39 protein-coding genes and 1 tRNA gene are annotated in these 42,522 nt (G+C 69.6%); 21 read left to right on the forward strand and 19 right to left on the reverse strand.

From position 1 onward, the window contains the following. Positions 1–327: glycosyltransferase (locus ABSF49_RS03485; RefSeq protein ID WP_424111242.1), on the forward strand; the 327-nt coding region annotated here is incomplete at its 5' end. On the opposite strand, the gene ABSF49_RS03490 is transcribed toward ABSF49_RS03485, so the two are convergent. Further along, the gene (locus ABSF49_RS03490; RefSeq protein ID WP_424111243.1) at positions 303–1,829 is read right to left on the reverse strand and encodes a flavin-containing monooxygenase; all 1,527 of its coding nucleotides are present in this window, start codon (positions 1,827–1,829) and stop codon (positions 303–305) included. The genes ABSF49_RS03485 and ABSF49_RS03490 overlap by 25 nt on opposite strands. Positions 1,830–2,010: 181 nt before the next feature. Here ABSF49_RS03490 and ABSF49_RS03495 point away from each other — a divergent pair, with 181 nt between their 5' ends. Next, a complete protein-coding gene (locus tag ABSF49_RS03495) occupies positions 2,011–2,274 on the forward strand; it encodes a DUF6489 family protein (RefSeq protein ID WP_424111244.1) in 264 nt (87 codons plus the stop codon). A gap of 7 nt (positions 2,275–2,281) precedes the next feature. Here ABSF49_RS03495 and aspS read toward each other — a convergent pair whose 3' ends face one another. Next, positions 2,282–4,102 carry an aspartate--tRNA ligase gene (gene aspS, locus ABSF49_RS03500; RefSeq protein WP_424111245.1) on the reverse strand — a complete coding sequence of 607 codons (1,821 nt, stop codon included), beginning with the start codon at positions 4,100–4,102 and terminating at the stop codon, positions 2,282–2,284. A gap of 206 nt (positions 4,103–4,308) precedes the next feature. Between aspS and ABSF49_RS03505 the strand changes: the two genes are divergently transcribed. Then, entirely contained in the window at positions 4,309–4,800 is a 492-nt protein-coding gene (locus ABSF49_RS03505) for a CinA family protein (RefSeq protein WP_424111246.1), read from the forward strand. Here ABSF49_RS03505 and ABSF49_RS03510 read toward each other — a convergent pair. The 4 genes from ABSF49_RS03510 to tpiA form a co-directional block, all read right to left on the reverse strand. Further along, positions 4,797–5,261: a type II toxin-antitoxin system RatA family toxin gene (locus tag ABSF49_RS03510; RefSeq protein WP_424111247.1), complete on the reverse strand. Its 465-nt coding sequence runs from the start codon at positions 5,259–5,261 to the stop codon at positions 4,797–4,799. The two genes, ABSF49_RS03505 and ABSF49_RS03510, sit on opposite strands and share 4 nt — an antisense overlap. Before the next feature lie 6 nt (positions 5,262–5,267). Beyond that, the gene (locus ABSF49_RS03515) at positions 5,268–5,501 is read right to left on the reverse strand and encodes a DUF1467 family protein (protein WP_424111248.1); all 234 of its coding nucleotides are present in this window, start codon (positions 5,499–5,501) and stop codon (positions 5,268–5,270) included. A gap of 33 nt (positions 5,502–5,534) precedes the next feature. After that, complete coding sequence (secG, locus tag ABSF49_RS03520) at positions 5,535–5,951, reverse strand: preprotein translocase subunit SecG (RefSeq protein WP_424111278.1); 417 nt, start codon at positions 5,949–5,951, stop codon at positions 5,535–5,537. A 114-nt stretch (positions 5,952–6,065) separates the two neighbouring features. Beyond that, entirely contained in the window at positions 6,066–6,824 is a 759-nt protein-coding gene (tpiA, locus tag ABSF49_RS03525) for a triose-phosphate isomerase (protein WP_424111249.1), read from the reverse strand. Positions 6,825–6,983: 159 nt separating this feature from the next. Between tpiA and ABSF49_RS03530 the strand changes: the two genes are divergently transcribed. From ABSF49_RS03530 to ABSF49_RS03545, 4 genes are all read left to right on the forward strand, one after another. Then, entirely contained in the window at positions 6,984–8,873 is a 1,890-nt protein-coding gene (locus ABSF49_RS03530; RefSeq protein ID WP_424111250.1) for a peptidylprolyl isomerase, read from the forward strand. Between the two features lie 19 nt (positions 8,874–8,892). Continuing rightward, positions 8,893–10,410, forward strand: coding sequence for an anthranilate synthase component I (gene trpE / locus ABSF49_RS03535; RefSeq protein WP_424111279.1), 1,518 nt, complete (start codon positions 8,893–8,895; stop codon positions 10,408–10,410). Between the two features lie 87 nt (positions 10,411–10,497). Next, positions 10,498–11,136, forward strand: coding sequence for a Crp/Fnr family transcriptional regulator (locus tag ABSF49_RS03540; protein WP_424111251.1), 639 nt, complete (start codon positions 10,498–10,500; stop codon positions 11,134–11,136). A 64-nt stretch (positions 11,137–11,200) separates the two neighbouring features. Next, positions 11,201–11,932 (forward strand): 3-keto-5-aminohexanoate cleavage protein, encoded by a 732-nt coding sequence (locus ABSF49_RS03545; protein ID WP_424111252.1) that lies wholly within the window; start codon positions 11,201–11,203, stop codon positions 11,930–11,932. Positions 11,933–11,999: 67 nt separating this feature from the next. On the opposite strand, the gene ABSF49_RS03550 is transcribed toward ABSF49_RS03545, so the two are convergent. Further along, positions 12,000–13,010 carry an amino acid ABC transporter substrate-binding protein gene (locus tag ABSF49_RS03550; protein WP_424111253.1) on the reverse strand — a complete coding sequence of 337 codons (1,011 nt, stop codon included), beginning with the start codon at positions 13,008–13,010 and terminating at the stop codon, positions 12,000–12,002. A 226-nt stretch (positions 13,011–13,236) separates the two neighbouring features. On the opposite strand from ABSF49_RS03550, the gene ABSF49_RS03555 reads away from it, so the two are divergent. Both ABSF49_RS03555 and metC read left to right on the forward strand, forming a co-directional pair. Continuing rightward, positions 13,237–14,595: a YdgA family protein gene (locus ABSF49_RS03555; protein WP_424111254.1), complete on the forward strand. Its 1,359-nt coding sequence runs from the start codon at positions 13,237–13,239 to the stop codon at positions 14,593–14,595. 19 nt (positions 14,596–14,614) lie between these two features. Beyond that, positions 14,615–15,808, forward strand: a complete 1,194-nt coding sequence (gene metC, locus ABSF49_RS03560) for a cystathionine beta-lyase (protein WP_424111255.1) — start codon at positions 14,615–14,617, stop codon at positions 15,806–15,808. Here metC and ABSF49_RS03565 read toward each other — a convergent pair. After that, complete coding sequence (locus ABSF49_RS03565; protein WP_424111256.1) at positions 15,797–16,747, reverse strand: GlxA family transcriptional regulator; 951 nt, start codon at positions 16,745–16,747, stop codon at positions 15,797–15,799. The genes metC and ABSF49_RS03565 overlap by 12 nt on opposite strands. Positions 16,748–16,849: 102 nt before the next feature. On the opposite strand from ABSF49_RS03565, the gene ABSF49_RS03570 reads away from it, so the two are divergent. Beyond that, on the forward strand, positions 16,850–17,536 hold the full coding sequence (locus ABSF49_RS03570; RefSeq protein WP_424111257.1) for a DJ-1/PfpI family protein: 687 nt from the start codon (positions 16,850–16,852) through the stop codon (positions 17,534–17,536). A 268-nt stretch (positions 17,537–17,804) separates the two neighbouring features. Next, positions 17,805–18,767, forward strand: a complete 963-nt coding sequence (locus ABSF49_RS03575; RefSeq protein ID WP_424111258.1) for a nucleoside hydrolase — start codon at positions 17,805–17,807, stop codon at positions 18,765–18,767. 7 nt (positions 18,768–18,774) lie between these two features. Here ABSF49_RS03575 and ABSF49_RS03580 read toward each other — a convergent pair whose 3' ends face one another. Next, positions 18,775–19,395: a YdeI/OmpD-associated family protein gene (locus ABSF49_RS03580; RefSeq protein ID WP_424111259.1), complete on the reverse strand. Its 621-nt coding sequence runs from the start codon at positions 19,393–19,395 to the stop codon at positions 18,775–18,777. Positions 19,396–19,550: 155 nt separating this feature from the next. On the opposite strand from ABSF49_RS03580, the gene ABSF49_RS03585 reads away from it, so the two are divergent. The 8 genes from ABSF49_RS03585 (at position 19,551) to ABSF49_RS03620 (ending at position 29,026) form a co-directional block, all read left to right on the forward strand. After that, positions 19,551–21,611, forward strand: coding sequence for a thioredoxin domain-containing protein (locus ABSF49_RS03585; protein WP_424111260.1), 2,061 nt, complete (start codon positions 19,551–19,553; stop codon positions 21,609–21,611). Positions 21,612–21,742: 131 nt separating this feature from the next. Beyond that, the gene (locus ABSF49_RS03590; protein ID WP_424111261.1) at positions 21,743–22,906 is read left to right on the forward strand and encodes an OpgC family protein; all 1,164 of its coding nucleotides are present in this window, start codon (positions 21,743–21,745) and stop codon (positions 22,904–22,906) included. Continuing rightward, positions 22,822–23,613 (forward strand): SGNH/GDSL hydrolase family protein, encoded by a 792-nt coding sequence (locus tag ABSF49_RS03595; RefSeq protein WP_424111262.1) that lies wholly within the window; start codon positions 22,822–22,824, stop codon positions 23,611–23,613. The genes ABSF49_RS03590 and ABSF49_RS03595 overlap by 85 nt, the downstream gene beginning before the upstream one ends. Positions 23,614–23,853: 240 nt before the next feature. Then, positions 23,854–24,450, forward strand: a complete 597-nt coding sequence (locus tag ABSF49_RS03600) for an anthranilate synthase component II (RefSeq protein ID WP_424111263.1) — start codon at positions 23,854–23,856, stop codon at positions 24,448–24,450. Positions 24,451–24,468: 18 nt separating this feature from the next. Then, on the forward strand, positions 24,469–25,482 hold the full coding sequence (gene trpD / locus ABSF49_RS03605; RefSeq protein ID WP_424111264.1) for an anthranilate phosphoribosyltransferase: 1,014 nt from the start codon (positions 24,469–24,471) through the stop codon (positions 25,480–25,482). A 12-nt stretch (positions 25,483–25,494) separates the two neighbouring features. After that, complete coding sequence (gene trpC, locus ABSF49_RS03610) at positions 25,495–26,295, forward strand: indole-3-glycerol phosphate synthase TrpC (protein ID WP_424111265.1); 801 nt, start codon at positions 25,495–25,497, stop codon at positions 26,293–26,295. Between the two features lie 209 nt (positions 26,296–26,504). After that, complete coding sequence (locus tag ABSF49_RS03615; protein WP_424111266.1) at positions 26,505–28,556, forward strand: caspase family protein; 2,052 nt, start codon at positions 26,505–26,507, stop codon at positions 28,554–28,556. 200 nt (positions 28,557–28,756) lie between these two features. Then, on the forward strand, positions 28,757–29,026 hold the full coding sequence (locus ABSF49_RS03620; RefSeq protein WP_424111267.1) for a hypothetical protein: 270 nt from the start codon (positions 28,757–28,759) through the stop codon (positions 29,024–29,026). Here the strand turns inward: ABSF49_RS03620 and ABSF49_RS03625 are convergent. The 7 genes from ABSF49_RS03625 to ABSF49_RS03655 all read right to left on the reverse strand — a co-directional run bounded on the left by ABSF49_RS03625 (position 29,020) and on the right by ABSF49_RS03655 (position 37,355). After that, positions 29,020–30,012: a tetratricopeptide repeat protein gene (locus ABSF49_RS03625; protein WP_424111268.1), complete on the reverse strand. Its 993-nt coding sequence runs from the start codon at positions 30,010–30,012 to the stop codon at positions 29,020–29,022. The two genes, ABSF49_RS03620 and ABSF49_RS03625, sit on opposite strands and share 7 nt — an antisense overlap. Before the next feature lie 241 nt (positions 30,013–30,253). Then, positions 30,254–33,133: a valine--tRNA ligase gene (locus tag ABSF49_RS03630; RefSeq protein WP_424111269.1), complete on the reverse strand. Its 2,880-nt coding sequence runs from the start codon at positions 33,131–33,133 to the stop codon at positions 30,254–30,256. Between the two features lie 220 nt (positions 33,134–33,353). Continuing rightward, on the reverse strand, positions 33,354–33,914 hold the full coding sequence (locus tag ABSF49_RS03635; protein WP_424111270.1) for a PopZ family protein: 561 nt from the start codon (positions 33,912–33,914) through the stop codon (positions 33,354–33,356). Positions 33,915–34,062: 148 nt separating this feature from the next. After that, positions 34,063–35,454: a TolC family outer membrane protein gene (locus tag ABSF49_RS03640; RefSeq protein WP_424111271.1), complete on the reverse strand. Its 1,392-nt coding sequence runs from the start codon at positions 35,452–35,454 to the stop codon at positions 34,063–34,065. A 287-nt stretch (positions 35,455–35,741) separates the two neighbouring features. Continuing rightward, positions 35,742–36,413, reverse strand: a complete 672-nt coding sequence (locus ABSF49_RS03645; RefSeq protein WP_424111272.1) for a protein-L-isoaspartate O-methyltransferase family protein — start codon at positions 36,411–36,413, stop codon at positions 35,742–35,744. A gap of 63 nt (positions 36,414–36,476) precedes the next feature. Further along, a tRNA-Cys gene (locus ABSF49_RS03650) sits at positions 36,477–36,550 on the reverse strand. A gap of 88 nt (positions 36,551–36,638) precedes the next feature. Next, positions 36,639–37,355, reverse strand: a complete 717-nt coding sequence (locus tag ABSF49_RS03655) for a CDP-alcohol phosphatidyltransferase family protein (RefSeq protein ID WP_424111273.1) — start codon at positions 37,353–37,355, stop codon at positions 36,639–36,641. Between the two features lie 83 nt (positions 37,356–37,438). Here ABSF49_RS03655 and ABSF49_RS03660 point away from each other — a divergent pair, with 83 nt between their 5' ends. Beyond that, positions 37,439–38,641, forward strand: a complete 1,203-nt coding sequence (locus ABSF49_RS03660; protein WP_424111274.1) for an FAD-dependent monooxygenase — start codon at positions 37,439–37,441, stop codon at positions 38,639–38,641. A gap of 99 nt (positions 38,642–38,740) precedes the next feature. Here the strand turns inward: ABSF49_RS03660 and ABSF49_RS03665 are convergent, their stop codons facing one another. The 3 genes from ABSF49_RS03665 to nrdR all read right to left on the reverse strand — a co-directional run bounded on the left by ABSF49_RS03665 (position 38,741) and on the right by nrdR (position 41,196). Further along, positions 38,741–39,394, reverse strand: coding sequence for a riboflavin synthase (locus ABSF49_RS03665; protein ID WP_424111275.1), 654 nt, complete (start codon positions 39,392–39,394; stop codon positions 38,741–38,743). Between the two features lie 183 nt (positions 39,395–39,577). Continuing rightward, complete coding sequence (gene ribD, locus ABSF49_RS03670; RefSeq protein ID WP_424111276.1) at positions 39,578–40,681, reverse strand: bifunctional diaminohydroxyphosphoribosylaminopyrimidine deaminase/5-amino-6-(5-phosphoribosylamino)uracil reductase RibD; 1,104 nt, start codon at positions 40,679–40,681, stop codon at positions 39,578–39,580. 5 nt (positions 40,682–40,686) lie between these two features. Further along, complete coding sequence (gene nrdR / locus ABSF49_RS03675) at positions 40,687–41,196, reverse strand: transcriptional regulator NrdR (protein ID WP_424111277.1); 510 nt, start codon at positions 41,194–41,196, stop codon at positions 40,687–40,689. 251 nt (positions 41,197–41,447) lie between these two features. Here nrdR and ABSF49_RS03680 point away from each other — a divergent pair, with 251 nt between their 5' ends. Further along, the gene (locus ABSF49_RS03680; protein ID WP_424111280.1) at positions 41,448–42,506 is read left to right on the forward strand and encodes an IS4 family transposase; all 1,059 of its coding nucleotides are present in this window, start codon (positions 41,448–41,450) and stop codon (positions 42,504–42,506) included. The last annotated feature ends 16 nt before the right edge of the window (positions 42,507–42,522 follow it).

The raw sequence follows: 42,522 nt of genomic DNA on the forward strand, positions 1-42,522 counted from the left end.
TTCGAGCGCAGCGACGTCTTCGCCATGCCGGTGAGACGAGTCGGCGCGTCGGTCGAGGGTTTCGGCATCGTTTACGCCGAGGCGGCCTGGCGCGGCGTGCCGAGCCTCGCCGGCGCCGAAGGCGGCGCCGCGGACGCGGTGCTCGACGGCCAGACCGGCCTCGTGCGCCGCGGCGACGACCCGGAGGCGGTGCTGGCGGCCTTGACGACGCTGCTCGCCGACGACGGACTGCGCGCACGGCTGGGCAAGGCGGCGCGCCGGCGCGCCCGTGAAGAGCTCGCCTGGTCGCACGCGCTGCCGCGTTATCTCGCCGCGCTCGGCCTCTGAGGCGCGCTGCCGGCGCTCGGACTGCGCCGCGCCGTCGTCGCTGGCGGGGGATTGGAGAATCTCAGCCCGCCCCCGCCGAGCGGCGCGAAGCGCAACGTCAGAAAATCGCGCCAGTAACTCTGCCGGCTCGCCCACGGCCCTTCCGCTCCCCGCTTCGGCAGTTTCGCCGCGGCGCGACGATAGGCGCCGGACGAGAAATCGACCAGCGGCAGCTTCGCCATCGACGGATCGTCGGCGCGCGGGGCGCACTGGCGCCAGCCGCGCCGCTTCAGCCGATTGATGAGGCGGCACGCGTAGAGGCTGACCAGGTCGGCCTTCAGCGTCCAGGCGGCGATGGTGTAGCCGAAAACGAAGACGAGATTGGGCACGCCGCTCAACATCGCGCCCCTGAAGACGGTCGTCTCGCCGGGCTCGATCTCCGCTCCGTCGACGCTGAGGCGGATTGCGCCGAGCGGCTGCAGCTCGAGGCCGGTGGCGGCGACGGCGACGTCGGCCTCGATGGTCCCGCCGCTGGCGAGCGCGACGCCGGTCTCGGTGAAGGTTGCGATCGTGTCGGTGACGATCGAGGCGCGGCCGCTGCGCAAGGCGCGGAACAGGTCGCCGTCGGGCGCCTGACACAACCGCTGGTCCCACGGATCATAATGCGGCGTGAAATTCTTTGTCGCGTCGACGCCCGGCCCGAGCGCGTCGCGCGCCCGCGCCAGCAGCAGCCATCGCGCAACGCGCGGGAAGCGTCGGCAGAAGCGGAAGAATGCGGCGCCGACGAGAATGTTGATCCAGCGCGCAAGCCGGAACGCGAGCCGCTCCGGCAGCGCCGCGCGCAGCGCGTCGGCGAGTGCGTCGCGCGAGGCGCGCTCGATCACGTAGGTCGGCGACCGTTGCAACATCACGACATGGGCGGCGCGCCGGGCGAGCGCGGGGACCATCGTCACCGCCGTCGCGCCGCTGCCGATCACCAGCACCCGCTTGCCGACATAGTCGATGTCGTCGGTCCAGCGCTGCGGATCGACGACGCGGCCGCCGAAGCGTTCGAGGCCGGGAAAGTCCGGCCGGTAACCGCCCTCGTAACTGTAATAGCCGGCGCAGACGATCAGGAAGCCGCAGGTCAACTGGACCTGCCGCCGCTCCGGCCCGCTTTCGACCTCCAGGGTCCAGCGCGCCTCAGCCGTCGACCACGCCGCCGCCCGCACCTTGCTGCCGTAGCGGATTCGCCGATCGACGCCGAACTCGCGGGCGGTGTCGCGGATGTAGGTGAGGATCGTCCGACCGCCGGCGATCGCCGCCGCATGCGTCCACGGCCGAAACGAATAGCTCAGCGTGAACATCTCGGAATCGGAACGCACGCCGGGATAGCGGAACAGGTCCCAGGTGCCGCCGAGGTCGTCGCGCCCCTCAAGGATGGCGAAACTCGAGCCCGGACAGCGAGTCCGCAGCCGGCAGGCCGCGCCAATTCCCGATAGCCCCGCCCCGACGATCAGGACGTCAAAATGCTCGTCCGTCAAAGCTGGTCCCGTCTCCCCGCAACGCCGGCGCGCGCGACACTACGACAAATCGAGCCGGGCGCCAGCCAAAAATACGTCGTTCGCCCAAATGGTTCGCTCGTTCAAGCGATGGGCCGGATCGACGACGGACGAGCGATTGAATGCTACAACGCGCGTCCGGACCGCAAACGACGGAGCGACGATGAAAGTCACGATCGAGATCGACTGCACGCCGGTCGAAGCGCGCCAATTCATGGGCCTGCCGGACGTCCAGCCGATGCAGGCGGCGGTGATGGCGGAGATCGAGAAGCGGGTGATGGCGGAAGCGGCGAAATTCTCGCCCGACGGCTTTCTGCGGGCCTGGTTCGCCGAAGGCCAGCAGGGCGCCGAATGGTTCCGCGACACGTTCCGCGGCTTTTTCGCCCAGGCCGCCGCCACGGGCGGCGGCGGCCCCGAAAAGAGCTGAGGCGCGATCATCCTTCCGGCAGGTTCGGGCGAATGTGCAGCTCGCGCAATTGCTTCGCCGACGCCGGCGACGGCGCCCCCATCAGCAGATCCTCGGCGCGCTGGTTCATCGGGAACAAGGCCACTTCGCGCAGGTTCTGCTCGCCGGCGAGCAGCATGACGATGCGGTCGACGCCCGCCGCCATGCCGCCGTGCGGCGGCGCGCCGTACTGGAAGGCGCGGTACATGCCGCCGAAGCGCTCGACGACGGTCTGTTCGCCGTAGCCGGCGATCTCGAACGCCTTGACCATCGCTTCGGGCTTGTGGTTGCGGATGCCGCCCGAGGCGAGCTCGAAGCCGTTGCAGGCGATGTCGTACTGGAACGCCTTGATGTGCAGCGGGTCCTTGTCCTGCAACGCTTCCAGGCCGCCCTGCGGCATCGAGAACGGGTTGTGCGAGAAGTCGATCTTCTTGTCGTCCTCGTTCCACTCGAACATCGGGAAGTCGACGATCCAGGCGAATGCGAAGCGGTTCTCGTCGACGAGCTTGAGGTCTTGCGCGACTTTGTTGCGCGCCAGGCCGGCGAACTTGGCGAACACGGCAGGATCGCCGGCGACGAAGAACGCCGAGTCGCCCGCCTTGAGGCCGAGCTGGGCGCGCACCGCCTCGGTGCGCTCGGGCCCGATGTTGTTGGCGAGCGGGCCGCGGCCGCCGATTCCGGTCGCCTTCGGGTCCTGCTGCAGCGTCGTCTCGTCCTTGGCGCGATCGAAGAACAGCATGTAACCGAGGCCCGGCTGGCCCTCGCCCTGCGCCCAGGAATTCATCCGGTCGGCGAAGGTGCGCTGCCCGCCGCCGGGCGCCGGAATCGCCCAGACCTCGTTCTTCTCCGACTCGAGCAGGCGCGCGAACACCTTGAAGCCCGAACCGCGGAAATGGTCGGAGACATTCTGCATGACGATCGGATTGCGCAGGTCGGGCTTGTCGGAGCCGTATTTGCGCATCGCCTCGGCGAAGGGGATGCGCGGCCACGGCGACGGCGTCACCGGCTTGTCGCCGGCGAATTCCTCGAACACGCCGCGGATCACTGGCTCCATCGCGCCCAGCACGTCGTCCTGCTCGACGAAGCTCATCTCGACGTCGAGCTGGTAGAACTCGCCCGGCAGGCGGTCGGCGCGCGGGTCCTCGTCGCGGAAACACGGCGCGATCTGGAAATAGCGGTCGAAGCCGGCCATCATCAACAGCTGCTTGTACTGCTGCGGCGCCTGCGGCAGCGCGTAGAATTTGCCGGGATGGATGCGCGAGGGCACCAGGAAGTCACGCGCGCCCTCGGGGCTCGAGGCGGTCAGGATCGGCGTCTGGAACTCGAAGAAGCCCTGGCGCTTCATCCGGCTGCGCATCGAATCGACGATCCGTCCGCGCAGCATGATGTTGGCGTGAAGCTTCTCGCGCCTAAGGTCGAGGAAGCGGTACTTGAGCCGCGTGTCCTCCGGATAGGGCTGGTCGCCGAACACCGGCATCGGCAGATCGCCGGCCGGGCCGAGCACTTCGATCTCGCGCACGTAAACTTCGACCAGGCCGGTCGCCATCTCGGGGTTCTCGGTGCCCGCGGGGCGCTTGCGGACCGCGCCGTCGACGCGCACGACATATTCGGAGCGCAGTTTCTCGGCCAGCTCGAAGGCGGGCGAATCCGGATCGACCACGCATTGGCTGATTCCGTAGTGATCGCGCAGATCGATGAACAGCACGCCGCCGTGGTCGCGGATGCGGTGGCACCAGCCCGACAGGCGGACGGTCTTCCCGTCCTCGGCGAGCCCGAGAGCGCCGCAGGTATGGGTCCGGTAGCGATGCATGAGCGTGCTTCTTTCCTGACGCCGGGAGGCGACGCGACGCGCCGGCGCGCATTCGGCGGCCGGAGTCGAGCGCCGGGCCCGGCGGTTCAATCCAATCGCGGACGGCTCTAGCCGAAAACACGCGGCGGGAAAAGCGCCGCCCTACGGGCTAAACGGGAGCGCGAAGCCATGTTAAGGCTCCGCCGCTCGCCAGAGGGAGCCGAGAGATGTTCGCGCCCGCCCTGATCGAACGCGCCGCGGCGCTGCTGACGCTGTGCCGCGAGCGCGGGCTGAAGCTCGCCACGGCCGAATCCTGCACCGGCGGCCTGGTCGCAGGCCTTCTGACCGAAATTGCCGGCTCTTCGGCGGTCGTCGAGCGCGGCTTCGTCGTCTATTCCAACCTCGCCAAGCAGGAGATGCTCGGCGTGCCCGAAGAGACACTCGTCCGATGGGGCGCGGTCAGCGACGCGACGGCGCGCGCCATGGCCGAAGGCGCGCTCGCCCATTCGGCCGCTGACCTTGCCGTTGCGGTGACCGGGATCGCCGGCCCTGACGGCGGGACGGCGACAAAGCCCGTCGGCCTGGTCCATTTCGCCGCGGCGCGCCGCGGCGGCCCAGTCGTCGCGCTGGAGCGGCGCTTCGGTCCCCTGGGGCGGGGCGCGATCAGGCTCGCGGCGGTCGAAACAGCCCTGGAGATGCTGGAAGCGGCGGCGGATTAGGCCGGCGCGCGGCCGTAGATTTTGTCCGCCCGCGCCTCGAAGGCGGCGGAGAACTTGCGGAAGGCGGCGTCGAACATCGCGCCCATCAAGGCGGCGAGCAGCCGGCTGCGGAACTCGTAGGCGATGAAGAACTCGACCGTCGAGCCGCCGCCCTCAGGGGCGTCGCGAAAGTTCCAGACGTTTTCGAGCCGGCTGAACGGGCCGTCGATGTATGCGACGACGATCTTCAGCCGCGCCGGATCGAGCGCGACGCGGCTGGTGAACCTCTCGCGGATCGCCTTGTAGCCGACCTCCATGTCGGCGATCAGCGTTTCGATCCCCGTCTCGCTCTTCTCACGCCGGCGCACCTTCAGCGCTCGGCACAGCGGCACGAATTCAGGATAGCGCTCGACGTCGGCGACGAGCGCGAACATCTGGGAAGCGGAATGCCGAACCCGCCGCTCGCTGCTAAACGACGGCACGTTTCTCTAGCCCATCCAATAGGCGAAGGCGTCGACGACGACAAAGATCGCCGCCGCGAGCGCGGTCGTCCAGACGGCGACACGGGCCAGGCGGGGAGAGATCGGCGCCCCGCGATCGACGCCCGCGGGCGTCTCGGCCTCCTGAACCTCGGGCCCCGAGCGGGCGGCGAGCGGCAGCACGACGAACAGCGAGATCCACCAAATGGTGAAGAACGCCGCGACGGCGAGCGGCGCCGGCATCAGCAGGCGTCCGGGCGACGCGCGGCGGCCATCCTACTTCGGCGCGTCCTGGGCCGGCGCGGCGGGGGCAGCCGGCGCTGCGGGCGCGACCGGCGCTGCGGGAGCGCCGCCGCTTTGGTTCTGCATCTGCTTGAGCTGATCGAGCAGGCTCGCCGGGGCCGTCGTCGGCGCGCTGGCGGGCGCCCCGGAAGTCGAGGCCGGAACATTATTGATCAGCGAACGCGGCGCGCGGCCCCAGCTCGCCAGGATCGACATCGTCAGCGCGGTGACGAAGAACAGCGTCCCCAGAATCGCCGTCGCCCGAGACAAGGCGTTGGCCTGGCCGCGGCCGGTCATGAAGCCGCCGCCGCCGCCCGTCCCCAGCACGCCGCCCTCCGAGCGCTGCAGCAGCACGGCGGCGACGAGGGCGATCACCACCAGCAGGTGAATGACGATCAGCACGGTTTGCATGAAGACGATCCTTGGCGGCCGCCAGGGCGGCCCGAGCGCGAAAAAACTGGCGCGCTCGTAGCACGCCGCCGGCGGCGCGTCCACGCCGTCGGCAGCCTCGCAGCTCCTGCTCCGTCAGACGTAAGTGGCGGCGATCGCCATGAAATCGACGGCCTTCAGGCTCGCCCCGCCGACCAGGGCGCCGTCGACATTGGCCAAGCCGAGCAGTTCCTTGGCGTTGGACGGCTTGACCGAGCCGCCGTAGAGGATGCGCAGCTTCGCGCCGGCGGCCCCGTAAACCTCGCCAAGCAGCCCGCGGATCGCCGCATGCACCTCGGCCACGTTCGCCGGCGTCGGCGTCAGGCCGGTGCCGATCGCCCAGACCGGCTCATAGGCGACCACGACCGTCTCCGGCGCGCCGCCGGCCGGCAGCGAGCCGCGCACCTGGCTGCTGACGATCTCGATCGCCTTGCCCGCTTCGCGCTCGGCGCGGGTCTCGCCGACGCAGACGATCGCGGTCAGGCCCGATTTCAGCGCCGCTTCGGCCTTGGCTTTCACCGCGGCGTCGGTCTCGCCGTGATACTGGCGGCGCTCGGAATGGCCGACGATCACGTATTGGGCGCCGGCGTCCTTGATCATCGGCGCGGAAATGTCGCCGGTGAAGGCGCCGCTGTCCTTGGCGTGGCAGTCCTGCCCGCCGAGCGACACCTTGCCGCCCTTCAGCGCCCAGGCCGCCTGCGCCAACAGGGTCGCCGGCGGACAGACCGCGAGTTCGGCGGCGCCCGCCTTGCCCGCGTCGACCGCCTCGCGCATCGCCTTGAGCTCCGCGAGGGAGGCGCTCAGGCCGTTCATCTTCCAGTTGCCCGCCACGAGGGGGCGCACGCCAGGGGTCATGGTTCGCCTTTCAACAACGTCATTTGAAGCTGGGCCGGGGCGGATTAACACTCCCGCCGGTCCTATGCAAAGACCGTCGAGGGCGGTAAGTAGGCCCCCGAAGGCCGCAGCCACAATGGCCGCGGGCGGATGGTCGCGGTTTGAGGAACGTCAAGATCCATGCTCGACGGGATGCGCAAGATTTCGCAACATTGGATCGGCCGCGCCATTTTAACGGTGCTGTTCGGCCTCCTGATCGTCAGCTTTGTCATCTGGGGCGTCGGCGACATGTTCCGCGGCTTCGTCCCGGACAAGGTTGCGGAGGTCGGCGGCCAGTCGATCACGACGCAGCAGTACCAGAACTCGCTGCAGACCGTGATGTACCGCATCCAGAGCCGCACGCACCGCAACCTCACCAGCGCGCAGGCCCACGAGCTCGGCCTCGATCGCCAAGTGCTCGGAAACCTGATCGCCGACGCGGCGCTCGACGTGCGCGCCGCCTCGCTCGGCATGGCGATTTCCGAGGCCTCGATCGTCGCCGCGGTGCGTTCGGACCCGAGCCTGCAGGACGCCTCCGGTCAGTTCAACCCCGCCGCCTTCGATCAGGCCCTGCGCGACTCCGGCCTCACTGAGCGCGGCTTCTTCGTCGCCCAGAGCCGCGCCTACATGCGCCAGCAGATCGAGACGCCGCTGATCGACGGCCTTGCCGCGCCGAAGCCGCTCGTCGACCTGCTCGCCCGCGTCGAGGCGCAGACCCGCGCAATCGACTACGTCACCCTGCCGCCAAGCGCGGCCGGCGACATTCCCGCCCCCGCCGACGACGCGCTCAAGGCCTATTTCAACGAGCGCAAGGATCAGTATCAAGCGCCGGAATATCGCGCGCTCGAAATCCTGCTGGTCGATCCGAGCGCGCTCGCCAATCCCGCCGACGTGTCCGACGACGACGCCAAGGCCGACTACGACAAGGTTCGCGACGCGCGCTTCGCCACGCCGGAGAAGCGCAAGTTGCAGCAGATCGTCTTTCCCGACCAGGCGTCGGCCGACGACGCGGAGGCGAAGATCAAGGCCGGAGCGAGCTTCGACGACATCGTCAAGGCGCGCAATCTGAGCGCTTCCGACGTCGATCTCGGCGAGACGGTCAAGGCGGCGATGTTCGATCATTCGATCGCCGACGCCGCATTCGCACTGCCGCAGGACGGCGTCAGCGAAGTCGTCAAAGGCCAGTTCGGTCCGGCGATCGTGCGGGTCGTCGCCATCACGCCGGGCAGCGCGAAGACCTTCGACGAGGTCAAGGACACGCTGAAGAAGGAGATCGCGGCCGACCGCGTCGCCGGCCAGGTGCAGAGCGTGCACGACAAGATCGAGGACGCGCGCGTCTCGGGCAAGACGCTCGCCGAAGCGGCCAAGACCGTCGGCCTTGAAGCGCGGTCGATCGCCGCGGTCGACGCCCAGGGCCGGGACGATAAGGGCGCCGCGCTCGACCTGCCTGATCAGGCCGAGCTGCTCGCCTCCGCTTACGCTTCCGACGTCGGCGTCGACGACGCGCCGCTGCAGACCAACAACCGCGGTTGGTTGTGGTTCGACGTGATCAAGGTCGACCCGGCGCGCGACCGCGCGTTCGACGAGGTCAAGGACCAGGTCGAGAAGGAATGGCGCGCCGAGGCGGTCACCAAGGCGCTTTCCGCCAAGGCCGACGACATGGTCAAGCAGATCGGAGGCGGCGCGACGCCGGAGAGCCTCGCCCAGGGCGCCGGGCTCGAAGCGAAGTCCGCCGTCGACCTTCGCCGCGGCGGCGGCGCTGGGCTTGCGCCGAGCCTGGTCAACGCCGTCTTCACCGTGCCGGCGGGCGGCGCCGGTTCGGCTGCGACGCCGGACGGCCGCGTCGTCTTCAAGGTCGTCGCCGACGCGACGCCGCCGACCAAGTTCGACGACCCCGCGGTCAAGGCCATCGCAACCCAGCTCACCGAGGGGCTGCAAACCAGCGTCGTCGCGCAATTCGTCAGCGCGCTCGAAAACGAGCTCGGCGTCAGAATCCACCAAAACGTACTGCAATCAGCTGCGGGCAGCTGAGGCCGGCGCGATGACGATGATGAGCCCGACCGACTACGACGATTTCGCTCGCCGTTACGCGGCCGGCCTCGCCAGCGTCGTCGCGACGACGCTCGTCGCCGATCTCGAGACCCCGGTTTCGGCCTATCTCAAACTCGCCGCCGGCCGCGCCGGCGCTATGTTCCTGCTCGAGTCAGTCGAAGGCGGCGCGCAACGCGGCCGCTATTCGATGATCGGCCTCGACCCCGACGTCGTCTGGCGCTCGACCGGCGAGGGCGCGGAGATCAACCGCCGCGCGCTGATCGAGCCGGAGGCGTTCGTCCCCTGCCCCGGCCAACCGCTGGAGGCGTTGAGGGCGCTGCTCGCCGAATCGCGCATCGACTTGCCGCCCGGCCTGCCGCCGATGTCGGCGGGCGTGTTCGGCTATCTCGGCTATGACATGGTGCGGCGCATGGAGCGGCTGCCGCCGGCGAAACCCGACCCGATCGGCGTTCCCGAGGCGCTGCTCGTCCGCCCGACCGTGATGGTGGTCTTCGACACCGCGCGCGACGAGATGGCGGTGGTGACGCCGGTCAGGCCCGCCGCCGGCGTCGGCGCACGCGCCGCCTACGAAAGCGCGCAGGCGCGGCTCGACGCGGTGGTCGCGGCGCTCGAAGCGCCGCTCGACCACAAGCCGCCCGAGGTCGATCCGGCGCTGCTCGCCGCCCCGGCCGTCTCCAACACCAGCGAGGCCGAATATCGGGCGATGGTCGCCAAGGCGAAGGACTACATCGTCGCCGGCGACGCGTTCCAGATCGTGCTGTCGCAGCGCTTCACCAGCCGCTTCGAGTTGCCCGCCTTCTCGCTCTACCGGGCGCTCAGGCGCGTCAATCCGTCGCCCTACCTCTGCTTCCTCGACTTCGGCGGCTTCCAGATCGTCGTCTCGAGCCCGGAGATCCTCGTGCGCGTGCGCGCCGGCAAGGTCTGCATTCGGCCGATCGCCGGCACGCGCCGGCGCGGCGCGACCGCAGCCGAGGACGAGGCGCTCGCCGCCGAGCTTCTCGCCGACCCCAAGGAGCGCGCCGAGCATCTGATGCTGCTCGACCTCGGCCGCAACGACGTCGGCCGCGTCGCCAAGATCGGCTCGGTCAAGGTCACCGACAGCTTCTTCATCGAGCGTTACAGTCACGTCATGCACATCGTCTCCAATGTCGAAGGCGAGCTGCGCGACGACCTCGACGTGGTCGCGGCGCTGTCGGCGGGCTTCCCCGCCGGCACCGTTTCGGGCGCGCCGAAGGTGCGGGCGATGGAGATCATCGACGAACTGGAGAAGGACAAGCGCGGCGCCTACGCCGGCTGCATCGGCTATTTCGGCGCCGGCGGCGAGATGGACACCTGCATCGTGCTGCGCGCCTCGGTGGTCAAGGACGGCAAAATGCACGTCCAGGCCGGCGCCGGCGTCGTCTACGATTCTGTCCCGGCGAACGAGCACGCCGAATGCGTCAACAAGGCGCAGGCGCTGTTCCGCGCCGCCGAAGAGGCGGTGCGCTTCGCCACCAGGGCGAAGAGAGGGCAATAGCGAGCGCCAGTCCAATCACGCGCGGAAAAGGCGCGGCCGACCCGCCCGGGTGTCGGGCGAGGCGGCGCGAGGAATACGGGGGACCTCGTGAACATCGGCATCGACGAAGCGCTGGGCTATGCGGCAGGCGGTTTCGGCATCTATGCGTTCCGCGCCAAGACGATGATCCCGCTGCGCGTCGCTGCGACCTGCGGCTGCGCGTTAGGCCTCGCCTACGGCGCGGTGCGCGGCGCGCAGCCGACCGTCATCGTCAACGCGCTGATGCTGGCGCTCAATCTGTGGCGCCTGGTGGAGATGCGCCGCCTCATCCGCGATTCCGGAACGGCGGCGCAAGTCGACCCTTCGCGGCCGGAAGGCTACGACTGGCTGAAGCCCTTCATGCACCGGATCGAACTGCCGGCCGGCCACGTGCTGTTCCGCAAGGGCGAGGTCGGCGCCGAGGCGTTCCTGATCGGCTCGGGCGAAGTCCACATTCCCGAATTCGACGCGCTGGTGCGGCCGGGCGACCTGCTCGGCGAAATCGGTCTGCTGGCGACCGGCAATCAGCGCACGGCCACCGCCGTCTGCCGCACGCCAGTGCGCGCCTGGCGCGTCAGCTATGACGAGCTCAAGGAGCTCTGCCTGCAGAACCCGCAGTTCTGTCTGCATCTGGCGACCGTGATCGTGCGCCGCTACGAGCACAATCTGCGCCACGCGCGGCGCGAAGTCGAAGCGCCGGCGGCGTAATCGCTTCGAGCGGCGCCGAGCCGCGAGTTTCCCTGTCGACCGCCGGAATCAAAGGAGCGAGCGCTTGATCGTCCAGGCCTGCATCAACGGCGCGCGCGACCCCGCTTTCCATCCCGCTCTGCCCTTGACCCCGGACGCCATGGCGCGCGACAGCGCGGCCTGCGTCGCCGCCGGCGCAGCGGAGGTGCATTTGCACGCCCACGGCCCGGACGGGCGCGAAAGTCTGGCGCCGGCGGCGATGGATGCGACGGTGCGGGCGGTGCGCCGGGCCTGCCCCGGCACGCTCATCGGCGTTTCGACCGGCGCGTGGATCGAGCGCGACGAAAAGCGCACCCTCGCCGCCATCGACGGTTGGCGGGAGCTCCCCGACTACGCCTCGGTCAACCTGTCGGAACCCGACGCGCCGGCCGTGTTCGAGCGCCTGCGTCGGCGCGCCGTCGGCGTCGAGGCGGGGCTCGCCTCCGTCGCCGACGTCGAACGGTTGGCGGCGCTGAACCTGGGCGGGCTCGCGTTCCGCATGCTGATCGAAGTCAATGAACAGGACATCGGCGAAGCGCTGGCCGTCGTCGACGGCGTCGAGGACGTCCTGAACCGAGCGGGCGTCCGGCGGCCGATGCTCGCGCACGGCGTCGACGCGACGGTCTGGCGCTTCGTCGCGCTGGCGGCGGCGCGGCGCTGGTCGACCCGGGTCGGCCTGGAGGATGGGAAAACATTGCCGAACGGCGCGACGGCCGCCGACAACGCGGCCCTCGTCGCCGCCGCGGCGGCGATCTTTCGGAAACAGGACCGCCTTTAGCGGCGGGCGCGGAAGCGCCGCGCTCGCGCAAGGCGCCTTATCGGTTGCGTTCCGTTCGTCTCCCCCCTCACCTTATCGGCGGCGCGTATTGCAGCCCGCCCTGGGTCCACAGCGCGTTGAGGCCGCGCGCGATCTTGATCGGCGAGCCCATGCCGACGTTGCGCTCGAAGCTTTCGCCGTAGTTCCCCACCGCCTTGATGATGCGGTAGGCCCAGTCGTTGGTCAGGCCGAGCCCGGTCCCGAAATCGCCCTCGACGCCGAGCAGGCGACGGATCGACGGATTGTCGGACTTCAGCATCTGGTCGACGTTGGCTTGCGTCACGCCGAGCTCTTCGGCGTTCACCAACGCGTAATGGGTCCATTGGACGATCTGGAACCATTGCACGTCGTCCTTGCGCACCGACGGCCCAAGCGGCTCCTTGGAGATGATTTCGGGCAGCACCATGTGGTCGTCGGGAACCGACATTTTCAGTCGTTCGGCGTAAAGGCCGGAGGCGTCGGTCGTGTAGACGTCGCAGCGGCCGTCGTCGTAGGCCTTGGTCGCCTCGTCGTCGGTGGCGAACACCACTGGCTCGAATTTCATCGCGTGGGCGCGGAAGAAGTCGGCGAGGTTGAGCTCGGTCGTCGTGCCCTGTTGCACGCAGACCGAGGCGCCGTCGAGCTTGAGCGCCGAGTCGATGGCGAGCTTCTTGCGCACCATGAACCCCTGGCCGTCGTAATAGTTGACCCCGGTGAAGAACATGCCGCCGGTCTCGCGCGACAGCGTCCAGGTCGTGTTGCGGATCAGCACGTCGATCTGACCCGAGGCGAGGATCGTCGGCCGATCCTTGGCGTTGACCGGCAGGTATTTGACCTTGTCCGGGTCGTTGAAGATCGCCGCGGCGATGGCGCGGCATTCGTCGACGTCGAGGCCCTTGTATCGACCCTGATCGTCGGGTTGGCCGAAGCCGGCGAGGCTGGGGTTGGCGCCGCAGATCAGCTCGCCGCGCGCCTTGATCTGGTCGAGCGTCCCGGCGCTCGCCGCGCCGGCGGCCAGAAGCGCAAAAGCGGCGGAAAGAAGCGTAGCGAGCGTTCGCATGCGTTAGCCTCCTGTCAGTTTGGCGTCAGCGAGCATCGCGGCGAAGCCGGCGCGAAGTCAATCGCCGCGCTTCGCGCACGCCGCGAAAGCTGCTAGATTTGATCCGTCGCGTTCCCGCCGCCAGGCCATTTCCATGCGTCTTCCCAGGCTTCTTCCGGCCCTCGCGGCGATCGCCGCGGCCTCGCCAGCCTTGGCCTCGCCCGCGACGTCGGACGGCGCGCGACAATTGGAGCAAGGCTACGCCGACTATCTGACCCGCGCCGTCGTCGACAAGGGCGTGGTCTCGGTGACGCCCGACGGCGACGATTACGTCGTCGCCTGGGATCTCGAGAAAGGGATTGTGCTGCTCGGCGCCGACCCCGGCGCGCTGAAGGCGGCGCGGTTCTCCTACCGGCTGACGCCGACCGGCGACGGTGCGTGGCGGCTCGCCGCCGACGGATTCCCGACCCTGTCGATCGACGCCCCGACCGACGCCGGACGGATGACCGGAACGTTCGAATTGCGCGGATTCGGCCTCCAAGGCGCCTACGACCCGGCGCAGGCCGATTTCCTGCGCGCCAAGCTCGACGTCGACGTCGCTCACGCTAAGTTCAGGGTGGTCGACGCGCGACAGACGGCCGACACCGACGCCGCTGAGACCGGCGTTAGTGGCGAGACGCGCGCCAAGACCGCTGCTGACGGCGACGGCGTCGACGTCGCGTCGGTCCATTCGATCGCTTCGCTGACCGAGACCATCGTCGGCGCCTCCGCCGACGGACCGGGTCCGGCGGCGCTGACCTATTCGATCGGCGGAGGGGTCGGCGAGGCGACGCTGACCGGCCTTCACGCGAAGGAGATCGCGGACTGCTGGAAATATGTGGTCGCGCACGGCGACGAGGCGCCGATCCCGCACGAATTCGACGACAAGCTGCGCGCGGCGCTGCCGCTGTGGAAGACTCTGAAGGTGGTCGGCAAGCTCAGCGACGTCGCGATGAAGGCGCCGTTCGGCCAGGCGAAGGCGAAGTCGGTCGCCGAGACGATCGGCCTCAGCGGCCTGACCGCGCCGGCGACGGCGGAATTCGGCCTGCAGGTCGAAGGCGTGACGATCGACTCGTCGCAGGCGCCGGCCTGGACCGCGAAGCTGACGCCGGCTTCGCTCGACTTCGACCTGAAGTTCGCCGGCGGCGGATTCGACCAGGCGGCGCAAATCGCGCTCGACGATCCGTCCTTCGCCGCCAGCGGCGAATTGTCGCCCGAGGCCCAGGACAAGATCGACGCGGCGTTGTTCGGCGGCGACCCCAAACTGACGCTCGCGCCCGGGCGACTGTCGACTCCGACGCTCGACCTCACGTTCGAAGGCGAAGCCTCGGCCGTCGCAGGCGCGCCGCGCGGCCGCCTCATCGTCAGCGCCGATGGGCTCGACAAGGCGCTCGCCCTGTTGCAGGACATCGCCGGGACCGATCCGGAAGCCGAGGCGGCGATCCTCAGCCTGACTTACGCCAAAGGTCTGGCGAAACCCGGCCCCGACGGCCGACTGATGTGGACGATCACGTTCGAGGGCGGCGACGTCACGGTCAACGGCTCGCCGTTGCCGATAGGAAAGTAAGGCCGGTTCCGTCGACGCCATGAAAATCCTCAGTCCCGAAACAAAGGCGCGTCTTCGCAGCCGCTCGCGTCTCGTCCATCTCGGCCGCGACGGGGAAGCGTCGCAAGGCTTCGTCAATGTGCCGCCCTATCGCGGCTCGACGGTGCTCTTCCCGGACGTCGCGACATTGTCGTCCGGCAATCAGCGCTTCACTTACGGCACCCACGGCACGCCGACGACGGAGGCGCTCGTCGAGGCTTGGACCGCGATCGCCGGCGCGGAAGGAACTGTCCTCGTCCCGACCGGCATGGCGGCGATCGCCTCCGCGCTGTTGGCCGCGCTCGCCGCCGGCGACCACTTGCTGGTGACCGATTCCGCCTATGACCCGACGCGAATCTTTTGCGACCGCGCACTCAAACGCTTGGGCGTCGAGACGACCTATTACGACCCGCGGCTCGGCGCCGGGATCGCGTCGCTGTTTCGCGCCAACACCAAGGCCGTGTTCGTCGAATCTCCGGGCTCGCTGTCGTTCGAGGTGCAAGACGTGCCGGCTATCGCCGAAGTCGCGCACGCGCGCGGCGCCTGCGTCATCGCCGACAACACCTGGGCGACGCCGTTGTTCTTCGCGCCGCACGCCAACGGCGTCGATCTCGCGATCGAAGCCGGCACGAAATATCTCTCCGGCCACGCCGACCTTCTGCTCGGCCTGGTGTCCGCCAACGCCGAGTGGTTTCGGCGGCTCCACCGCACGGTCGACATGATCGGCATCCCGCCCGGTTCAGAGGAGGCGTTCCTCGCCCTGCGCGGGTTGCGCACCATGGAGCTCAGGCTGCGCGAAGCGGAGCGTCAGGCGCTTGCGCTGGCCGAATGGCTCGGCGCGCGCCCGGAGGTGCTGAGGGTCATTCACCCCGCCCGCCCCGATCATCCCGACCACGCGCTTTGGCGGCGGGACTTCGCTGGATCGTCGGGATTGTTCAGCATTGTGATGAAGCCCGTCTCGGCCGAAGCCCTCGCGGCGCTGCTCGACGGACTCGAACTGTTCGGCCTCGGCTATTCGTGGGGCGGCTACGAGAGCCTAGTCATTCCATTCGACTGCTCCGGCTCCCGCACCGCGACGCGCTGGGCGCCGGGCGGCCCGGCGTTGCGCTTCTCGGTCGGGCTCGAGGACATCGACGACTTGAAGGACGATCTCGCGCGCGGCTTCGAGCGGATGAAGGCGGTCTCAGGCGCTTAGCCGCGCCGCGCGCCGCAGCGCCTGCGGCGGCTGGCCGTAGGCGCGCAGAAAGGCGCGGCGCATCCGCTCGGGATCGCCAAATCCGGTCTCGGCGGCGATCGCCTCGATCGGCGCGCGACCGCCCTCGACCCGTTCGCGCGCCGCCTCGACTCTCAGCCGCTCGACCGCGCGCGCCGGCGTCACGCCGGTCTCCTCGGCGAAGCGGCGGGCGAAATTGCGCGGGCTCATCGCCGCTCGCTCCGCAAGCCGTTCGACCGTCAGCGATTCGCCGAGCCGCTCGCGCGCCCACCCGAGCAACGGCCCGAACCGCCCGTCCGGCCGCTCCATCTCGAGCAGCGCCGAGAATTGCGACTGGCCGCCCGGGCGGCGACGGTAGACGACGAGCTGCTGGGCGACGCGCCGCGCGACCGGCTCGCCGAGGTCCTCGGCGATCAGCGCCAGGGCGAGGTCGACCCCCGCAGTGATGCCGGCCGAACTCCAGATCTTGCCGTCGCGGACGAAGATGCGGTCGGGCTCGAGCCGCACATTGGGATAGCGCTCCGCAAACTGCCGGCTGCGGCTCCAATGGGTCGTCGCGCGCTTGCCGTCGAGCAGCCCCGCCTCGGCGATGAGGAACGCGCCGGAGCAGACGCTGGCGACCCTGCGACAGTCGCGCGCCGCTTCGCGCAGACAGGCGAGGATCCCTTCGTCCTTCAGCGCTTCATAGGTCCCGAGGCCGCCGGCGACGACCAGCGTGTCGAACCGCGGCGCCCCGGCGAAGGCGATCGCCGTCATCGTCGCGCCCGACGAACTCGCCACCGCGCCCGCGCGTCTGGCGAGCACGCTGAGGCGATAGGCGCCGCGCGCGTGCGCTCCGGCGATCTCGAACGCGGCGATCGGGCCGGCGGCGTCGAGGATCCGGAAGCCGTCGAAAATGAGAAAGCCGACCGTGCGCGTCATCTCAGCCTCTCGCGCCGCTTTGGCGGTTTTCGAGGAAACCTTGTCATTTCGGCCAGCACGCTAAAGGCCGACGATCCCCCCGTCAAACCCACGGAGAGCGCCATGGCCGAGGCCGAATTCGTCATCGTCGAAACCCTCTATCCGGGCATGACGCAGCTCGACTTCACCGGGCCGCACACGGTCTTCTCGCGCATCCCCGGCGCTCGCGTCCTCGTCGCCTCCGAACCCGGCGGGCCGATCGAATCCGACGGCGGCCTCGTCTTCGCCGGAACCCGGCGAATGGCCGAGATCGACCGCTGCGACCTGCTGTTCGTCCCCGGCGGCTTCGCGGCGACCGAGGTCGCCAACGACGAGGCGTTCCTGCGCGAGTTCCGCCGCCTCGCGGCGAGCGCGCGCTACCTGACCTCGGTCTGCACCGGCTCGTTGGTGCTCGGCGCGGCCGGCCTGTTGAAGGGCAGGCGCGCCGCCTGCCACTGGGCCTGGCGACAGCTGCTGCCGCTGTTCGGCGCGATCGCCGATCCGGCGCGGGTGGTTCGCGACGGCAACATCATCACCGGCGGCGGCGTCACCGCGGGCATCGACTTCGCCCTCGTCGTGGCGGCCGAAATCGGCGGCGACGAACTGGCGCAAGCGCTGCAGCTCGCGCTCGAATACGCGCCCGAGCCGCCCTTCGCCGCCGGACGCCCGGAGACCGCGCCGGCCGAGATCGTCGCTTTGGTCAGAGCGCGGCTCGCGCCACAGATCGCCGAGCGCACGGCGGCGGCCGAGCGGGCGGCGGCGCGGCTCTAAGGCGCATCGCGTTTGGGTTTACGCGGACCTCATCCTGAGGCGCCCTCGCATTAGCGAGGGCCTCGAAGGATGCTCAAAGGATCGCGTCAACGCGCGTTCTGGAGCGTCCTTCGAGGCCGCTTCGCGGCGCCTCAGGACGAGGGGCGTAGGCGGCAAGCGATTCCGAGCAAACGCCGCGCGCACTGGAGGCGCGCCTTGTTCGGACATGCTAGGCAGAAGGCGCGCGGCGCCCGCCGCGCATCCTCCGAGATCTGCAAACATCCGAACCATGCGCGATTTCCTCATCGACACCGACACCGCCTCCGACGACGCCGTCGCGATCCTGATGGCCCTTTCCGCGCCCGACGTTCGCGTGCTCGCGCTGACCACAGTCGCCGGCAACGTCGGCGTCGAACAGGCGACCCGCAACGCGTTGCTGACCGCCGAGATCGCCGGCGTCGAAGTCCCGGTCTTCGTCGGCGCGGCTGCGCCGCTCATGCGTCCGCTCAAGGACGCGCATTGGTTCCACGGCTGCGACGGTCTCGGCGACCGCGGCTATCCGCCGCCGCGCCGCGCGCCCGAGCGCGAGCACGCGGTCGAGGCGATCCTGCGCCTCGCCGACGTCGCGCCCGGCCTGACGCTGGTGACGCTCGGGCCGCTGACCAATGTCGCGCTGGCGCTGATCCGGGATCCGGACCTCGCCAAGAAGATCGGCCGCTGCGTCGTCATGGGCGGCGCGCCGTGCTGCGAAGGCAACGTCACGCCGGCGGCCGAATACAACATCTGGGTCGATCCGGAGGCGGCGCGCATCGTCTTCCGCTCCGGCCTGCCGATCGAGATGGTCGGCTGGCACGTCTCGCGCGGCGCCTCGGTGCTGAGCGAAGCCGAGATCGCCGACATCCTTGCGCTCGGCACGGCCAAGGCGCGCTTCGCCATCGAATGCAACGCGCGGGCCAAGGCGGCCTATCACGTGCAGACTGGCGAGAGCGGCCTGTCGCTCGCCGACCCGACCGCGATGGCGGTCGCGCTCGATCGCGCGATCGGCCTGTCGTGGAGCCGCCATGTCGTCGAGATCGAATGCGCCAGCGAACTGACGCGCGGCATGACCATCGTCGACCGCCTCGATGTCGCCGCCGACGACAACAACCGTCAGGTCTGGCGCGAAGCGCTTGCAGGTGAAGCGAAAGCTGACATCTGCTGGACGTTCGATAGCGCGCGGTTCAAGGCGATGCTGAGGCGCGCTCTGACCTGACGCCGCCTCAATCCGGCTTGGCGCGCTTGGCGCCTTCGTTCGCCTTGCGGCCTTTGCGCGGAGGGTGAATCGTTTCGCCGCGCTCCAGCATCGCGACGAAGTGCGCGATCATCTCGGCTCGCCGCGCTGCGGACGCGTGGTGGAGCCGGTAGAGCAGCGCATAGCGATTGGCGCCGTCCAAGCGCTCGAAGGCCAGCGCCGCGCGCTGCTTACCCTTAATGGCGATTTGAAAATCGTCCGGCGTCGCCGCTGTCGCCGCCGAAGGATAGGCTGCGTCCCATCGGCCGTCCGCCTTCGCGGCTTCAATTGCGGCGAGGCCGCGCGGCCCGACGCGACCGGCGGCAATCAACGCCTGCGCGCGCTTCCGGTTGGCGGCGGACCAGCGGCTTCTGGCCGCGCGCGGCGTGAACCGGGTGAGGAAAAATTCGTCATCGAACCGGGCGATCTGACCATCGATCCAGCCGTGGCAGAGCGCGCAATCGATCGCTTGCGCCTGGCGCAGCGCCGGCTCTGGCGCGCCCTGCTTGGCAAGCTTCACCCACGCGCCCTTTGGATCCGGATTGTCGGCGAGCCATGCCTCGAAAGCCGGCGCGCCGTCGAACTGAAGGATAGGCAGTCCGGACTTCATCTCAGCGTCTTCACCCGCGCCGCCCAACCGGTGGCGCAGGGGCCTTTGCGCCCGCGGCCCCGGAGGTCCGCGCCAATGCTCTTCCGAAGCGGAATGAAGTCCAAAGTTGCGTCAATGTGGCTCGCCTTGCAAGCGGAGGGCGGCCGGGCCAAAACTTGGACGACGAAACCCGTCGCCCTTTCCAAGTTCCGAACCCCGAGGACTCGAGCATCCCCGAGCAAGCCAATCTCCTCGCGGGCGAAATCTCGCCCTACCTACTGCAGCATGCGGCCAATCCTGTGCATTGGCGCCCCTGGGGCGCGCAGGCCCTCGCCGAAGCGAAGCGCCGCGACCGCCCGGTGCTGCTGTCGGTCGGTTACGCCGCCTGTCACTGGTGCCATGTCATGGCCCACGAGTCGTTCGAGGACCCGGCGCTCGCGGCGCTGATGAACGCTCTGTTCGTCAACGTGAAAGTCGACCGCGAGGAGCGGCCGGACGTCGACGCGCTCTACATGGCGGCGCTGCACGCGATGGGCGAGCAAGGCGGCTGGCCGATGACGATGTTCCTCACGCCCGACGGCGCGCTGTTCTTCGGCGGCACCTATTGGCCGCCGACGCCGCGCTGGGGACGGCCGTCGTTCGCACAGGTTCTCAATGCGGTCGACGCGGCGTGGCGCGACAAGCGCGCCGAACTCGGCGAACAGAGCGCCGGGCTCGTCGCCCATCTCGCCGAGCAGGCCGCCCCGCCGCCGGGCGGCGACCTCGCGCCCGCCGATCTCGCGCGCGCCGCCGAGGCGCTGACGCGCATTCTCGATTCCGTCAACGGCGGCCTCAGCGGCGCGCCGAAATTCCCCAACGCGCCGATCTTCCGCTTCCTGTGGAGCGAATCGTTCCGCGCTCGCGCGCCGGCTCTGCGCGGCGCGGTGCGCGCGCTGCTCGACGCGCTCTCCGCCGGCGGCATCTACGACCACCTCGGCGGCGGCTTCGCCCGCTATTCGACCGACGGCGAATGGCGCGTGCCGCATTTCGAGAAGATGCTCTACGACAACGCGCAGATCCTCGAGTTGCTCGCGCTCGCCGCCGCTGCGACGCCGACGCCGGTCTACGCCGAGCGCGCGCGCGAAACCTTCGCCTGGCTGATGCGCGAGATGCGCGCCGGCGAGGCGTTCGCCGCTTCGCTCGACGCCGATTCCGAGGGCGAGGAGGGCCGCTTCTACGTCTGGACCGCCGCTGAGATCGACGCCGTTCTCGGCGCCGAGGCCGCCGAATTCTCCGCCGCCTACGACGTGCGCCCCGGAGGCAATTGGGAAGGGCGCAACGTGTTGCGCCGCCTCGCCCGGCGCGGCGACCCGGAGAGCGAAGCGCGGCTCGCCGCCGGCCGCGCGCTTCTGCTCGCCGAACGCGAGCAGCGGATCCGGCCGACCCGCGACGACAAGATTCTCGCCGACTGGAACGGGCTGACGATCGCTGCGCTCGCCCGCGCCTCCGCCGTGTTCGACGCGCCTGATTTCCTCGCCGCGGCCGAAGCCGCGTTCGCCTTCGTCGCCGCGAACTTGCGCGACGCGAGCGGCGGCCTGCTTCACGCCTGGCGCGACGGGCGCGCGGGCGCGGCGGGCCTCATCGACGATTACGCCGCGATGGCGCGCGCGGCTCTGAGCCTGTTCGAGGCGACGGGAACCCCCGCCTATCTCGAGCGCGCCGAGGGGTGGGCCGAGGAAGCGCTTGAGCGGTTCGGCGACGGCGACGGCGGCTTCTTCATGACCGCCGACGGCGGCGACCGGCTGATCGTGCGGCCGCGGCCGCCCCATGACGGCGCGACGCCGTCGGGCGCCTCGCTGATGGTCGAGGTTTTCGTCCGCCTGCATCACGTCGGCCTCGCGCCGCGCTGGCGCGAAGCCGCCGAACGCGCGGCGCGCCGTCACGCCGGAAGCGAATCCGCGCAGGCGCAATCGCCGTTGCTGCTGGCGGCGATCGATCTGCTCGAGCGCGGCGGCGAAGTGGTAGTCGAAGGGCGCCGCAACGACCCGCGCGCGATTGCGCTGGCGCGCGAAGCGCTCGCCGCCGCGGACCCGACGATTGTCACGCTGCGCCTCGATCCGACGCTGTGGCCCGGGGGCGCGCCGGGCGGCCGGCCGCGCCTGCCCGCTCAGCCGGCGGCGATGCTGTGCCGCGGCCAGGTCTGCAGCCTGCCGGTCACTGACGTAACGGGACTTCGGGCCCTGCTCGCGGAACGGTGAAAGCGGCGGCGTAACAAGCGCGTGAGATCGGCGTCGGCGACATTGCGCCGCGTCGCGCACGCCCTAGCTGTCACTGACCGCGCGGCGCCTCAGCCCAGACGGCTTGGCGCGCTTCTTGAATGTGGCGGCCCATGCCCGTGGCGTCTCGCATCGCCGCCGTCGATTTCGCCCGCGGGCTCGTTCTCGTGGCGATGACGATCGACCATCTGCCGGGCAACCTGCTGGAGCATTTCACCCCGCGCAATTTCGCCCTTTCCGACAGCGCGGAGGCGTTTGTCTTCCTTTCCGGGCTGTCGATCGGGCTCGTCTACTATCGCCGGACGCTCACCGCCGGGCTGGCGCCGGTCGCGCGTTCGTGCCTCAAGCGGGCCGGCCGCCTCTATGGCGTGCACATTCTGACCACGGCGGGGGCGCTGGCGATCTTCGCCGCCGCCTATTGGCTCGGCGGCTTCAACGACGCGCTGATCGCCCCGCACGGGCGCGCCGTCGTCTTCCACGAGCCGTTGCGCGGCGCGATCGGCGTCGCGCTGCTCAGCCACCAGCTCGGCTATTTCAATATCCTGCCGCTCTATGTGGCGCTGATGGCCTTGGCCCCGCTTGTCCTGGCGCTGGCGCGTTTCAGCCCAACGGCGGCGCTGACAGCGGCGCTGGGCGCCTATGGCGCAGTCAAATGGCTCGGATTCGACCTGCCCAATTGGCCGGAGCCGGGCGGTTGGTTCTTCAACCCGCTCGCATGGCAGTTGGTCTTCACCCTTGGAGTGCTGTCAGGAGTCCGCTGGAGCGAAAAGCCGCCGCGCCGCTCGGCGCTGGTCCAGGTCCTCTGCCTCGGCTTGACCGCCGCCGGCGCCCTGATCGTCACCGACGGCTTCGGCTTCCTGCCGGGTCTGCGCGACCACGCCTACGCCGCGCTCGATGTCGGCAAGCAGAACCTCGGCGCGGCGCGGCTGGTCAACTTCCTCGCCCTCGCCTATCTGCTGGCGACGACGCCGCTGCTCGGCGCGCTCGCCCGCACCGCGCCGGGCCAAGCGATCCAGAGCCTCGGCCGCCGCAGCCTGACGGTGTTCGCCGTCAGCTCGTTGCTTTGCGCCCTCGGACAGGCCGGCGCGGGCGTGCTGACCGGCGCCGTAGACGACCGGATGGCGCACGGAATTGAATTCGGTTACACCCTCGCCTCAATTGGAGCCCTGATCGTTCTGGCGAGCTGGATGGAATGTCGAATTTCGCTTCGCGGCGCCGCGCAATCTGTCTCGCGCTGGTTGTTGCGGCGTCCGCCACAATCTGCCTTGGCCCAGTAGAGGCGCGCGCTGGCGCGTCCGCGACCTGTCCGGCGACCGCGCCGACCGCTTTCGCCGACAACGGCGCCGAAATCGCGCTCGCCGAGCCCAGCGCCGGCCATCCGCTGCGAATCCTGGCGATCGGCTCGTCTTCGACCCTTGGCGTCGGCGCCTCCAGCCCCGACGCGACCTACCCGGCCCAGCTCGAAGCGCGTCTTTCGGGCGATTGGGGCATTTCGGCCGACGTCGTCAACGCCGGCGTCGGCGGCGAGAAGAGCGACACGACGCTGAAGCGACTCGTCGCCGCCTTGGCCGGGAATCCGCCGGACCTCGTCGTCTGGCAGGTCGGCACCAACGACGCCGTCGGCGGCGTCGATCCCGAGGCGTTCCGCGCCAACCTGACCACGGGCGTCGCCGCGGCGCGGGCCCGGCGCGTGCCGATCGTGCTCGTCGATCCGCAATTCTACTTCGGCATCAAGAACCTCGCGCGCTTCCAGCAATACGTGACGATCATCGGCGAAGTCGGCGCCGCCAAGCGCGTTCCCGTCTTTTCGCGCTTCGCGATGATGAAGGCCTGGGCGGCCAAATCGACTGCGACGCTGCGCGCCGCGCTTGCCCCCGACGGCTTCCACATGGACGACGAAGGCTACGCCTGCTTCGCGCGGGCGCTGGCCGGCGACCTCGCGCGCGAAGAGAACTGGGCCGACGAACCGGCCGAGAAGCTGTGACGAACGCCGCTCGGCGGCCGACGCGTTCGCGGCGCGGCCCGCCTCTTGCCGCATGCCGGAAATAGACGCTTCCCGCCGGAAGGGCGAACGCCCGCCTCGCCCAGGCGAGCCGGCGTGGAAAGCGGATTTCGAACCCGCCGCGCCGGCGGTTCCGCCGGCCGGGAATTCCGCTCCGCCCTCGTAGCTTGACGCGGCCGGCGTCACAATGGAATAGACGGGGCCAGCGGAGTCCGAGCGCCCATGCGCGTCACCCTGATCGACAACTACGACAGCTTCACTTTCAACCTCGTCCACTATTTCGGCGAGCTGGGGGCGGAGGTGTCGGTGTGGCGAAACGACGCGATCAGCGTCGACGAGGCGCTCGCCGCCCGCCCCGAGGCGATCGTCCTGTCGCCCGGACCCTGCACGCCCAACGAAGCGGGGATCTGTCTCGATCTCATTCGCGCGGCGAGCGGGACGACGCCGATCCTCGGCGTCTGCCTCGGCCATCAGGCGATCGGCCAGGCGTTCGGCGGCACGGTGAAGCGGGCGCCGGCGCCGATGCACGGCAAGGTTTCGCGCATCTCCCACAACGCGCGCGGCCTGTTTCGCGGCCTCAACGGCCCATTCAAGGCGACGCGCTATCATTCGCTGATCATCGAGCGCCAGGGCGCGCCGGAAGCGCTCGAGATCAGCGCCGAAAGCGACGACGGCCTGATCATGGCCGTCGCCCATCGCGCCTTGCCGATCTACGGCGTGCAGTTTCATCCCGAGAGCATCGAGAGCGAACACGGCCACGCCGTGCTGCGCAATTTCCTCGACCTCGCGCGCGCCTTCAATCAGGGCGGAACGTACTGAGGGGAGCGCCGCGCAGGCATGGAATCGTTCAAGCCGCTGATCGCCAAGGTCGCCGCCGGTTCGCAACTCTCGCGCCCCGACGCTGCGGCCGCTTTCGACGCCATTCTTTCCGGCGAAGTGACGCCCTCGCAACTGGGCGGCTTCCTGATGGCGCTCAGGGTGCGCGGCGAAACTGTCGAAGAGATCACCGGCGCGGTGACGGCGATGCGCGCCAAAATGCTGCGGGTCGTCGCGCCCCCTGACGCGATCGACATCGTCGGCACCGGCGGCGACGGCTCGGGCTCCTACAATGTTTCGACGCTGGCGGCGCTGATCGTCGCCGCCTGCGGCGTGCCGGTCGCCAAACACGGCAATCGCGCCGCCTCGTCGAAGTCGGGCACGGCCGACACGCTCGCCGTGCTCGGCGTCAAGATCGGCGTCGCGCCGGCTGTGATCGAGCGCTGCATCCGCGAGGCGGGCATCGGCTTCATGTTCGCGCCGACTCATCACGCGGCGATGCGGCACGTCGGTCCGACCCGCGCCGAACTCGGCACCCGCACCATCTTCAACCTGCTTGGGCCGCTGGCCAATCCGGCCGGGGTCAAGCGCCAGCTCATCGGCGTCTTCTCCGCCGCCTGGCTGCTGCCGATGGCCGAAGTGCTGCGCAACCTCGGCTCGGAGCGGGTATGGATCACCCACGGCGCCGACGGGCTCGACGAAATGTCGACCACCGGGACGACCAAGATCGTCGAGCTCAGAGATGGCGCCATCCGCGCCTTCGAAATCGCGCCAGAAGAGGTCGGGCTCACCCGCGTCGATCTCGCCGCGCTCAAGGGCGGCGACGCGGCCGCCAACGCCGAGGCGCTGAAAGCGGTGCTCGACGGCGCGCGCAACGCCTACGCCGAGATCGCGATGCTTAACGCCGCCGGCGCGCTGGTCGTCGCCGGCAAGGCGCGCGAACTCGCCGAGGGCGTCGCCATGGCCGGCGACGCGCTCGCCTCGGGCGCGGCCAAGCGGGTTCTCGACCGGCTTGTTGGCGTCTCCAATGCGTGATCAAGTCCGGGCATGACCGACATCCTGCAAAAGATCGAGGCCTACAAGCGACGGGAGATCGCCGAGGCGAAGGTGCGCGTGCCGCGCGGCACGCTCGAGCGCGAGATCCGCGACCAGTCGCCGCCGCGCGGCTTCATCAAGGCGCTCGAACGTTCGATCGAGGCGGGACGGTTCGGGCTGATCGCCGAGATCAAGAAGGCGAGTCCGTCCAAGGGCCTGATCCGCGAGGATTTCGAGCCGGCGCGGCTTGCCCGCGGCTATCAGGCGGGCGGCGCGACCTGCCTGTCGGTGCTCACCGACGCCCCGTCTTTCAAGGGCGATCCGCAGCATCTGATCCAGGCGCGCGCGGCGACGCCGCTGCCGATCCTGCGCAAGGATTTCCTCTTCGATCCCTATCAGGTGCTGGAGGCGCGCGCCTGGGGCGCTGATTGCATCCTCGTCATCATGGCGGCGGTCGACGACGAGACCGCGCGCACGCTCAACAAGACCGCGCACGACCTCGGCCTCGACGTGCTGGTCGAGATCCACGACGAGCTCGAACTCCAGCGCGCGCTGGGGCTCGAAGGCCGGCTGATCGGCGTCAACAACCGCGACCTCAAGACCTTCGAGACCTCGCTCGAAGTTTGCGAGCGGCTGAAGCCGCTCGTTCCCGCTGACAGGATCGTCGTCGCCGAGAGCGGCATTTCGCGGCACGCGGACTGCCGCCGCCTCGCCGGGATCGGCATCGAGGCGTTTCTCGTCGGCGAAGCGCTGATGCGCGAAAAAGACGTCGAACTGTCGACGCGCGCGCTGTTGACCGGCGTCCACGGCTGAGGCGGCCCGCTCCCCCTGACCGGGCGCAAATTGACGCAACGTCGTGGGCCTGCCCCGATCGAGCAGACCGTGATAGGAATTGACTGCGTCAAAGCGACCGAACGCGCCCCGACGCAGGGCGCCGAAAACGGCGCCGTCAGCGCGTTCGGATGAGCCGCGCCGGCGGAGTCGGCGGCGGCGGCTTCGGAACCGCGCAAGGGAGGCGTCCGATGTTCACGCGCGCTCTACGCATATGGGCGATGACGGTCGCGCTCGGGGTCGCCGCCGCGGCGACCGGCGCAGCCGCCCAAGGCGCCCCGCCCGCCAACCGCCTGGCGCTCGTCGTCGGCGAGGCCGCCTATAGCGGCGACGCCCTGCCGACCGCAAGCGCCGATGCGGCGGTGATCGCCCGCTCGCTCGCCGGCGACGGCTTCGACGTCACCGAGTTGCACGACCTCGGAACCGCCGATCTCGCCCAGCAATACCAGACCTTTGTCGCCAAGGTCGGCGCCGCCCCGCCCGGCGCTGCGGTGATGGTCTATTTCGCCGGCCTCGGCGTCAATGTCGGCTGCGACGACTATCTGCTGCCGATCGACGCCCAGATCGCGACCGAAGCCGACGTGCCGCGGATCGCGCTCAGCATGACAAGGGTGATGAACGATCTCGCGCAGACGCAGTCGCAGTTGCGTCTGGTCATGCTCGACGGCGCGCGGCCGGTTCCCGGTTCCGTCAGCGCCGTTGCTTTCCCGCGCGGCCTGATCCCTCTGCACCCGCCCGCGGCGACGACCTTCGGCCTTTCGGCCGAAATCCACGATTACGAATCGCCGCCGAAACCCGGCGACGCCGACGACGCTTATGCGCCGGCCTTCGTCGCCGCAGCGCAGTTGCCGCTCACCGACATCGAGAGCGTCATGCGCGAAACGCGCGTCATCGCCCATCAGGCGACCGCAGGAGCGCAGACGCCGTGGCAGGAGACCAACCCCTCCCAGCCGCCGTTCACCTTCCCGCTCAACCCCGACCCGGCGCAGGTTCAGGCGGCGGTCGCCGCCCTGCCGAACTCGACGACGCCGATTGGCGAGCTCGATCCGGAGAGCGCCTATTGGGCCGCGGTGTGGCGCAACGCCGTTCCCGACTATCAGGCCTATCTCGCCGCTTTCGCGGCGAGCGCGGCGCCGGAGCGCAAAGCGATCATCGAGAACCTGGTCGCGCTGCTGCTGCAACCCAATCCGCAATGTCAGGCGAGCGCTGCGCCGCCCCCGCCGCCGACGATCATCTCCGGTCCGGCTTGTCCGGACGGGTTCTACGCCCAGGGCGGCTATGTCGACGCCTATTGCGCGCCGCTCGCCCCGCCGCCGACGCTGGTGTGTCCGCCCGGCTTCGTTTCGGTGGTCTCCGACGACGGTCTGGCCTGCGGGCCGTTCGTGCCGCCGCCCGTCCTGATCTGCCCGCCGCGCTTCCACCCCGTCGGCGGACGGTTCTGCGCGCCCGACATCCCCCCGCCGTTCTGCCCGCCGGGATTGCGTCCGACATGGCACGACGGCGTGCTCGTCTGCGTGCGCAACGGGCCGCCGCCGCCGATCTGCCCGTTCGGGACTCACCCGGTTTGGAACGGCGCCGGCTACGTCTGTGGCGGCAATCCGCCCCCGCCCCCGCCGTGCCGCGACGGTCGGCCGAACTGGTTCAATGGCCAATGGTCTTGCCTGACGCCGCCGCCGCCGTCTTGCCCGCCCGGCCAGACGCCGCAGTGGAATTTCGGCAAGCTGATCTGCGGCGTCGCGCGCCCGCCGATCGGACCCGGCCCCTGCCCGCCAGGATTCATCCCGTCGCGTCAGGGCGGCGTGTGCATCCCGCTGCGCATCCCCGGACCGACGCCGACTCTGGCGCCGCCGATCATCAAGCTGCCGACGCCGACGCCGACCGGGCCGCGTCCGCCAATCCTGACGCCGCTGCCGACGTTGACGCTGCCGCCGACGCCGACCCCCACGGGGCTGCGTCCGCCGAAGCTGACGCCGTTGCCGACGTTGACTCCGACGCCGCTGCCGACGCTGACGTCGCCGGTCATCCGGACGCCGCTGGTCAGGACTCCGACGCCGAGCCCAACGCCGAAGTTCACGCCGCAGATCGTCCGTACGCCGCTCGTGACGCCGAGGACGCCGGTGATCGTCCGTACGATGGCGCCGACCGTCATCGAGAGGCCGATGCGCATGGCGCCGCCGAGGGCTCCCAACCCGCCCCCACCGCACCCACACTGCGGCGGCCCCGGCCAGCCAAGGTGCCCATGACGACCATCGCGGCGAGCCCATCGGCTCGCCGCTCCGCCTAAGCAAAAACCGACGGCGGTTTGACGACGGCCGCCGATTGGGCGACAAAAAACGCGCTAAACCTGTTTGATTTTTTTCGCCCGTCATTCAACGCGGATAACGAAACGTCCCATGCCGCCGCGTTCTATCGCGGCGGCTCAGCCGACTAGGAGATCATCCCGATGAAGACGTTCCTCCTCGCCGCCGCGACCCTTGCGACGCTGTCCGTCCCCGCTTGGGCGGCCGATCCGAACTTCTGCGCCGAATACGCGCGCGACGCGGTGCGCCAGGTCAACGTCAATATGACGATCCCTGGTTGCTTCCGCGGCTTCGACGCGCGCTGGAATCGCGACTACGGGGTTCATTACGGCTGGTGCCTCGGCGCCCCCTATGAGGCGGCCAACCGCGAGCGGGCGATCCGCGCCGAGCGCCTGCGGGAATGCCGCTACTGAAGCGGCGGCTCGCCGTCCGAGGGAGCAAAACTCGGCGGCGGCGCGCCGGTGAACGGCCGCAGCATGCCGGGCAGCTCGACGAAGCCGGCGATGAACCCGCGCGGCTTGGCGTCTGAGGCGATCTCGGGCCCGCGCGCGTCCTTGCCGCGCGCGCTCAGAAGCGCGGCGGCGACCTGACGGTCGTCGTCGCTCGCCGCATTCCAATCCTTGCCGTAGAGGTCGCGGACCCATTCGTCCTTCGGACCCTGCGCCGCGGTCTTGGCCAGCGTCAGCCACATCAGGCCGCGCGCGCGTTGGCGCGGCACCCCCTCGCCGACGAACAGCAGGTGGCCGAGCAGCGCCTGGGCCGGATGATGGCCCTTGTCGGCGGCGAGCGCGAGCCATTGGGCCGCGCGCATATTGTTGCGCGCGAGCCCCGCCGCGCCGTCCATATACATGCGAGCGAGATTGTATTGCGCATCCGAGTCGCCGAAATTGGTCGCGGCGAACTGGAACATCTCCAACGCGCGCTCAGGATCCGGCTTGATCTCGCTGTTGGGAATGCCGTTAAGGCAATAAACGCCGACCGCCACGAAAGCGTTGGAGATCGCGGCGACGTCCGGCCGGTCGGGATCGTCCTCGTTATAGCTTTCGACCAGACGCTCGAAATAGGCGTAGGCCTTGGCGTCGTCGCGCGGCACGCCCTCGCCGCGGGCGTACATGCGTCCGAGCTTCCATTGCGCCAGCGGCTGGCCGCCGTCGGCGGCATAGGTGAGCGCCTGGACCGAGGACTGCGCGTCGCCAGCCATCAGATCCTGCACGCCAGCCTGGAAAGCCTGCTCGACGCTGGTGAAGGACTGGACCGGGATCTTGGCCGGACCGTTCGGTTTCGTGCCGTCAAGCGCGAACGCCGTCGCGCCCTGCCATCCGAGGAGGCCGATCGCGAGAGCAAGAATGGTGAAGGAGCGCTGGGAATCGGCGCCGAATCCGGTCCGGGCGGTTCTCATCTCGGGTACCGACCACACGCGCATTCTGTTCCAACCTCGCCCGCCCGCACGGCGCGACCCCCGGAATTCTCGCCGCGGGGGAATTGGCTTTCGCCTGTTCCGCAGCAGGCAAATAGCTCGGGGTTTATGGCGCAATCTGGGCGCAAGGGGGTTGGAATCCCGGCGGTTTCACTTTGCCAAGCGCCTGTTGCTCAATTGCAACGAATCCCGCTGCGGCCGCCTGCTGACCCGGTCTAGAGGATCAGATTCGCTCCAGTCTTTCCTGCGCCGCCGACATCTTGTGAATGCGCGCCAGCGCCGCCTCGCGCCGCTCCTGGTGCTCGGCGACGACCTCCTCGGGGGCGCGGGCGAGGAAGTCGGCGTTGGCGAGCTTGGCGTCGACCTTGGCGACTTCGCCCCGCTCCTTGGCGATCTCCTTGCCGAGCCGCGCGCTTTCGGCGGCGATGTCGAGAATGCCAGCGACGGGAATCGCGGCGAGCGCGCCGCGCACGACGATCTGCAGCGAGCCGGAGGGCGGCGCGTCGGCGAAGGCGAGGTCGCCGACCCGCGCCAGCCGCCGGATCGTCTCGGCCCAGCGGCGCGCGACGGCGGCGAGTTCCGGCGGCGGCGCGACCAGCGTCAGCGCCGGCTGGGCCGCGGCCGGCACGCCCATTTCCGAACGCACAGAGCGGATTTCGGAGATGAGATCGACCACCCAGCCGATCTCCGCCTCGGCGGCGGCGTCGACCGGAAAATCGGCGTCCGGCCACGGCCCGAGCGCGAGCACGCCGTCGCGCGGCGGTCCCGCCTCCCCCTTGATCGTCCACAGCTCTTCGGTGACGAAGGGCATGAACGGGTGCAGCAGGGCGTAGACCGTGTCGAGGACATGGGCGATCGTCGCCTGGGTCTCGGGCTTGGCCGGCGATGGCTCGGCGGTCTGCAGCACCGGCTTGGCGAGCTCGAGGCACCAGTCGCAGAACACGCTCCAGACGAAGCGGTAGGCGGCGTTGGCGGCGTCGTTGAAGCGGTAGGACTCGATCGCCGCGCTGGTTTCGGCGACAGCCTTGGCGGCCTCGCCGAGAATCCAGCGGTTGAGCGGCTCGCGCGCCGCTTTCGCATCGAAGCCGGCGACGCGCGCGCAACCATTCATCTCGGCGAAGCGCGAGGCGTTCCACAGCTTGGTGGCGAAGTTGCGGTAGCCCTCGACCCGGCTCTCCGACAGCTTGATGTCGCGCCCTTGAGCCGCCATCGCCGACAGCGTGAAGCGCAGCGCGTCGGCGCCGAAACGGTCGACGAGGTCGAGCGGATCGATGACGTTGCCTTTCGACTTCGACATCTTCGCGCCCTTCTCGTCACGGACGAGGGCGTGGATGTAGACGTCGCGGAACGGCACTTCGCCGCGGAAATGCAGGCCCATCATCATCATCCGCGCGACCCAGAAGAAGATGATGTCGAAGCCGGTGACGAGCGCGCTGGTCGGATAGTAGCGCGCCAGCTCGGGCGTCTCGTCCGGCCAGCCGAGGGTCGAGAACGGCCACAGCGCCGAGGAGAACCAAGTGTCGAGCACGTCGGGATCGCGCGGGAACATCTCGCGCAGCCGCACGACGTCATTGGCCAAAACCTCGGCCTCGGAAGCGCTCAGCGCGCCGCGCTCGACGCCGTCGGCAAGCGCGGCGGCGAAAGCCGCTTCCTCGCTCTCCTCGACATAGACCGCGCCCCAGGGCGCGTACCACGCCGGAATCTGGTGGCCCCACCAAAGCTGGCGCGAGACGCACCAGGGCTGGATGTTCTCCAGCCAGTCGTAATAGGTCTTCTCCCAGTTCTTCGGCACGAACTGGGTCTTGCCCTCGCGCACCGCGGCGAGCGCCGGCTCGGCCAGCGTCTTGGCGTCGACGTACCACTGGTCGGTCAGCCACGGCTCGATGACGGCGTTGGAGCGGTCGCCGTGGGGAACGGTGTGGGCGTGCGGCTCGATCTTCGCCAGACGCCCCTCCGCCGCCATCAGACCGACGATGCGTTTGCGCGCTTCGAATCGGTCGACCCCGTCGACCGCGGCCAACAGGCGGGTCAGCTCGTGATCGGCGGCGTCGAGACCGTCGAAGAAGTCGAGATTGCCTTTCAGGCAGATGCGCGCCTCTGCATCCAATACATTGATCTGCCGAGCGCCTTCCGCCTCGTGACGGCGGCCGACCTCGAAGTCGTTGAAATCGTGGGCGGGCGTGATCTTGACGGCGCCGGTGCCCTTTTCGGGGTCGGAATAGGCGTCGGCGACGATGCGCATCAGCCGCCCGACCAGCGGCAGGCGCACGTTGGCGCCGACGAGCCGCCGAAACCGTTCGTCGTCGGGGTGGACCGCGACCGCGCTGTCGCCGAGCATGGTTTCGGGCCGCGTCGTCGCCACCGTAACGACCGCGCCGGTCTCCTCGTCGTTCGCGTCGACGACCGGATAGTCGAAATAATAGAGATGGCCGTTCGGGTTGCGGCCGAGCGCCTTGGCCAGCGCCGCCTCGTCGAGCGGCGCGCCGTCGTCGCGGCTCCACTTGAACGAGCCCTTGCACTCGACCTGGACGACCTCGAGGTCGGAAATCGCGGTCTGGAACTTCGGGTCCCAGTTCACCAGCCGCTTGGCCTTGTAGATCAGACCGTCGCGGTGGAGCTGGACGAACACCCGCGCGACCGCCTTCGACAGGCCCTCGTCGAGGGTGAAGCGCTCGCGGCTCCAGTCGCAGGAAGCGCCGAGCCGCTTGAGCTGGCCGACGATTGCGCCGCCCGATTCCGCCTTCCATTCCCACACCCGCGCCAGGAACGCTTCGCGGCCGAGCGTGCGGCGATCGGCCTCTTGGCGCTCGGCGAGCTGGCGTTCGACGACCATCTGCGTGGCGATGCCGGCGTGGTCGGTGCCCGGCTGCCACAGCACGTCGCGGCCGTTCATCCGCTGATAGCGGCAGAGCACGTCCTGCAGCGTGTTGTTGAGCGCGTGGCCCATGTGCAGGTTGCCGGTGACGTTGGGCGGCGGAATGACCACGCAATAGGGTTCGGCGTCGCGCCGCTCGGGCCGTCCGGCGCGGAACGCGCCCGCCGCCTCCCAACGCGCCGCGGCGCGCTTTTCGACATCGGCGACTTCGAACGATTTTTCCATCATCTGGGGGCGACCGGCACGGCTGTGGCCGAGCGCGGCGCGACGGCGGCCCGGCGGGTTGAAGAACGCGGCGCGGCGCGAGGCCGGCGCGAAAAACGCTGGCCCGTCGGTGAAACGCGCGACGGCCGCGCCCGCTTAATGCCAGCGCGCTCGCGAATGTCAACGTGGGGATGCGCCGCGGCCGGGCGACGAGGCCCGGCGCGGCTTCATAAACGCCAGCCGCTCAGCGGCCGCCGCGCGCGACCCGCTGGATCTCGGCCCGCACCAGCCGCTCGACCATGCTGGGGAGATTCTCGTCGAGCCAGGCCTTCAGCAGCGGCCGCAGGATTTCGCGCGCCGCGTTCTCGGCGAGTTCGGCGCTCTGCAGCGCGAGGCTGGTCGAGAGGGCCTCGAACGCAGCCGAAACGGCCTCGTCGGCCTGGTCGGACAGCAGCGGCGCCGCCGCCTCGGTCGCCGGCGCCGGCTCGGGCTTGGGCGCGCTTGCGGGCGCGGCCGTCTGTGGCTGCGGCTGGCTCCACACCACTTTCGGCGTCGGCGGTTCGGCCGGCGGCGGCGGTTCGGCGGCGCGCGTCGACGCCAAATCGTCCTTGGAATAGACGATCTGCGGCCCGCTTGGCGACGCATCCGACTTCGGCGCAGTCCGCGCCGCGACGGGCTCGCGGTCGTCGGCGATGATCGAGCGGATGGAGGCGAGGATCTCCTCCATCGACGGCTCGTGAGCGCGTTGGGCGCGGCGCAGCGCGTCGAGGTCGCGTTCGCCCGGCGTGGAATTGGGTGCGTTCATGGGTTTCCGCCTCCGCGCCGTCCGGCGCGTCATCGAACCGCCTGACCGGCGATCGGATTTTCTTCTGCTGACAAAGGTGAACGACTCGGACCTCGGACGCAAGACCGAGACGGCGCGCAGCGCAGCGAAATTGCGCGGCGAGGCCCTCTTACTTGCCGTCCGGCGTGCGCACGCCCCACAGCTTGTTCTTCACCTGGTCGAAATGGACCCGCGGGTCGTACTCGGGCACGGCGAGGCCGAGCGTCTGAATCGACAGCCGCCCGACCGCCGACAGCAGGCTGTACGAATTGACGACGCTGTCGTGCTGTGCGGTGACGAGTTGGACCCTCGCGTTGAGCAAAGCCTGCTGCGCGTTGAGGACGTCGAGCGTCGTGCGCTGGCCGACCTTGGCTTCCTCGCGCACGCCGGCGAGCGCCACTTCCGCCGCCTGGACCTCGGCGCGTGCGGCGCGCAAAACGCCGGATGAATTCGAGTTCGCGCCCCAGGCCGCGACCACCGCGGCGCGGACCTTGTCGCGCTGCAGGTCGGTTTGCAGCTCGGTTTGGCCGAGTTGCTCCTTGGCTTGGCGCGTGCCGGCGTAAGTCGCGCCGCCGTCCCAGATCGGAATGGTGATCTGGCCCATCAGCGATTCGGTGAGCGCTTGGCTGCCGACCGGGTCGCCGGAAACGTCGAAGCGCTTGGTGACCTGACCGGTCAGCCCGACCGTCGGATAGAGCGCGCCTTCGGCGATCTTCACCTGCAAAGCCGCAGCGTCGATTCCGTGCAGCATCGCGACGATCGCAGGGTGTTCGAGCTGCGAAATCGCGATCGCCTCCGGAAGGACCTTGGGCAACTGGCGAATCAGCGGCGCGACTGGGGTCAGGCTCTTGGGATCGTCGCCGATCGCCTGGCGATAATTGGCGAGCGAGGCCTGCAATTGCGATTGCGCGCCGAGCGCGGTGGCGCGCGCGCCGGCGAGACTCGCCTCGGCCTGCGCGACGTCGGTGCGCGTCACCTCGCCGACGTTGAAGCGGTCCTGGGTCTGGCGCAACTGTTCCTGCAACACCTCGACGTTGTTGCGGTCGAGATCGAGGATCGCGGTGTCGCGCATCACGTCCATGTAATAGCCGACGGCGCTGAGCAGCACGTTCTGCTCGGTGTTGCGCAATTGCTCGCGCGCGCCGAACACGCCGGATTCGGCCTGGCGCACCGAATTTCCGGTGCGATCGCCGTTCCACACGTTCTGCGTGACAGTGACGCCGTAGCCGCGCGGCCGAGAGCTCACGTCGAGCGGGTTTGGATAGCCCGCGCCCAGGCCGGAGGCCAGCGTGTTCGACATGGCGGCGTCGCCCTCGGCCGAGACGTCGGGCATATAGCCAGCGTTCGCCTTGGGGATGTTTTCGTCCTGCACGCGCACGGCGGCGCGTTGTTGATTGATGTCAGGGTTGTTGAGATAGGCCTTGGCCAGCGCGCCGCCAATGGTTTCGGCGCGCGCGCCCGTCGCCAGCAACGCGACCGCCATTGCGACGATCGCGGCTCCCTGCAGCCAAGCGCGCGCCATCGTCGATTTCATAACACAAGCCATTGCAGCCCCTACGGCGCGTCCTCGGCTTCTGCTGCGGTCCCGCCCTTGGCGGGTTGTGGCGGCTTGAGCCGACTTAACGCGCAGAAACGACACACGCCCAGCTTGCCAATGTATAGGCAAAGCGAGTCGTCCGGCTACTGCCGGCCATCAATTCGAGGCCAAATCTCCCCAAAATTCAAGCGAGCGTCGCATTCTTGCGACACCCGGACCCCAGCTCGAGATTTCAAGGCGCGCCACGTCGGCCGGCAATCACATTGCCGCGATCAAAAGGCGAAGCTCGACGCCCGCTTGAACGCCTCCAAAGCGGTCGCGCGGGTCTCGAACAGCGCGCGTCGCCCGAAGCCGGCCGCGCGCCGCTCGATCAGCGTCGCTTCCGGCGTCCCCGCGCGGCAATCGACGCCGACCAGCCGGCCATTCTCGGCCAGTTCGGCGAGCAACGCGTCCGGCGAAACCTCGAACGCGCCTTCGACGACGATGACGTCGAACGGCCCGCGCCCTTTGGCGCCCGCCGCGAGATCGCCTTCGACGATCTCGATCCCCGCTCGTCCGTTCAACAGCTTGCGCGCCGCGGCGGCGGCGCCGGGGTCGCTTTCCAGCGCCACGACGCGGGCGCCGAGATGTTCGAGAATCGCCGCTCCGTAGCCCGCGCCGCCGCCGACGTCGAGCACGCGCTCACCCGGCTTCACCTCCGCCGCCTGGATGAGTCGCGCCAGCGCCGTCGGCGCCAGCAACCGGCGAGTCTGCGAGCCCAGCGACGGCTGGTCGCTGTCGAGATAGGCGAAGCGGGCCATGTCCGGCGCGACGAAAGCCTCGCGCGGCGTATCGAGAAACGCCGCCAACAGGTCGAGATCGTTGACGTCGCACACGCGCAGCTGGCCGTTGACCATCTTCAGCCGGTGCGCGGCGGCGTCCCTGTCCAAAGCCGTCAAAGCCATTCGAATCGCCCCGCCCTGGTTGTGGCATGGCGCCGCAGCCGGCGGCGCGCCGAAGGAAGGAAGTGGAGGCCTCGCCCGGAATCGAACCGGGGTGCAAGGATTTGCAGTCCTCTGCGTAGCCACTCCGCCACGAGGCCGTGCCGCGGCCGATCCCCTGCGGCCGCAGCGGGGCGGGCTATAGCAAGTTTAGCCGCGCGCCGGCAAGACGGCGCCGGCCGCCGCGGCTTAACGGCGCGGCCAGATCGGTCGCCGGGCGAGCGGCAGCAGCAGGAAATAGACGGCGAGCGCCGACAGACCGACCGTCACCCAGGTCTGCGGCTGCAGCCCCTCGACGATCGCGACGGCGGCGAGCGCGAACCAGAGAACCGTCGCGGCGATCGTCAGCGGCCGCAGGCGGCGCACCCGCAGCGGATGGACGAAGACGACCGGCGCGAACATCGCCGCGGTCGCCGCGAGCGTCAGCGCGGCGTTGATCGGCCACGGCCAGCGCAGCACGAACAGATAGAACGCGAACACGTTCCAGATCGCCGGAAAGCCGCGAAACCAATAGTCGTTGGTCTTCATCCGCGTGTCGGCGAAATAGAGCGCCGAGGCGATGACGACGACGAGGCCGATCCAGAAGGCGACCGTCGACGGCATCAGGTCGGAGCGCCACATCGCCACCACCGGCACCAGAACGTAGGTGAGGAAATCGACCACCAAGTCGAGCACGGCGCCGTCGATCGTCGCCGCCGTCTCGCTGACCTTGGCGAAGCGCGCCAACGTTCCGTCGATGCCGTCGATGAACAGCGCCAGGCCGAGCCAAGCGAAACAGACGGGGAAATGGCGCTCGATCGCCGCATCGAGAGCGAGCAGCGCGACGGCGCCGCCGGAGGCGGTGAAGACGTGGACCGAGAACCCCGCGACGCGGCGAACCGGCATGGCTTTGCGCGCGCTCGTCATGCCGATTCGTCCTGAAGCCCCCGCCGCCCGCAACCGGCCGGGCCGGCTGGACAGCTTAAAAGCATGCATGTCAGGATAGGGCAATGGCCCCATCCCCAATCGACGTCGCCGAAACCTGCGACGTATGCGTCGTCGGCGCCGGGCTCGCCGGTCTGGCGGCGGCGGTCGGTTTCGCCCGCGCCGGCCGTCGCGTCGTCTCAGCCGGCGCGAGCGAGCGGCTCGGCCAGGGACGGACGGTCGCGTTGCTCGGCCCTTCGATCGATTTCCTCGACCAACTCGCCGTCTGGACGGCCGTCGAGCGGCGCGCCGCGCCGATGCGGGGCTTGCGGATCGTCGACGACACCGGCTCGCTGTTCGCGCCGCCGCCGATCGCGTTCCGCGCGCGCGAGATCGGCCGCGACGCATTCGGCTCGAACGTCGAGAATTCGGCGCTCGCCGACGCACTCGAAGCGGCCGCCGCCGCGCATCCCGATCTCGTTCGCGTCGCGGTCGACGTCGCCGGGTTCGATTTCGCGCCCGAGCGCGCCACGGTCACGCTCGCCGACGGACGCGTCTTCGCCGCCGCGCTCGTCGTCGGCGCCGACGGGCGCGCTTCGCCGTCGCGCCGCGCCGCCGGGATTACGGTCAGCGCGCGCCGCTACCCACAGAGCGCGCTGACGGTCGTGCTCGCCCACGCGCGCCCGCACGACGATTTCTCGACCGAGTTTCACACCCGCCAGGGGCCGTTCACGCTGGCGCCCATGCCCGCGGCGCCCGGCGCGCCGAACCGCTCGAGTCTGGTGTGGGCGATGAGCGAGGCAGAGGCGAAGCGGCGCGTCGCGCTCGACGACGACGCGCTCGCCGCGGAGATCGAGCGCCAGGCGCGCTCGCTGCTCGGCGCGATGCGGATCGAGGGCGAGCGCGGAATCTTCCCGCTCGCGCGCCAAAGCGTCGGCCGCCTGGTCGCGACCCGGCTGGCGCTGGTCGGCGACGCGGCCCACGCCTTCCCGCCGATCGGCGCGCAGGGGCTCAACCTGGGCTTACGCGACGTCAAGGCGCTGATCGCCGCAGCGACCGCAAGCGACGATCTCGGCGCCGATGCGGCGCTCGACGCTTACGCGCGCGCGCGCTCCGCCGACGTCCTGTTCCGCACGACCGCCGTCGCCGGACTCAACCGCGCCTTGCTCGCCGACTGCGCGCCGGTCGATCTCGCGCGCGGCCTCGGCCTCGCCGCGCTCGGCGCGATCGGGCCGCTCAGACGCCTGACGATGCGCGCCGGCGTCGCGCCGCTGTTCGCCGCAACTTGACGCGTTGCGGCGCGGTCCCTTCTCCCCGCTTGCGGGGAGAAGGCTAGGATGAGGGGCCTAGCGGTTGGCCGAAACCGGTGCGGCTCTTCGCCAAGCCCCTCACCCCAACCCTCTCCCCGCGAGCGGGGAGAGGGGGGCAGCGGCGGCGAATCCCCCCGCCTCGACCAGTCGCGCGGCGTAGCGCGCCATCTGGTCGACCTCGATGTTGACGCGGTCGCCGACTTTCCATCCGCTCAGCGTCGTGACCTCGAGCGTGTGCGGAATCAGCAGAACTTCGAACCGGTCGCCCTCGACGGCGTTGACGGTCAGCGACACGCCGTCGAGCGCCACCGAGCCCTTGATCGCGATGAACTTCGCCAGCGCCGCCGGCGCGCGGAAAGCGAAATGCGCCATGCCGTCGAAGTCGCGGCGTTCGAGGATCTCCGCCGCGCCGTCGACATGGCCGCTGACCATGTGGCCGCCGAGCTCGTCGCCGATCTTGAGCGACCGTTCGAGGTTGACCTTGTCGCCGACCTTCCAGCCGCCGAGCGTCGTCACCGCCAGCGTCTCGGCGCCGACGTCGGTGGCGATCGCCGTGCGATTGCCGCGCCGCGCCGCCTCGACCACGGTCAGGCACACGCCGGCGTGCGCCACCGACGCGCCGACGTCGACCGTCGCGCCATCGTAGCGGCAGGCGACGGTCAGCCGCAGCTTCTCGGCCCCGCGCTGCACGTCGACAACTTCGCCGACGTCGGTGACAATCCCGGTGAACATCCAAACTTCCTTTCTACAACGCCCCCTCGTCCTGAGGCGCCGCGCAGCGGCCTCGAAGGACGCTCCAGAAGGCGCATCAGGCGCGGCGGCCCGGAACATCCTTCGAGGCGCTCGCTTTCGCGAGCGCTCCTCAGGATGAGGCTTCGGTTACGCCCCCGACAACAGGCAACAACAACCGCCCGCTCACCCGACCCGCTCCCAGCGTCGCAGCGCGTCGGTTCCATAGGTCTCCGGCGCAAGCGGGCGGTAGCGCGTCCGGTCGGCGAGCGCGGCGTACGCGGCCGCGTCGAGCGCCGGCCGGCCAGGCCGGCCGAGCGGTTTGACGGCGGAGAACAGCGCCGCCTCGTCGGCGAGCCCGAGCGCGATCAGCCGCGACGCTGCGCGCGGGCCGCCCTCGCTGAAGACGCGCGTCACGCCGCGCTGGCCGAGCAGCCTGAGCGTCGCGCCGAGATCGACCCCTCCGGCCGGATCGGGTTCGACCCGCGCCGTTTCGACGCCCTTGGCGGCGAGCGCCGCTTCGCGCGCAGCCGAGCCGGCCGCCGTCGCGACGACCAGCGTCGGGAATTCGCGCGCGGTCGCTGCGAGGCGCGACCCGAGCGGCAGTTCGAGCCGCGAATCGAGGACCACGCGCAGCGGCGTCTGCGCGACGCCCGGCAGCCGAATGGTCAGCAACGGATCGTCGTCGCACGCCGTGCCGACGCCGATCATGATCGCGTCGTTGAGCGAACGCATCACCTGCACGGCGCTATTGGCCGCTTCGCCTGTAATGGCGAGCCGCGCGTCGTGCTCCTCGCCGGCGGCGTAGCCGTCGGCGGTCAAGGCGAGCTTGAGCGTCACCAACGGCCGGCCGACGGTCGCGCGCAGGATGTGGCCGCGATGGTCGCGCCGCGCCTGCGCTTCGCCCACGCCGACTTCGACCGCGACGCCAGCCTCGCGCAGCTTCGCAAACCCTTGGCCGGCGACGCGCGCGTCGGGGTCTTCGAGCGCCGCGACGACGCGCGCGAGGCCGGCGGCGACGATCGCCTCGGCGCAGGGCGGCGTCACGCCGCTGTGCGAGCACGGCTCGAGCGTCACGTACATCGTCGCGCCGCGCGCCGCTTCGCCCGCTTCGGCGAGCGCGACCGCTTCGGCGTGCGGCCGGCCGCCCGGCGCGGTGACGCCGCGGCCGACGAGGACGTCGTCGTTGACGATCAGCGCCGCGACGCAAGGATTGGGCGCGGTCAGCCCGAAGTTGCGGCGGCCGAACCGCAGAGCGGCGGCCATCCAGCGTTCGTCGACGTCGCGCATGGCGTTCATCGCGCCGGCGCGCGCGGTCGTGGGTTGGCGCTCGCCGGCCCCGGCTCGGCTTCCGGCTCGCCAGAGAGCTCGCCGACGATGGCGTTGAAATCGCGCGCCTCGCAGAAATTGCGGTAGACCGAGGCGAAGCGCACGTAGGCGACGTCGTCGAGGCCCTTGAGACCTTCCATCACCAATTCGCCGATGCGCTCGGTCGGGATGTCGGCGTCGCCTTGGCTCTCGAGCTGCCGCACGATGCCGTTGATCATGCGCTCGACCCGCTCGGGCGCGACGGCGCGCTTGCGCAGCGCGACCTCGACCGAATGCTGCAGCTTGTCGCGGTCGAAGGGCGCGCGACGACCACTCCTCTTGACCACCATCAGCTCGCGCAGTTGCACCCGCTCGAAGGTGGTGAAGCGGCCGCCGCAATCGGGACAGATGCGGCGACGACGGATCGACGAGGCGTCCTCGGTCGGCCGCGAGTCCTTCACCTGGGTGTCGAGCCCGCCGCAATAGGGGCAGCGCATTGGCGACCAGTCCTTGAATTCACTTCGCGCGTCATGGCCGTCCCCGGACTTGATCCGGGGATTGACCCGGCCATCCACGACTTGACCGCGCGCCGCGCAGTCGACGGACCCCACACTGACCGCTTGGATGGCCGGGTCAAGCCCACGGCTGTCCGGTTCGATTTTTCTGGGCAAAGCGCACGGCATTGATTCTAATCATTTCCAGAGTTTAGCGACTCGCTTGGACATGAAAGGGATCAGCGCCGTGCCCCATACGCAGTTTCACCACCAAGCGGCAGTTGACGGCGCTGTTGTTCGGTCAATTGTCGGGGGCGCATTCGCTGCGCGAGATCGAAGCGTCGATGGCGAGCCATCGTGGGCGGCTTTATCATGCGGGCGGCGCCGCTCCGGCGCGCTCGACCTTCGCCGACGCCAACCGCGACCGCGATTCCAGGGTTTTCTCGGATCTTTTCATGGTCATGCTGGGCATGGCGAGGCGCGGCCTGCGCCGCAAGATGGGCGACGCGGTGCGGCTGATCGACTCGACCGGCCTGCGTCTGGCGGGCGCGGGCGCCGAATGGGCGCGCTTTTCGGCCGAGGTTTGCGGGGCCAAGGCGCATGTCGTCTACGACCCTGATCTGGGGCGCCCGATCTACCACATGATCACCGAAGCCACGGTCAACGACATCGTCGCGGCCAAAACCATGCCGATCGACGCGGGCGCGACCTATGTCTTCGACCTGGGCTATTACGACTATGGCTGGTGGGCCGCGCTCGACGAGGCGGACTGCCGCATCGTGACGCGGTTCAAGAAGAACACGCCGCTCAATTCGGCCCGCTCCACGCCCGTCGAGCCGGGAACCGGCGTCCTCAGCGATCGGATCGGCTTTCTGCCCGGCCGTCAGGCCAAGAGCCGCAAAAATCCTCTGCAAGGCGCGGTGCGCGAGATCGTCGTGACGATGGCGACGGGCGGGACCTTGCGCATCTTCTCCAACGACCTGGACGCGCCGGCCAAGGAAATCGCCGACCTCTACAAGCGGCGCTGGCAGATCGAATTGTTCTTTCGCGTGATGAAACAGACCCTGAAAATCACCCATTTCATCGGCCGCTCCGAGAACGCCGTTCGCATTCAGATCGCCGTCGCGCTGATCGCCTTTCTCCTGCTGAGCCTGCTGCGCAAGATGGCGCAAGACCAGCCATCCTTGCTCGAGACCGCTCGACTCGTGCGCGCCAACCTCATGCATCGCAAGGATTTCACCCGCCTCAAGCAACCGCAAAGACCCTCGCCGCTCGACTCGCAGCAACTCTCGCTAAACTGGAGCCCAACATGAACCGGACAGCCGTGGG

Origin of the sequence: Roseiarcus sp., assembly GCF_049514155.1 — a bacterium.
GTDB lineage: Bacteria > Pseudomonadota > Alphaproteobacteria > Rhizobiales > Beijerinckiaceae > Roseiarcus.

What these genes read in the sequence shown, in the direction of transcription:
- ABSF49_RS03495 (WP_424111244.1), top strand. Translation starts at nt 2,011, where the DNA reads ATGAAAGTCACGATCGAGATCGACTGCACGCCGGTCGAAGCGCGCCAA.
- aspS (WP_424111245.1), bottom strand. Translation starts at nt 4,102, where the DNA reads ATGCATCGCTACCGGACCCATACCTGCGGCGCTCTCGGGCTCGCCGAG.
- ABSF49_RS03505 (WP_424111246.1), top strand. Translation starts at nt 4,309, where the DNA reads ATGTTCGCGCCCGCCCTGATCGAACGCGCCGCGGCGCTGCTGACGCTG.
- ABSF49_RS03515 (WP_424111248.1), bottom strand. Translation starts at nt 5,501, where the DNA reads ATGCCGGCGCCGCTCGCCGTCGCGGCGTTCTTCACCATTTGGTGGATC.
- secG (WP_424111278.1), bottom strand. Translation starts at nt 5,951, where the DNA reads ATGCAAACCGTGCTGATCGTCATTCACCTGCTGGTGGTGATCGCCCTC.
- tpiA (WP_424111249.1), bottom strand. Translation starts at nt 6,824, where the DNA reads ATGACCCCTGGCGTGCGCCCCCTCGTGGCGGGCAACTGGAAGATGAAC.
- ABSF49_RS03530 (WP_424111250.1), top strand. Translation starts at nt 6,984, where the DNA reads ATGCTCGACGGGATGCGCAAGATTTCGCAACATTGGATCGGCCGCGCC.
- trpE (WP_424111279.1), top strand. Translation starts at nt 8,893, where the DNA reads ATGAGCCCGACCGACTACGACGATTTCGCTCGCCGTTACGCGGCCGGC.
- ABSF49_RS03550 (WP_424111253.1), bottom strand. Translation starts at nt 13,010, where the DNA reads ATGCGAACGCTCGCTACGCTTCTTTCCGCCGCTTTTGCGCTTCTGGCC.
- metC (WP_424111255.1), top strand. Translation starts at nt 14,615, where the DNA reads ATGAAAATCCTCAGTCCCGAAACAAAGGCGCGTCTTCGCAGCCGCTCG.
- ABSF49_RS03565 (WP_424111256.1), bottom strand. Translation starts at nt 16,747, where the DNA reads ATGACGCGCACGGTCGGCTTTCTCATTTTCGACGGCTTCCGGATCCTC.
- ABSF49_RS03570 (WP_424111257.1), top strand. Translation starts at nt 16,850, where the DNA reads ATGGCCGAGGCCGAATTCGTCATCGTCGAAACCCTCTATCCGGGCATG.
- ABSF49_RS03575 (WP_424111258.1), top strand. Translation starts at nt 17,805, where the DNA reads ATGCGCGATTTCCTCATCGACACCGACACCGCCTCCGACGACGCCGTC.
- ABSF49_RS03580 (WP_424111259.1), bottom strand. Translation starts at nt 19,395, where the DNA reads ATGAAGTCCGGACTGCCTATCCTTCAGTTCGACGGCGCGCCGGCTTTC.
- ABSF49_RS03590 (WP_424111261.1), top strand. Translation starts at nt 21,743, where the DNA reads ATGCCCGTGGCGTCTCGCATCGCCGCCGTCGATTTCGCCCGCGGGCTC.
- ABSF49_RS03595 (WP_424111262.1), top strand. Translation starts at nt 22,822, where the DNA reads ATGTCGAATTTCGCTTCGCGGCGCCGCGCAATCTGTCTCGCGCTGGTT.
- ABSF49_RS03600 (WP_424111263.1), top strand. Translation starts at nt 23,854, where the DNA reads ATGCGCGTCACCCTGATCGACAACTACGACAGCTTCACTTTCAACCTC.
- trpD (WP_424111264.1), top strand. Translation starts at nt 24,469, where the DNA reads ATGGAATCGTTCAAGCCGCTGATCGCCAAGGTCGCCGCCGGTTCGCAA.
- trpC (WP_424111265.1), top strand. Translation starts at nt 25,495, where the DNA reads ATGACCGACATCCTGCAAAAGATCGAGGCCTACAAGCGACGGGAGATC.
- ABSF49_RS03615 (WP_424111266.1), top strand. Translation starts at nt 26,505, where the DNA reads ATGTTCACGCGCGCTCTACGCATATGGGCGATGACGGTCGCGCTCGGG.
- ABSF49_RS03620 (WP_424111267.1), top strand. Translation starts at nt 28,757, where the DNA reads ATGAAGACGTTCCTCCTCGCCGCCGCGACCCTTGCGACGCTGTCCGTC.
- ABSF49_RS03625 (WP_424111268.1), bottom strand. Translation starts at nt 30,012, where the DNA reads ATGAGAACCGCCCGGACCGGATTCGGCGCCGATTCCCAGCGCTCCTTC.
- ABSF49_RS03630 (WP_424111269.1), bottom strand. Translation starts at nt 33,133, where the DNA reads ATGATGGAAAAATCGTTCGAAGTCGCCGATGTCGAAAAGCGCGCCGCG.
- ABSF49_RS03635 (WP_424111270.1), bottom strand. Translation starts at nt 33,914, where the DNA reads ATGAACGCACCCAATTCCACGCCGGGCGAACGCGACCTCGACGCGCTG.
- ABSF49_RS03640 (WP_424111271.1), bottom strand. Translation starts at nt 35,454, where the DNA reads ATGGCGCGCGCTTGGCTGCAGGGAGCCGCGATCGTCGCAATGGCGGTC.
- ABSF49_RS03645 (WP_424111272.1), bottom strand. Translation starts at nt 36,413, where the DNA reads ATGGCTTTGACGGCTTTGGACAGGGACGCCGCCGCGCACCGGCTGAAG.
- ABSF49_RS03655 (WP_424111273.1), bottom strand. Translation starts at nt 37,355, where the DNA reads ATGACGAGCGCGCGCAAAGCCATGCCGGTTCGCCGCGTCGCGGGGTTC.
- ABSF49_RS03660 (WP_424111274.1), top strand. Translation starts at nt 37,439, where the DNA reads ATGGCCCCATCCCCAATCGACGTCGCCGAAACCTGCGACGTATGCGTC.
- ABSF49_RS03665 (WP_424111275.1), bottom strand. Translation starts at nt 39,394, where the DNA reads ATGTTCACCGGGATTGTCACCGACGTCGGCGAAGTTGTCGACGTGCAG.
- ribD (WP_424111276.1), bottom strand. Translation starts at nt 40,681, where the DNA reads ATGCGCGACGTCGACGAACGCTGGATGGCCGCCGCTCTGCGGTTCGGC.
- nrdR (WP_424111277.1), bottom strand. Translation starts at nt 41,196, where the DNA reads ATGCGCTGCCCCTATTGCGGCGGGCTCGACACCCAGGTGAAGGACTCG.